Source organism: Collinsella sp. BM28, assembly GCF_054551995.1.
In genome coordinates, this window is the sequence record NZ_JBTOLJ010000001.1 from 745,381 (window position 1) to 802,807 (window position 57,427).

Below are 57,427 nucleotides of genomic sequence, written 5' to 3' on the forward strand. Positions count from 1 at the left end.
GGCCCACCAGGCCCACGCGCTGTCCCGCCGGGATATGCAGGTTGAGGTCGGTGAACACGCGGTCCCCCTCGGCGGCGTCCGTATAGGAGAAGCCGAGGTGCTCAAAGTCGATGGCACCCTCGCGCACCGCGAGGTCCGGGGCGCCCGGCGCGTCCTCCACCAGGCGCGGCTCGTCCAGGATGCGCGCCATCTCGCTCGCGTCGCCGATGGCGCGGTTCATGCGCTGCATCATCGAGTTGATGTAGTTGAAGCGCATGGACAGCTGGTAGGTGTAGGAGAACATCATGACGAGCATGCCGCCCGAGATGCCGAACCAGGCGTTGCCGCCCGCCACGAAGATGGACACGATGAGCATGATCACGGTGATGATGCCGCTTGTGGTGAACCCGCGCTGCATGGTGGCGCGCATGGAGCGGCTCTCGGCCTGCATGGCCGCGAGGTCCGCCTCGTCGAAAAGCTCCTTCTCGAAGTCCTCGCGGCCGCAGGTCTTGACGGCGAGGATGTTCGTGACCGCGTCTGAGAGCACGCCGGAGAGACGGTTCTGTGCCTTGGCGGTGGCGGCGGATAGCGGCAGGATCCGCTGGTACATGCGCGTGGCCACGATCACGTATATCACGAGCATCACGGCGAGCGCCGCGGCATAGGCGGGCACGGCGGGCGCGAGTGCGATGAAGGTGCAGGCGGTGCTCGCGATGGTGGGGATGAGCGAGTACACCACGACATCGACCATCTGCGTGTAGCCGCTCATGAACTTGCTCGTCTGGCTCACCAGCGCCCCGCCGAAGCGGCTCGTGTGGAAGGTCATGGATTGGTTCGAGAGCGTGTCGAAGCACAGGCGTGCGAGGTGGTAGTTGCCGTTGATCTGCATCTTGTAGACGGCGTAGTCCTGCAGCTTGGAGCAGACTTGCCCTACGAGGTTCACGAGCAGCAGAGCCAGGATGTAGGGGCCAAAGACCTCCCACACCTGGTCCGCCGCGACGGGGGAGGCCTGGACGCGGTCGACAATGAGGCCCATCACCCAGGTGTTCACGAAGATGAGCAGCGCCACGTAGGCGATGGAGGTGAATACGGCGAGGAACGCCGCGCCCGGCTTCATGCGGGTGACTTCCCAAAACCGGCGCAGCGTGCGCTGGACGGCGGGCTTCTCGAGCTTTTGAACGTTGCGTTGGGACATGCGCGGCTCCTTGCGTGTGCGGACTGCCATACGGCGCGCGGGGTCCCGCATGCGCGGTTCCCGGCGTGATGTGTCTGCAAAAGGTTATCCCTTGAAGTCGGGTTCAGGTCAAGTTCTCCGCCGCCGGCCCTTGCCTGATTGCTGTTCCGCCCGCGAGGGGGGGCATTTTTCATGGAAACATGGGTAGGTGGATGGAGCCCCGCCCCGGTTGGCGTGCCGCCCTTCGCGCAGCGGGCATCGCTCGCGGAGGCTTGGGTCGCGTTGGGGCCTCGGTGAACTGGGTATCATCCGTACCGTTGTCTGTATGCGGAAGGATTGATTTCCCGATGAACCACGATGAGATTCTGGACATGCTGAGGCGTGCCGGTGTGGAGGTGCCGAGCGGCGAGGACCCCATCGATGTTGAGGTCGAGGTGGAGGACGCCTCGCCCGACGGCGCGGACGCCTCGGGCAGGGGCGGGAAGAAGGGTGCCGGTCGTGGGCATGTCGAGCCCAAGTCCGCCCGCGAGCGCAAGAAGGCCGCCCGCAAGAAAAGGGCCAAGGGGTCGCACATCGATATCCCCGTGCCGCCGTTCATGGAACGCCTTGCCACGTGGAGTCGCACGGCGCTCATCGTCATGCTCGTCGTCCTTGGCATTGCGGCGCTGATCGCATATTGGTGGTTCCATCCCGCACTCAATATCCACAGTCCTCGTGTGTGGAACTGGATCATCCTCATTTCAATCGTCTGCTTCGTGGGGCTCAAAGTGTTCGGTTTGCGCTCTGAGCACCGCTCCTCGTTGTTCAACCGTCTCGCCCTGATTCCAGTTGCGGTGGTCGCGGCGTTCTTCATCGGCCTGATTATGGGCGAGCCGTTCATCCCGGGTAACGCCGAGCGCTTCGCCTCGGTCCTCAAGACCACCGAGGGTAATTTCGCCGAGGATATCGAGGAAGTCGACTATGCGGATGTTCCCGTTATCGACCGCGTGTCCGCTCAGCTGCTCGGCTCGCGCGCTATGGGATCGATCCCTGAGTTCGTGAGCCAGTTCGAGATCAGTCCCGCGTACAGCCAGATCAATTACCAGGGGCGTCCGGTACGCGTGAGTCCGCTCACCTATGCCGACCTCTTCAAGTGGTTGAGCCATCGTGGCGACGGCATCCCGGCGTATGTCTTGGTCGATATGGTCACGCAGGAAGCCGAGGTCGTTCGTCTGGAGGAACCCATTCGTTACTCCGAGAGCGAGCCGCTCGCGCGCAATATCGACCGCTACGTGCAACTCAAGTATCCAACGTACATGTTCGACCAGAAGTCCTTTGAGCTTGATGAGGATGGCACACCTTGGTGGGTGTTTCCCGTTCAGAGGCGTACCATCGGCCTGTTCGAAGGCACGACGATACAACGGGTGGTGCTGGTGAACGCCTGCACGGGCGAGACCGAGGACCATGCCATCGAGGATTGCCCCACGTGGGTGGACCGCGCTTACCCGAGCGATCTCATCATCGAGCAGTACAATTGGAGCGGTGCCTACAGAGGTGGATGGCTCAATTCCTGGCTCGGGCAGCAGGGCGTGGTGCGCACTACGCAGGGCAGCGATGGCGAGCTTGGGTACAACTACTTGGCGCAGGGTGATGACATCTACCTGTACACGGGTGTGAGCTCGGTGACCGCCGATAGCTCCAACGTGGGCTTCATCCTCGTCAATCAGCGCACGGGTGAGTCGCATTACTACCCCGTCGCCGGTGCCACCGAGGACTCCGCCCAGGCGAGCGCCGAGGGGCAGGTCCAGAACCTCAAATATGAGGCGACCTATCCGTTGCTGCTGAATGTGGCGGGGCAGCCCACGTACTTCATGGCGCTCAAGGACAATGCGGGCTTGGTGAAGATGTACGCCATGATCAACGTCGAGCATTACCAGAGCGTGGCGACGGGATCCACGGTTGCAACCACGCAGGAGAGCTACCTGCAGATGCTCGCCTCTTCCGGTGCGCTTTCCGAGGATGAGGCGGCGGCGTCTGGCGCGGAGGTCGAGGTCACTGGCAGAGTCGCGTCCATGGCCCAAGCAGTCATCGATGGTAATTCGCACTTCTATCTCACCCTTGAGGGCGATGATTCCATCTACGACGTCGCTCTTCCCGGCCTGGTCGATATCGTGCGCTACCACGTGGGAGATGAGGTCGCATTGAGCTACGTCAAGGACTCCGAGGGTGAGGGGGATGCCGGCTCGGTGCGTCGTGTGACGGCCCTGGGTGGAAAACGCGCCGAGGTCGAGGCGCTCGCAGACGACGATGCCGCCCCCGTGGAGGAACCGCCCGCCGAGTAGCCATTTGGTGCACTTGGGGTACGTCCCCAATTGCATCATGCATAAACTGAGCTTATTGTCTCATCTGATTACATAGAACGGTAACAATTGAGAAATATTCTGCATTTAATGGTTTCTCTCATACGGTAAAGCGTATACTCCTTCCCCAAGCATCTGCTTGTATGCACAAAAGAGGGAAAGGGATGCAATCATGTTGAAGAAGAAGCTTGGCGCGTTGACCGTCGCGATTGCGATGACTGGCGCCTTGGCGCTCACCGGTTGTGGCGGATCTGGCGCCCCGGCAGCGGGTTCCGCCGCCGCCGACGCCGCGACCGATGAGGGCTACACCCTTGTTTCCGACGGCAAGCTGACCATCGGCACGTCCGCCGAGTACGAGCCGTTCGAGTACATGGAAGACGGCGAGTATAAGGGCTTCGACCTCGAGCTCGCCCAGGCCATCGCCGACGACCTCGGCCTCGACCTCCAGATCGAGAACGTCGACTTCGACACCATCGTGCCCGGTGTCGCCTCCGGCGCGAAGTACGACATCGGCATTGCCGCCATCACCGCCACGCCCGAGCGTGAGGACGAGGTCGACTTCACCGATTCCTACTACATGGACGATCAAGCCATCGTGACCATGGCGGACAACGCCGACATCACTGGCGACAACTACGCTGAGGCGCTGGACGCCGAGGGTGTCAAGATCGCCGTCCAGTCTGGCTCCACCGCCGAGGCCTTTGCCAAGGAGAACTTCCCCAACGCGACCCTCGTCCCGTTCAAGAACGCCACCGACTGCTTCGCCGCCGTCCAGTCCGATCAGGCCGACGCGCTGGTGACCAACCGCTCCGTTGCCGCTCAGCTGGTCGCAACCTCCTTCAGCAACGAGCAGGTCATCAAGCAGGTCTCCACGGGCGAGGAGTATGCTATCGCCGTCAACAAGGACAACACCGCGCTCAAGGATGCCATCAACGAGTCCATTGCCAAGCTCACCGAGGATGGAACCGTCGACGCCCTCATGGAGAAGTACAACATCAAGTAGCGCACCCGCGCCGCATCAACGCGAGCCCTTCCCGTATGTGCGGGGAGGGCTTGTCTGGTATCTGGAGCGCCCTTAGATCGGAAGCGCCATGAGCGCACCGTGACGTGGGCGGAGGAAGGGGAGAACCATGGAGAACACCGGACGGCATTGCGCGTCGACGGGGAATGCGGGGCTGACCCGCGTCATTCGCTGGGCCACGCACGCGATGTTGCCGTGCTGCGCCGTGCTCGTCGCGTTGGCGGCTGTATGCGCCGTGCCGCGACTCGCTCATGCCTTGGAGGTCCAGAAGCTCACCTGCCGCCCCAACGGGGATTCCGGCAGTGACGTGCTCGGTGGTACGGAAACGCGTATCACCTGGGAGGTGCAGGCAGACACCGATGAGGCCGTTGCCGGTCTTTCGCTCACCGTGCCCGATGGCTCGACGTTCACCACCGATGACCTGCGCGTGACGATGCTCTCGGGCGAGGACCTCATGGATCGCGAGTTCATCGAGCCTGATATCGAGACGAATGGGGAGACGCTCGTCCTGACGTTTCCCGAGGCGGCACCCGCGGGTCGGTTCTTCCGTGTCGAGCTGTACGACGTGGTGTTCCCTGCCGCTGGCGGCGAGATGCTCTGCGAGGGCACGTACACGCTCGCCGACGGCACCGAGCATGATGTGGAGGGAATCCCCGCGGTCGAGGTCAAGGGCGTGACCCCGTTCGACCAGTTCAAGGCCTTTCTCGAGGACCAGGCATGGGTCGAGGCGTGGAATTCGAACACGTTTTTGCGCCTGTTCTTCAATCCGGTGCTCATTGTGAGCAGCCTGCCCATCATCTTCTCCGGCTTTCTGATGTCCGTCGCCATCGTGCTGGTGGCGTTCCCGCTCGCCATTCCCTTTGGCTTCATGTTCGCGCTCATGCGTATCTCCAAGTCGCGCATCCTGCGCGCCATCGCGGGCGTCTACGTGAACATCATCCGTGGCACGCCGGCGTTCCTGCAGATTTACATTGCGTTCTTCGGCTTGCCGCTTGCAGGTGTCAATATCGACAACTACACGCTCGGCGTCATCGTCATGGCCATGAATTCCGCCGCCTACCTGTGTGAGATCTTTCGCGCCGGTATCCAGTCCATCCCCAAGGGACAGTCCGAGGCGGCCCGTTCGCTGGGCATGAGTGCCACCCAGACCATGGTGTCGATCATCATCCCGCAGACGTTCCGGAACGTGATCCCCACACTCACCAGCGAATTCATTTTGCTGTACAAAGACACGTCGCTACTTGCGGCCGTGGGCGTCATGGAGATCGTGATGTACGCCAAGACGATCGTGGCCACAACGGGCTCCATCACGCCTTATGTGGTTGCCGCTCTGTTCTATTTGGTGGTTACGCTGCCGCTTGCTCGTCTCGTGAGCATGCTTGAGGCGCGCCTCACCGGAGCCACCGCCGGCACGAATGCCGGACCACAGGGCAAGAAGCCCGCCAAGAGCGCGGGAACGATGGTCCCCACGCCCGCCGATCACATCGCGAACCTGTAGGGAGTGCTTGAGATGAGTGACAACGCAAAGACCGTGGACGTATCCGGTGCGTCTAACGCCTCTGCGGAGGGGCCTGTGGTCCGGATCCGCGGCCTGCATAAGGCATATGGCGACAACGTCGTACTGCGTGGAATCGACCTGGACGTGCACCGCGGTGAGGTCGTGGTGGTGCTGGGGCCGTCGGGTTCCGGTAAGTCGACGATGCTGCGCTGTGTGAACCTGCTTGAGACGCCCACGCAGGGCTCCATCGTGGTCGAGGGCGTGGATATCACCAAAAAGGGCGTGGATATCAACAAGGTGCGGTCGACGCTCGGCATGGTATTCCAGCAGTTCAACCTGTTCCCGCATCTTTCCGCCAAGAAGAACGTCATGATAGCCCAGCAGAAGGTTCTCAAGCGCAGTAAGGAGGAAGCGGAGCGCATCGCAGTCGAGGAGCTGACCAAAGTCGGGCTCAGCGACCGCGTGGACTTCATGCCTGCCCAGCTTTCCGGTGGTCAGCAGCAGCGCGTTGCCATCGCTCGAGCACTGGCGATGAACCCGCACGTCATGCTATTCGATGAGGCCACGAGTGCTCTCGACCCCGAGCTCGTACGTGATGTCCTGGGTGTCATGCGCGATTTGGCGCGCGAAGGCATGACCATGATCGTGGTGACCCACGAGATGCAGTTCGCCCGTGACGTTGCCGATCGCGTCATCTTCATGGACGGCGGCGTCATCGTGGAGCAGGGCACGCCGGAGGAGGTTTTCGACCATCCCACATCAGAGCGGACCAAGGACTTCCTGGGCCACATCGCCTAGTCGCTGCGCAATTGGAGACGAGCGCCAATTGACCCAAATCGCTCACGGGTGCGGATTTTGGGTATGAGGACTTGGTATGTAGCCGCACTGTCTCCTTGGAAGGTCCCCCATGATCCAGGTCATCATCTCCCCCGCGAAACAGATGCGCGTCGACTCCGACGCATTCGCCCCGCGGGGGATTCCTCCGTTCCCGCAGAAGACCGCGCGAATCGTCCGTGCGTTGCGCACGATCGGGGATGAGCGGGGGAGTGCAGGCCTCAAGGAGCTCTGGCGGGTCAACGACAAACTGCTCGTCGAGAACATCGAGCGCCTCGAGGAGTTCAGATGCGTGATGGATGGAGGCGAGCTGCGGGATGCCGCCGTGGCACGTCTGGTTTGCCCTGCGATCACATCGTACGTGGGCATCCAGTATCGCAGCATGGCACCCGACGTACTCGATGCGAAAGCCCTCGAGTGGCTGCAGGCTCACCTGTGGGTGCTCTCCGCGCTCTACGGATGCGTGAGACCCTTCGACGCGGTCCAGCCGTATCGACTGGAGATGGCGGCGAAGCTGTCGATCGACGGAGCGAAGGACCTCTACGGTTATTGGGGCGCTGACATCGCCGCGAGTGTCTGCGGCGCGACCGCACCCGAGGGGACATGCGACCCCGACATGGCGGGCGCAGACGTCACGGTGGTGAATCTCGCGAGCGTGGAGTACGCGAAGGCGGTGCTGCCCCATCTTTCCGAGGGCGCGTCGCACGTCACGATTGTCTTTGGCGAGGACGTGCGTGCGGGCAAGCCGGTTCAGCGTGCGACGGCGAGCAAAATCGCCCGTGGCAGCATGGTCCGCTGGATGGCCGAGAACTCCGTGGAGGACGCGAGCGCCCTCCAACGGTTTGACGTGGGCTATACGTTTGCCCCGGAGCTCTCTCGTGAAGCGGAGCTCAGCCGCACGCTCGTGTTCATGAAACGATGATCCCCTGCCTCAATTGGAGATCACAAGGCGCTCTTGTAGATGGCGCGTGCATCGTCGAGGGTGAGCGACTGGAACGTTCCGAACCTCTCGCCGCGGTTGATGCGCAGTCCGCGGATCAGTCGATCGATGTCGGTCTCCTCGATGCCGAGTTCGCCCAAGGTGGATGGCATACCCATGGAGACGAAGAACTCTTGGAGCTCGTCGATGGTCGCCTCAACGGCGTCGTGTACGGCGCGTTCGGGCGTGATTTCCTCGTCGATGTCCGATAGGTCGTCGACCTCGGGATCGACGGGCTCGATGCCGAAGACTTCGGCGCCGAACGTGAGGAACCGCTCGGGGTGGTTCTGCCACACGTAGCGCATCCAGGCCGGGAAGACGACCGCGAGACCCGCTCCGTGTGTGATACCCGGATCGACGGCGGACAGCTCGTGCTCGAGTCCGTGACAGCTCCAGTCGCCGTCGCGCTTGCCGGGGATGCCAAGGCCGCAGCCGGCGAGGCCGTTGTGGGCGAGTGTGCCGATCCACATGAGCTCCGCGCGGGCATCGTAGTTCTCGGGATCTTCCATCACGATGCACGCGGCATCGATCGCGGCGCGGATGAGACCGCAGGCGATGTTGTCCGTCACGCCGACCGCGGGCTCGCCCGAGAAGAAGCGCTCCATGATATGGGCGATCATGTCGGTGACGCCCGCCGCCGTCTGGTATGGAGGCAAGGTGAAGGTGAGCTCCGGGTCGAGGAAGGCGATGGCGGGGCGGATGAGCTCACTGGTGCATCCGCTCTTGAGGCCCTCGGCATCATTGCTGATGACGCAGGAGTTGGACGCCTCGGAGCCGGAAGCGGGGATGGTTACCACCGCTGCGAGCGGCAGGCAGTGCTCGACCGTCGCCTTTTTGGCCCAGAAGTCCCACGGGTCGCCGTCGTAGCAGGCACCGACGGCGATGGCCTTGGCGCAGTCCATGGCCGATCCGCCGCCCACGGGCAGCACGATATCGACGTCCTCGTGCTTGGCCAATTCAGATCCCTTGCGCACAAGCCCAATCTCCGGATTGGGGCGCACCCCACCCAGCTCGACATGCGCGACACCCGCCGCGTCGAGTGATGCCCTTACGCGGTCGAGTGTTCCCGTGCGCACCACGGAGCCCTGTCCGTAGACGATGAGCGCGCGCCGGTGACCCGCCGCCGCGAGCTCGGTGCCCACGTGGTCGGTGACGCCACGGCCGAATACGAACTTGGTGGGAGAGCAGAAGGTGAAGTTGTTCATGGGGTCCTTTCGAGGTTGGTGCATTTCGCCAGGGACCGGGTGGGTCGCGTGGCGGGGCGGGATGCGCTAGTAGCCGAGGTCTTCTCCCACGAGGATGACGTGGATGCGGCCTTCGTGGCGCGAGTGGCGCGTGATGACCTCCTGGCAGCACATGCATCCTTCCGCATGGCAGTTGGCGCAGACGCCGGTGAGCTCACAGGGGGTATTTGTGTGCAGGCGTGCGGCGTTGAGGGGGCATGCGACGGTGTGGACGCGTTTGATGCCGCTCTCCACGTCGGCGACGACCTTGTTCATGCCCGCGATGACGCAGACATGCTTGGGGCCGTGCAGCAGCAGAGCGAGGCGGTTGGCGTTGCCATCGATGTTGACGAGCTCGCCATTGAGCGTGATGGCGTTCGTGCTCATGAAGAACCAGTCCGCGCTCACCTGCCGACGCCACATCTCATCCTGCTCCTCCGGCGTATGGGCCGCCATACGGTCGATCATGGGGTGGCCGTCGGCTGTGAGGGCGTCTTTCACACCGCTTTGGGAGAACGTGACGCTGCCTCCCCAGGTGACGCTCTCGCCGTTAGCGACGAGAGCGCGGACGAGCTCGACGGCGTCGGACGCGGTCTCGCAGTAGTGGCCGATCATGTTGCGCAGGGCGAGCTTCTTGATGATGCTTTCCGCCGTGGTGCGGTACGCTGCGCTTCTCACGTTGTCCATGGTTCCTCCTCTGTCGACGCGGGGTGGTTTCTCACAGGCGGTTCCCCTCCGCGGTTGCCTACACATGCACCCATTGTGGCACGCTCGATGCGGTTGATGCTCCCTCGCCGCCATGTGTTACCGCTTGATGGCGAGGATGTCGTCGAATCCTATGACGGTTTTCACGACCTGCAGCCTTCGATAGGCGAAATCGATATGGGCTACCACGCCCGAGACCGTGTGGTAGGCATCCCAGTCGTAATAGGTCACGCGTACTAGGTCGCCCTTCTTCACCTGCATGATGGTACGGGAGAGCTCCAGGGCCTCCTCGTCGGTGAGCTCATGTCGCGGCTCGGTGATGCGTTCCTGCTGCCGCGCGAGCTCATAGTATCCGGTGAGCGCCGCAAAGGGCATGAACTGCGAAGCGCGGCTGGCGCGCGGTCGGCCGTTCGCCGTCAAGCCTGCCGCGTCTGGGCGCATGTCGTCATGCATGATGTCCTCCAACTTGGTCGTTGCGCTCCCGCCCCGTAGCCTCCGGGCGCAAGCTCCTGCCCTTCACCAGGGCGTTCTTTCCATAGCGACCTTTGACGTCGATGATCGTCTTTTGCAGGTCGCGCTCGCGTGCCTCGGCCTCGACATCGGTGAATAGGTCGATGGTCGCGAGTTCCTCGGGCAGCAAGTCGCCAAAACCGATATTGACGCGTTTGATGGGCCGTCGAGGGTCGACGGATTCGGCGTAGAGGGATTCGAAATGGGCCATGAGCTTCTTGCGCGAGTTGGTGCGCTCACCGAGCTTTCGCTGCTTGCCTGCGTGCGCGTAGCCGCCCTTGCCACCCACGCGCCGCGTGCCATGTTCGCCGGTGATAAGGGTCCCGCGCGGCTCGTTCTCGGTTATGAGATCGCGAGTCCCCGCTGCCGCCATCCCCGTCGTTGCCGCGCTGTGCTGCGGCCGCGAGGTCCTTCGCGGGATGTCCTCGGCCGTGCTGCTGCGCCGGTTACCGCAGCCGTCGCGGTACGATGCGCTGCCGCTCGCGTCCAGTCGTCGGACTTCGCGCGCCTCGCTGCCGTAGCCCACGTACAGTGATATGGAGCTCGCCACGACGCCCCGGTCCACCAAATCGAGCACGGACGCGTCGACCATCTCGCGAAGGATGGTGAGCCCTTCGCTATAACTATAGTTTCGTGCCAGCACCTGGCCGTTCACCATCGAGGTCGCCTGCGGGCGGTACGCCTGTATCTCGGCGATAGTGCACGGCTCCACGCCGTGCGCATGGTCGATGAGATACTCTGCGTTCACGCCGAATTCGCGGTACAAGATCCGCTCGTCGAGCGCAGCGATGCCCATGAGGTCGTGCACGCGGTACTTGGAGAGGCGCTCCGCTATGCCCGGGCCTATGCCCCAAATGTCCGTGATGGGGCGGTGCCTCCAGACCTCCGCCCGGAATCGCTCCTCGTCGAGGATGCCGATGCCATCTGGGTCGTGCTTGGCGGTGATGTCGAGGGCGACCTTGGCGAGGAAGAGGTTGGGTCCGATGCCGGCGGTGGCGGTGATGCCCGTACGGGCAAGCACCGCGCTGCGCAGCTCATCGGCGAACTCGCGCGCGGTGAGCCCGTAGAGTGAAAGGTAGGGGGTGGCGTCGATGAAGCATTCGTCGATGGAATACACATGGATGTCGAGTGGGCTCACGTACTCGAGGTAGATGCCGTATATGCGTGCCGAGATCTCCATGTAGTGACGCATGCGGGGCTTGGCGGCCACGTAGTCAACGTGCTGAGGGATCTCGAAGAGTCGACAGCGATTGCGGATGCCGAGTTTCTTCATCGCGGGGCTGATGGCCAGGCAAATGGTCGAACGCCCTCGTGTGGTGTCGGCCACCACGAGATTCTGCGTGAACGGGTCGAGCCCGCGGGCGGCGCATTCGACGGAGGCGTAGAACGTCTTGAGGTCGATGCAGATATAGGTGCGCTCTCCCATGTGTCTCCCTTCGAACGTGTGTTCCAGAACCTTTGTTCGATAATAGAGATTCGTCCGGACATTCGTCAAATGCCCGTGGGAGCTGTGGGTTTGGCGAAAGGCCGCTGATTGTCGCCCTGCGCGGGTACAATGCCGCCATGGAAACGGCACAACATGTTCGGCGGGCGTGGCCCCCCTGGAGGCAGGATGGTTGAGGAAAAGCGGACGCGTCTCATCGACGAGCCCTCGCACGATGATGGCCCTTTGCACGAGGGGACCATGGGTGCCCGCCTGTGCTCGCTCGTGATGTCGAATCGTCGCACGGCGATCATGGTGCTCTGCCTGCTGGTGTTTCTCGTCTTGCTCAACCGCGTGTTGGCAGGGGAGATCATGGCCCTCGACCGAGCGGCTATCGCGCTCATGGTCGACCATGTGCGCGCCGCATGGTTGACGCCCATCATGGAGGTCGTTTCGTTCCTGGTCACCCCGGTCCCACTCATCGCCTGCATCTTCGTGATTTCCCTGGGCGCCCGGGCGCGCGGTCATAAGGGCGTGGGGGTGTTCTGCGCGGTCAATCTGGCGTGCTCGACCGTCCTGAACCAAGCGCTCAAGTTCGCCATACAGCGCCCGCGCCCCGACATCTCCCTCAGGCTGGTCGATATCGGTGGATTCAGCTTCCCCTCGGGGCATTCGATGGCGGCCATGGCGTTTTTCGGCCTCCTCATGTGGCTCACCTGGCGCTTTGTCGATGATCGTCGTCTGCGCGCCGCGCTGTGCGTCGTCCTTGCCCTCATGGTCGTTGCCGTGGGGTTTTCCCGCGTCTACCTGGGAGTGCACTACGCTTCGGACGTGATAGGCGGTTTTTGCGCTTCTATGGCCTGGCTGGTCGTGTACACCAGGGTCGCGGGCCCGCTATTTGCGCCGCGGCGCCCCAACCGCGTCTAGCGGCCGACGGCGCACGCCGGCGCGCGGGTTTGGCACGGGCGATCGGCGAGGACAGCGGGTACAATGAAACGCATATGAACCGAGGACAGTTCAGGAGGCTCGCATGGACGAGTTGAAGCTTGCAGGCGCCGAGATGGCCACCACGGACGCCGGCGACGGGTTCCTTCGCATCGCGGCGGCGACACCCGAGGTGCGCGTGGGCGACGTGAGGGCCAACGCCGAGGCGATCCTCTCGTGCGTGTGGCGCGCGGCCGATGAGGGCGTGCGCGTCCTCGTATTGCCCGAGCTGTGCCTCACGGGGTATACCTGCGCTGACCTCTTCCATGATCGCGCTTTACTGCGCGCATGCGAGAACGCCCTCGCTTGGCTGCTCGAGCGGACGTGCGAGCTGCCCGTGTTCTACACGGTGGGCATGCCGTATGCGAGTGGGGAGAGCATCTACAACTGCGCCGCCTGCTGCTGCGCGGGCCAGCTGCTCGGCATGACCGCCAAGACCCACCTGCCCAACTACCGAGAGTTCTACGAGGGTCGCTGGTTCACACCGGCACCTTCGGGACCGTATTTCATGATGCGTCCCATCGCCCATCGGATGGTTCCCCTCGGCGCGGGGCTCGTGTATCGCTGCGTGGACGAGGGGTGTTCGGACGTGGCGATCGGGGTCGAGATCTGCGAGGACCTCTGGGTTCCCAATCCGCCTTCCACGTCGATGGCGCTCGATGGCGGGGCGACCGTGATCTTGAACCTCAGTGCGAGTGACGAGGTGATCGGCAAATCCGCGTACCGTCACGACCTCGTGCGCGGCCAGTCCGCCCGTCTGTACAGCGCCTACGCCTACGCCAACGCGGGGGAGGGCGAGTCCACCACCGACCTCGTCTTCGCGGGTGAGAACCTCATCGCCGAGAACGGATCCCTGCTCGCCCGCACTGAGCTGTTCACGCGCGACATGGCCGTGGCCGATGTAGACCTCGACATGCTGGTCGCCGAGCGCCGCCGTTCGAACACGTGGGCGCGCCCGGCGGGTGAGGAAGCCCCTTGTCGCGAGGTGAGCTTCTCCTTTGGCGGCATGGGCGGCATGCTCGACCCGGCGACCAAGATGGGGCAGGCCGTCTTGTCCTGCACCTTCGCCGTCGGCGACGATGGAACCCGCCCGACCCCGGAGCAGGCCGCCGAGATGGACGGCTTGTCACCGGTGCGCGCCTACCCCATCACGCGTTCTGCGCTCGAGACCTCGCGCATCGCGCCGCGCACTCCGTTCGTGCCCGCGGGCGAGGCCGAGCGAGCCGAGCGCTGCGAGACGATCTTCAACCTGCAGGCGGCCGGCCTCAAGACGCGCCTGGCGCACACGTTCACCAAGCATGCGGTGATCGGCCTGTCCGGTGGTCTCGACTCGACGCTCGCCCTGCTGGTCACGGTGCGCGCCTTCGACGCGCTGGGGCTGCCGCGCTCCGGCGTCCACGCCGTGTCCATGCCGGGCTTTGGCACCACGAGCCGCACCAAGTCCAACGCCGAGTGCCTTGCCGAGCACCTCGGCGTCGACTTCCGCACCATTGCCATCGGCGAGGCGGTGAGCCGCCACTTCGCCGACATCGGCCACGACCCGAGCGTGACCGACGTCACCTACGAGAACGCCCAGGCGCGTGAGCGCACGCAAATCCTCATGGACCTCTCCAATGAGGTCGGCGGCTTCGTCATCGGCACGGGCGACCTCTCGGAGCTCGCGCTCGGATGGGCCACGTACAACGCTGACCACATGAGCATGTACGGCGTCAACGCGGGCGTGCCCAAGACGCTTGTGCGCCATCTCGTGGCATACGCGGCCGATGTCTTTGGCGGCGAGACCGCGGTGACCCTGCGCGACGTGCTCGACACGCCGGTGTCGCCGGAGCTTTTGCCGCCCACGGGCGACGGCGAGATCGCACAGCGCACCGAGGATCTGGTGGGTCCCTACGAGCTGCACGACTTCTTCCTCTACCACATGCTGCGCCATGGGTTCGCACCGGGCAAGATCTACCGCATGGCGTGCCGCACGTTCGCCACGCCCGCGGATGGCGGCCCGGTGGCGGGCGCCGCGCCCGCCTACGAGCCGGCGACGATCCTGTATTGGCTGCGGACGTTCTACCGCCGCTTCTTCGCCCAGCAGTTCAAGCGCAGCTGCCTGCCCGACGGCCCCAAGGTCGGCTCGGTGAGCGTGAGCCCGCGCGGCGACTGGCGCATGCCCAGCGACGCCTCCGCAGCCCTTTGGCTCGAGGAGATCGATAGTCTGACATAGGGACCGCGCTCGACTTACTCCATCTCCTTGTCGGGCTGGATAAGCTCCTCGTAGCCGCTGATGGCATCGCGCGCGCCGGGCAGCACCGAGAGCAGGAAGCTGTAGATGACCTCGATGATGAGGGTGGCGGAGATCTTGGAGAAGGTGAAGTCCACGGTGGTGAGGAGCGCCTCGTAGTTGACGGTGCGCAGCACGATGTCCGCGAGGCGCGCGAGCGGGGCGTGACTGTTGCCGCAGATGAGGATTACTGTGGCACCGCCATGAACCTCATGGTTCCTGTGCTCGCCGCCTACATCGCCGAGTCCATCGGCAAGCGCCCGGCGCTCGTCCCCGGCTTCGTGGCCGGCATGATCGCCATCCAGGGTCTTCCCGTGAACCCCGCGACCGGCCTCATCGACGCCGGCGGCTCCGGCGTGGGCTTCGGCTTCCTCGGCGGTATCGTGGGCGGCTTCCTCGCCGGCTATGTCATCCTGCTGCTCGAGAAGGTCTTCGCCAAGCTGCCCGCCAACCTCAACGGCTTGAAGGCGATTTTCCTGTACCCGTTGTTCTCGACGCTCATCGTCGGTCTCGTGATGCTCGGCATCTCCGGTCCGATGGTTACCATCAACAACGCCATGATGGACTTTCTGCGTAGTCTGCAGCACGCCGGCGCCATTCCGCTGGGTATCGCCATCGGCTGCATGTGCGCCGTCGACATGGGTGGCCCGGTCAACAAGGCGGCCTACGTGACCGGCACCATGCTGCTGGGCGCCGGCCTCGAGGCTGGCGTGGGCACCGCGGAGTACGCCGACGGCACCGCGTTCATGGCTGCCGTTTCCGCTGCCTGCATCGTTCCGCCGCTGGTCACGAGTTTCGCCGTCATTGCCGGCAAGAAGTACTTCTCCCAGGAGGACCACGATGCCGGCATCGTCAATATCATCTTGGGCTGCACGCACATCACTGAGGGCGCCATTCCGTTCATGACCAAGAACATCTGGCCGGTCATGCCCATCACGATGCTCTCCGCGGCGATTGCTTCCGTGCTTACCCTGCTCTTGGGCGTTCACGTGCCCGCTCCGCATGGCGGCTTCTTGGTCCTGCCCGTGGTCGATGGCGGCCTGCAGTGGGTCCTCGCCATCCTCGCCGGCACGGTCGTGGGCGGCATCCTGTTCACCGCGTTCAAGAAGGCCGAGTGGACGAAGGCCCAGCGTGAAGCCACGGCCGAGGTGGCGGTCAACGATGCCCCCGCTCCTGTCGACGCTACCGCTGAGGCGGCTGAAGCCCCTGCTGAGGTTCCCGTTGACGCCGACGACTCCGAGGGCTTTGTGAAGGACTCCGATGTCCTGTCCGCCACCGATCTTGACCGCGACGGTGCCCTTAAGGCGATCACCGCCCACGCTGTCGAGGCTGGTATCGCCAGCGACTCCGATGCCCTGCTCGCCGCGTTCCTCAAGCGCGAGTCCGAGGGAACCACGGGCATGGTCGATGGTTACGCCATCCCGCATGCCAAGACCGATGCGGTGGTGCGTCCCGCGGTGGTCGTGCTCAAGGCCGCAGATGGTGTCGCCGCGTGGGATACCATGGACGGCGCTCCTGTGACCTGCGCCATCGCCCTGCTCGTGCCGGAGTCCCAGGCGGGCACCGCTCACCTACAGATCCTTTCCAAGGTCGCCACGGCCCTGACCGACGATGTCTTCCGCGCCGCCTGCAAGGCCGAGGACGATCCCGCGAAGGTCGCCGGTCTTATCAACGAGCGACTGGCGTAGGACTTCCTCGCAACGCTTGCCTGTCGGTCGGCGGCGCACCTCACCGCGCCGCCGACCTTCTCATTCATTGCCCTCTGTGCCCGAGGTCGTAAGAAAGGGGCGGCACATGATCTACACTCTCACTCCCAATCCGGCCATCGACTACAACATCTGCTGCGATGGCCTGCAGCCAAATACGGTCACCCGCACGCGCGATGCCGTGTACACGCCCAACGGCAAGGGCCTCAACGTCTCATTCACCCTCGACCACTATGGCGTCGATACGGCGATTCTGGGTTTCTTCGCTGGATTCTCCGGCCGCTACATCGTCGAGGGCGCGCGTGAGCTCGGCGTCGGCGTCAAGCCTGTTTGGACCGAGGGCATCACGCGCGTGAACGTCTTTTTAAATGCCGGCCCCGATACCGAGTACAACATGGTGAACGCCGGTGCCGCGATCACCGCGGCGGACGAGCAGGCCATGTTCGACCTTATCAGCGGGCTTGAGGACCTCGACTGCCTGGTGATCTCGGGTTCGCTGCCGCCGAATGCTTCCGAGGGCTTCCTGCGCGGCGCCATCGAGCGCGTTCGCGCGAAGGGCGCCCAATTCGTACTCGACATCTCGAGCCCTCAGCTCGCTGAACTTCTCGAGCTCGAGCCGCTGCTCATCAAGCCGAACGATGACGAGCTTCGCGACATCTTCGGTATCGACGTCACCGCCGGTGATGATGCCTCCGTGGCGGACGCTATGGCGGAGCTGCATGCTCGTGGCGCGCAAAACGTTCTGCTCACGCTTGGTGGTGCCGGAGCGTATTTCTCAAATGGGGAGCACTTGTGGTTCTCCAACCGCACCTTCGATGTGGAAGTCCGCTCCACGGTGTGCGCCGGCGACTCCTCGCTCGCTGCCTTCCTTTCCATTTGGTTTGCCGAGCGCGACCGCGTGGAGGACGCGCTGCGCCGTTCGATGGCGACGGGCGCCAATGTGGTCGAGTGTGCCGGACTGGGCGACTTCGCCCATGTTGAGGAGTACGAGAAGAATATCGAGGTCCGTCAGGTCAAGTAGCGGGACGCTAGTTTCGACCCTTGGTGGCTATCGGGCCCGGCCATGCTCATTGTCCAGTGGAACCGCGTTTTGGCCTCGTCGAATCGTTCGGCGGGGCCTTATTTTCCCCGTTCGTTCCCCTCTGGGGGCAACAGGCGCATAATGGATGAAGCGCCCAACGTGGTGGGGTTGCCGATCCCGTCACGGGGCCTCGCGTCCGTGCGTCGGCCGTCGCCCTTGAGTAGGCGCGCGGCACCGCATGAGATCGAACGCCCCGAAGGCGCACGACATGCAACCGCTGCGCACGAGAAAGGACCAGTTCATGCAGTTCTCAAGCCGTCTCGACCGCTTTGGCGCCGAGGTGTTTTCCTCCCTCAACGCCCGCCGCGTCGCCCTCGAGGAACGGGGCCGTACGATCTACAACCTTTCTGTGGGTACGCCTGATTTCGCCCCGTACCCGCATGTCGTGGAGGCGTTGACCGAGGCCGCTCAAGATCCGCAGATGTGGAAGTACTCCCTGCGCGACGTGCCTGAGCTCAAGCAGGCGGTGTGCGACTACTATGCCCGTCGTTTTGGCGTCGAGGGCATCACGCCCGACATGGTAGCCTCGTGCAATGGCACGCAGGAGGGCGTGGGGCATTTGGGCCTCGCCTTGCTCGACCCGGGCGATACCATTCTCGTACCCGATCCGTGCTATCCCGTCTTCGAGGCGGGCGCTAAGATCGCCGACGCCGAGCTCGCCTATTACCCGCTCGATGCCGAGCATGATTTCCTGCCGTACGTGGCGGGCATCGACCCCGCGGTGGCGGACCGCGCCAAGTACATGATCGTCTCCCTTCCGGCAAACCCCGTGGGGTCTGTGGGCAACGATGCCCTCTACGACGAGATCATCGCGTTCGCGCGCGAGCACGACCTGCTCATCGTCCACGACAACGCCTACTCCGACATCGTCTTCGACGGCCCGCGCGGCGGCACGTTCCTCGCGCATCCCGGCGCGCTCGAGGTTGGCGTGGAGTTCTTCTCGCTTTCCAAATCGTTCAACGTCACGGGCGCGCGCATCGGCTTTTTGGTGGGTCGCCCCGATGTGGTCGCCGCCTTTGCCAAATTGCGTAGCCAGATCGACTTCGGCATGTTCCTGCCCATCCAGAAAGCCGCCATCGCCGCGCTCACCGGACCACTTGAGGAAGTTGAGGAACAGCGCCTCACGTATCAGGAACGTCGCGACGCCCTGTGCGATGGCCTCGAGCGCCTGGGTTGGGAGCGCCCCAACGCGCATGGCTCCATGTTCGTATGGGTCAAGTTGCCCGGTGGCCGTACCGATTCGATGGCATTTTGCGAGGAGCTCATGGAGAAGGCCGGGGTTATCGTGACGCCCGGTGCAAGCTTTGGGCCCCACGGCGAGGGGTATGTCCGTATGGCGCTCGTTCTGCCGCCTGAGGGCCTCGAGCGCGCCGTCTCCGCCATCGAGGAGGCGGGTATTTTAGGGTAGGTCCCAGCGGGGGCATGTCTTATAATCGGTTTTGCAAGTTTTCACAAGTGCAAATTCGGCGAACGTGTCGAGTGGTACCGTGAAGTGTCGCAAATAACGTAATTGGTAATTGCTCGCATGGGTCGAGCATTGGAAAGGAAGTATTCACATGGTTAACGATCGTAAAGTCGCCGTGATTGGCTGCGGGTTCGTCGGCTCGTCCTCGGCATTCGCCCTTATGCAAAGCGGCCTCTTCACCGAGATGGTCCTCATCGACGTCGACCGCAACCGCGCTGAGGGCGAGGCTCTCGACATCGCCCACGGCGTCTCCTTCGGCAGCCCCATGAAGATCTACGCCGGCGACTACTCCGACGTCTCAGACGCCGCCGTCATCGTCGTTACCGCCGGTGCCGCCCAGAAGCCCGGCGAGACCCGCCTCGACCTCGTTAACAAGAACGTCGCCATCTTCGGCAGCATCATCCCCCAGATCCGCGAGAGCGGCTTCAACGGCATCCTGCTGATCGTCTCCAACCCGGTCGACGTTCTCACGTACGCCGCCATCAAGATGAGCGGCCTGCCCGAGCGCCAGGTCATCGGCTCGGGCACCGTACTCGACACCGCCCGCCTCAAGTACATGTTGGGGGGGCACTTGAGCGTCGATCCGCGCGACGTTCATGCCTACATCGTGGGTGAGCACGGCGATTCCGAGGTCGCCGCTTGGTCCAGCGCCACGGTCGCCGGCGTGCCGCTGAATGATTACTGTGAGCTGCACGGTCATTTTGACCATAAGGCCGCGGAGGCTCGTATCGCCGATGATGTGAAGAACAGCGCCTACGAGATCATCGAGAAGAAGCGCGCCACCTATTACGGCATCGCCATGAGCGTGCGTCGCATTTGCACCGCCATCATGCGCGATGAGGACACGGTCCTGCCGGTATCCAGCCTCATGGTGGGAGAGTACGGACTCAACGACCTGTGCATCTCCGTGCCGACCGTCATCGGCCGCAACGGCGTGGTGACGCGCGTTCCCGTCGCCCTGTCCGATGATGAGAACGCCGAGTTCCAGAAGTCCGCCGCCGCCCTCAAGGCCATCATCGACGACGCCGGTCTCAACGACTAACGTACTTGTGGGGACGGGTGCATAGTGTGTGCGTCCCTCGTCGAGAGCATGTCCAGGCCCCCGGTTCCCTAGCGGGAGCCGGGGGTTTCTTTCGCCCGCGCCTCGTCGCCGTGGGCTTTTGGGTGCACGCACGGGCTAGAATGGTCCAAACGGATGGTCGATGGGAGGCGGACGCTCCATGGAAGAAAAGGGAAAGCTGTCGCTCAAGGCAAAACCCGCCGGGAATTTCCTGGATTACGTGCGTACGGCCATGGATACGTTCGAAGAGCGTCCCCTGTGTACGGTCGACAGCCTGGTGTTCTCCTGGCTCTCCTACACGCACGTGGGGCCTGAGCTCACGCGCGCGTGCACGGTGCGCGGGGTCGCCCTGCATGAGCTCCTCCGAGCTGAGGATTTCGACGATATGTTCGGAACGAGCTGGGATGTACAGGGCAGCCGGGACCTCCTATTCGCCGTATGCGCGAGCCCGCGGTTTCGGTCGTGCCGCCTGTCCATCTTGCGGTTCAGGACGGACAACGTGAGCGAGGAGCAATTCGCCGCCATGACGTTTCGGCTTCCCGACGGTTCGTCCTATATCGCGTTTCGCGGGACTGATTCCACCGTTGTGGGCTGGAAGGAAGACTTCAACATGACCTTCCTGAGTCCCGTTCCCGCCCAGGAGGAGGCTGCCGCATATGTAGACGATGTTGCCGAGCTGACGTCCGGCACGTTGTACGTGGGTGGTCATTCCAAAGGCGGAAACCTCGCGGTGTACGCCGCCGCCATGTGCGTGCCCGTGCACCGGGAGCGCATCCGGCGCGTATTCTCTCACGATGGTCCGGGATTCCATCGCGAGTTCTGCGCCGCGGAGCCCTATCGTCGCATTATGCCCATCATGGAGAAGACGGTGCCCAAGTCGACCATGATTGGCGCCGTGCTTTCCGAGGCGCCGGATTTCACACCGACTATCGTCGAGAGTGACGGCATGTCGATGCTCCAGCACAATCCCTTCCTCTGGGCCGTGGACGTCGATGCCGCCGAATTCGTGCGGGCAGATGGCTATACCGCATCATCACGGCTCTTCGATGCAACCCTCGACGCATGGATGGACAAGTACACGCTCGCCGAGCGCGGTAGGTTCGTCGATGCGCTCTTCGACGTCATCGGCGTGACGGGTGCCACGCATTTTTCGGATATCATGGCGGATCGCAAGACGAATGTGCCGCTCATGCTCAATGCCGTCGAAACGCTCGATGAGGACCTGCAGCAGTTCGTTAAAGACGTGGTCATATCGTTCGTGAAAACGGCGACGGTCGAGCGTGCCGCGGGGGCGGCGAGCGGCATCATCGACTCCCTCAAGAGCGCGCATCCAGCCTTTGGGGCAATCGCGCAGCGTGTTGGCGATGGGGAGATGAACGTCCGGTCGTGACGGGGCGATCGCTCCTTCGGCAACGCCTCCGATGATAATGACTTTCATGCTCGGTTCCTTTCGTTGGGGCCCCGGTGGTTGTCGGACAATCTGGTGTGTACAGGTGGACCGGATGTAGGCATCGCGGGTTGCGGGAGACGTGGGGCTTTTGGACGATGCGACACCTCTGGCGGTAAGAATGTCGAAAATCCTCCGGTTTTCAGACTCTGTTATCAACATTCTTACCCTCGATTGGCAAGTAAGCATGCCGACGGTGCCTCGTGGTTGCGCTAGCCTTTCGCTTGCATCGGGGTGTGCGCCCCGGGTGTCCTATCGGTATCTACCATACGCAAACGCCGTCTCCTTGTCTGTGACTTCGTCACCAAGGCGCTGCAAACAGCCGCGGGTATAATGGCGAAGTTCGGATGATACAGAAGGGACCGCTTCGTGAAGATCAACCACGCCATCCTGCATATCCTCGACTTCGACTCCGCCGTCAATGTGCTGAGCGAGCGTGAGCTCGATTTCGATACCCGTGCCGTGCGCTCATTCGTGAGCTCCCATTTGCGTCGAGCCCGCACGAGCGTCGACAACCGCCGCGCCGCCTTCGCGCAGGACAGCGCGTTTGCCGGCGAACTCAAGGGGTATTTCTTCGGCGATCGTGAGTTCGTCGATCTCTCGCAGCAGATCGCGGAGTTCTTCGCCTCCGAGCTCTCGAAGGCTGACAAGCTCGAGTCCACCGACGTGCTCGTGGCCGATTTCGAGGACGACGACGATGTGCGCTGGTTCGCGGTTCTACTCATGGCGAGCCGCACCGCGTTCATGCACGAGGTGGCGCGTGAGGGAGGCGAGGTTCGCAACGACATCGCCAAGCGCTATGCCATCCTGCCCGGGCCCTCGCAGAAGGTATCCTCTTACGCGCTCGTCCGTGCGAGCTCCATGGAGGCGTTCTACGTGGATAAAAAGCGCAAGATCATGGGCGAGGACACGTTCGTGATTCCCGATGGCCTGCTCCAATGCGAGGGTGGCGTCTCGGGCAAGGAGGTCATCGAGGCGGTGACCCGCATCGTCGAGGAGGTCGCCGAGGAGCATGGGGCGAACACCGCGGTGGCACTCGCGAAGGCGAAGGCCGCCGTCGCCGAGAAGGTCGAGGTGGATGAGGAGATCGCCCCCTGGGATATCGCCGAGGACATTTTCGAGGACGAGCCCGTACTCAAGGAGCGTGTGGAGGAGCGCGTGCGTGAGGAACGCCTACCCGAGCGCGTTGCCGTCGAGCGCGCCGTGGTGGAGCGCGCACCGGTGCGTAATCATAAGATCCGCACCGATACGGGTATCGAGATCAGCTTCCCTGCGGAGATGCTCAAGGACACCGAGTACGTTCAGTTCGTGAACGAGCCCAACGGCCTCATCTCCATCGAGCTGAAGAACATCGGCAGCATCGAGAACAAGAGCTGATCGTCTAAGGCGAAAGGTTGCCAAACGGCCCGGAAGGCGTAACGAACGTACTGCCTTCCGGGCCGTATGCGTGCCCGGTTCTTGCTGAAACGGGACGTTAGATGCGGAGCGGATTACTTTACGAGCATGAGTGCATCACCGACCTTGACGAGCGGGCGTCCGCCAAGCAGTGTGTTGGAGGAGCCCACGAGGTCGATGGACTCGAGCTCATCGGGGTTGCTCACCACGCAGGTGACCACGTCATCGCAGCCCGCGGCCTTGATTGCCTCTTGATCGAAGGACAAGATCGGCTGCCCGGCAACGACGATATCGCCCGCCTCGACATAGCGGATGAAGCCCTTGCCGTCCATGTTGACGGTGTCCAGTCCAATGTGGACGAGGATCTTGGCACCTCCCTCGGTGAGCATGCCGATGGCGTGGTTGGTGACGGTGACCGCGTCAATGCGGCCGTTTGCAGGTGCGTACACGACGTTGCCAACGGGCAGGATGCCGTAGCCCTTACCGAGTAGCCCCTGGGCGATGGCTTCGTCGTCGATCTCCTTTTGGCTCACGAGCATACCCGAGATGGGCGCATACACGGTGTCGCCGCGCGTGGCGAACATCGCCGGCACCGGCGTTTGGGCATCGTCGGTGCTGTGGAACACGCTGGTGATTTTGGAGATAAAGCTCATTGATTGCCTCCTGTGGCGAGCGATGCGCGCCGAGTCCTTCGGCGCTTAAGACGTGTTAATCCTAGCCGATTTCGGGCTCTCGAGCGGGGACGCGGCAAGCGGAGCGGCCAACGGTCGCGTCATCGCCATATCATGGCGCAGGCCGGCGATTATGAAGCGGCGAGATCGCGGTGGGCCGGCAGGCCATGCAGCCCCGTAGCCTCGGTACATCCGGCGACGATAGCCGCCTCGAGCGTCCTGGTCGCCATGAGTCCGAGAAGGTCGATGGGGATTGCGGCGCTCGTCTCCTCATCGAGCTCGCCGCTCGCGAGGATGTAGATCGTGTCGCCGTCATTGCTGGTGTGGGTGGGGCGGATGGTATGCGCATAGGCGTCCGCCGCCATTTGGGCAACCTTGGTGGCATGTGCCTTGGTGAGGTGTGCGTTCGTCACGATGCAGGAGATGGTGGTGTTCGTGCGGTCGAGCGGCATGGTCAGCTGCTCCGCCATGTCGAGCATCGCTTCCTCCATGTCGACGATCTCGGCTCCGTCGGTGCTGGTGCGCATACCCGCGATGGGGGAGAGCGTCGCGGGATCAATCACGTTGCCCACGGCGTTTACCGCAGAGATGGCTCCCATCTGAAGAGCGCCCAGCTGGAAGGCGCGTGCGCCAAGACCCGATTTCATGCAGCGGTCGGGTCCGCCGAGTTTGCCTACGGTGGCTCCGGTGCCCGCTCCGACGCATCCTTCGGCAAGGGGGAGCGATGAGGGTGTGACGAGCGCCTCGCGCACCGCCATGGCGCCGTCGAAGCTCGTGGGGCGCGCATGAGGGTTGGCGAAGGCGAGGTCGAACAGGCAGCTGGAGCACACGATGGGAACACGGCCTACGCCCACATCGAGCCCGATCCCGTGCTTCTCGAGCTCGGTGGCGGCTCCGGAAGCGGCCTCGAGTCCAAATGCCGATCCGCCGCTCAGTATAACGGCGTGCACCTTGTCGACGGTGTTTTCCGGCCTAAGTAGGTCTGTTTCGCGTGACGACGGTGCCGCGCCGCGCACGTCCACACCACCCGTCGCCCCTTCGGGCGCGATGATCGCGGTGCACCCGGTGCCTCCAGCTCGGTCCGTGTAATGCCCGAACTTGAACCCCGGGATGGACGTGATGGGAATGGGGGTGAGGCTCATATCAAATCCGTTCTTCTGGAAATATGATGTAAGCGAGGCGGGGGTGGGGGCGGCGGAGGGGCATATAAGGCCCGAGACGAGTTCCGCATGAGCCGAAGAGCCCAGTGGGCTCTTCGCGCGAGCCAGAACTGTCCGAGTATCGGGCCTTATATGCCCATCCGCCGCCCGCAATTATCCTCGCAGCCTACGAATGACCTTCGCGATGGGGAGACCGACCACGTTGTAGAAGTCACCGTCGATCTTCTCGACGAGCATGCGGCCATGTTGGCCTTGGATGCCATAGGCGCCCGCCTTGTCCATCGGCTCACCGGTTTCGACGTAAGCGTCGATTTCGGCGTCGGTCAGCTCGTAGAAAGTGACGTCCGTGATGTCGACGAAGGAATTGACGGAATCTCCCCGCGCGATGCAGACGCCCGTGGCGACCTGGTGGGTCTTGCCTGACAGGCTATGCAGCATACGGCGCGCATCGGCCTTGCCAGCGGGCTTTCCAAGGAGCTCGCCGTCCAAAGCGACGATGGTGTCGGCGGCGATCACAGGCTCGTCGAGTTCGGCGTGCTGCCGCGCAACGGCCTGCGCTTTGGCGCGAGCAAGGCGCTCAACGAGCTCAAACGGCCCCTCACCGGGGAGGACGGACTCGTCGATGTCGGCGGGGATCACGCGGATCTCGAAGCCCGCCTCGCCCATGAGCTCGATGCGTCGAGGAGATTGGGATGCGAGGATCACAGCTGGATGCCGTCCTTAACCTTGTCGACGGCGACCTTGCCGGCGATGTCGTTCAAAATGGCGAGTGCGAAGGGAAGCGCCTGCCCCATGCCGGAGGCGGTGATGATGTTGCCATCGACGATCACGGTACGCTCTCCAGCATGGCAGCCCTCGGGGAAGTTGCTGTCAAAACCTGGGAAGCACGTGGCGCGATGCCCCTCCAAAACGCCCAGTTCGGCCAAGATGAATGGGGCGGCGCAAATGGCGGCGACGTGTTTGGTGGCGGCGAACTCGCGCACGAGCTCGCAGACGCGCTCATTGGCGCGCAGGTTCGTGGCTCCGGGGAGTCCTCCGGGGAGCACGATGTAGTCGTAGTCCGAGAAGTCGATCTCGTCGAGCATGGCGTCGCAGGTCACGGGAATCTGCTGGGAGGTGACCACATCGCGCGAGTCCATGATTGAGACGAGCGCGGTGCGAACGCCACCCCTTCTCAACACGTCGACGACGGTTAGGCATTCGATGGTCTCGAAACCATCTGCGGCGAGTACGGCAACTCCGGCCATGGCAGGTCCTCTCGATTGGGTGCAGCGATGCCGGACTTATACCCGATTCGCCCGCGCCCATATCAATGACGCACATGGTGCAATTGGGGACGTGTCTATGCGCGGGTGAGCCTTACGACGGTCTCGCAATGGAAGGTCTGCGGGAACAGGTCGACAGGTGTTGCCCAGACCGGGCGGAAGGTGCCCTCCTCGACAAAGCGGCGCAAGTCCCTGGCGAGGGTGGCGGGGTCGCATGACACGTAAGCGACGTCGCGGGCGCTCGTGGATGCGATGAGGTCGATCGCCTCGGGCGCAAGGCCGGCTCGCGGCGGGTCGACAACGAGTACGTCGGCGTCCTCGTCGGGGAACTCGCGCACGGCGTCGCCGCCGATCACATCGACGTTGGTGAGGTTGGCGATGTCGAGGTTGCGGCGCAGGTCGCGCACGGCGGGTCCATAAGACTCGACGGCGCTCACGAAATCGCAGCGGCGGGCGAGCGGCAGGGTGAAGGTGCCGGCGCCGCAGTACAGGTCGATACCGAGCTCGTTGGGCTGTGGGTCCAGCGCCTCCATGACCAGGTCGATGAGGATCTCGGCCGCCTTGGTGTTTACCTGGAAGAACGAGGGCGCGGACAGGCGCATGTTCTCCTCGCCGATCTTCTCGGTCCAGGAACCTTCGCCGGCGAGAGCCTCGACGCCGGCCACGCGGCGGGCGCGCTTTTCTCCCTTGGACATGACGCGTACCACACTTGTGGCGCGCACGGCATCACCCAACACGCGTGAGACCTGGGCGCGCGGGAACGCTCCGGTGGGGGTCCACAGGGCGACTTCTAGCGCGCCGGTGCGACGGCTTGAGCGGATGCCGACGCGTTCAAGTTCGAGGTCACGAGAATTGCCGAGGAAGCCGAGGGCTCCCGTGACGGCTTTGATCGCCTTGGCGTGTTTCTTGCTGAAGAGGGGGCAGGTGTCAACTTTGATGATCTGGTTCGGATCACGTCCATGAAGGCCAAGGCGGAACTTACCGTTTTCGCGGATGGGGGCGAGCTCGATCTTATTGCGGTATCCCCAGGGCTCTTTGGCATGGCGAATGGGGCGCATGAGAGCGGAGACCTCATCTGCAGAGAATTTACCGATGCGCATGAGGGCACTGCGGAGGTTTTCCTCCTTGGCTTCGAGTTGTGCGTCATATGCCAGGCCGCCCCACGGGCACCCCCCGCAGATGCCGGCAAAGGGACAGGGAGAGTGCTCGCGCATAGGGGAGGGCTCGATGACTTCTTCGACGGTGGCGCGGGAGAACGAAGGACCGTTCTCCGTGATGCGGGCTTCAACCGTATCCCCGATGAGGCCACCAGACACGAAGACCGCCTTCCCCTCATCCGTGTGGGCGAGTCCGTTCGGTCCGTAGGTCATGGTTTCGATGCTGAGCCTCATAGCGCCTCCTGTGGAGCGTTTTCGAATGAGCCAAGTATTGCAGTTCGGGGGGCATATCCGCGCCATGGCGCACAAAATTGGCCGCATATACGCGGCCTGTACACAATCCTCCACCAACAACTTTTCTAAGTCAAGACTGGTATCGCAATCGACATGCCGTATGATGAAGGTGTTCCGCCCCCCGCGGAGCAACTGGGTGAACCGTCGCGTTTATTTAGGGAGCCCACACAGTCGGCATAGTACAGGTATCCTTCGTTGTTAAGGAAGCTGGAACCGCACGATGAGGGCACCCACCTTGCAGAGGTGGGTTCATTTTCGTGAAGTGGGGGGCGGTCTTTTTGTGTCGCTACGTGAGAGAGCCTATGTGAGGGAACGTGGGTTTGAAACAACAGAGGTTCTTTCAAACCCACGTTCCCTCACATTTTTAGGCCTGGTAATGTGATTTATCATGGGTTTGAAACGATCACCCTGATTTCAAATCGACGTCTCCTCACAATATCCCGGCCATCTTATCGACCTCTTCGGCCACCGCGCTTGCGGCACCACGTTCGGGTTGCCGATGCTGTAGAAAATAAACTCAGTTTTTGCGTTGACATCGCGCGTGCGGTTGCTAGAATGTTCACTTGTCCTGGGGACGTAGCTCAGCTGGGAGAGCGCCTCGGTCGCATCGAGGAGGTCGAGGGTTCGATCCCCTTCGTCTCCACCACAGGATTTGATTAGGCTCCGGCAACGGAGCCTTTTTCATATGTAGAGGACCTGCTTGCGGCGGGTGTTCGGGGCGCCCGATCCGCTTTGGGTGCCCAGGTTCGCCCGTTCCGCCTCAAGCGCTCGCTGGCGCCTGTGTCTGCGGTCCGCATTTTCGGCGTCGATGCCCGACTTCCGCGGCGCGAGCCGCTTGTCTTGAAGGACGTACGCTATGATCGCCTTGCTCGATCCGTCATCTCTTATCCATTGCGAGCTGTGCCCCCGCCGGTGCCGCGCCAACCGTGCCGCGGGTGAGCGCGGCGTGTGTGGGGCCGGAGGTGCGCTCAAGATTGCCCGTGCTGCCCTGCATTTTTGGGAGGAGCCTCCCATTTCGGGAGAGGCGGGGTCCGGTACGATCTTCTTCTCCGCATGCCCACTCAAGTGCGTCTATTGCCAGAACCACGAGATCTCGACGGGGGGATTCGGCATCGAAGTCGAACCGGAGCGTCTTGTCGAGATCATGCTCGAGCTCCAGGCCCAGGGTGCGCATAACATCAACCTGGTGACGGCGACCCATTTCGCGCATCTGCTGCCCGATGCAATCGCCGAGGCCCGCTCCCAAGGCCTCTCCATTCCCATCGTGTACAACACAAGTGGATATGAGCGCGAGGAAGCGGTTGCGGAGTTGGGCGATCTCGTTGACATCTGGCTCGTTGACTACAAGTATGCTGATGCCTCTTTAGGGCGTGCGCTCTCGCATGTGCCCGATTACCCAGAGGTCGCATCGAGAGCCCTCAAGCGCATGTGCGCCGAGGTCGCACGGCGCGGGGGAAAGCTCATTCGTGAGGATGGCATCATGGAGCGCGGCGTCATCGTCCGCCATCTCGTGCTTCCCGGCAGCGCGGCCGACTCGTGCGCGGTCCTCGATCGGGTCTGGGAAATCGCCGGGGATGTACCCATCTCGGTGATGAACCAGTACACCCCGAATGAGCGGATGCGCGCCTCCGAGGGGGATCTGGCTCGCGCGGTGAGCGCGTCGGAGTACGAGCTCGTGCTCGATCACGCCGACGAACTTGGCTTCACCACCATGTTCTGGCAAGAGGGCGGTGCCGTGGACGAGAGTTTTACCCCGGCGTTCGATACCACCGGCGTGTTGCGCGCCGCCGACGCCGTCGATGCCGCCGATTCAGCTTGCCGCGGATAACGCGGCGCTGGGGTTTCGCGCTCGTTTCGCGGGTATCGCCACGCCCGCTCCTCGAAATAATCTCCCATGCTGAACGGGTATACTGCTTGCCATCTGCTTGCATGTGCGTTTTGGAAGGGGCCCTTATATGGCCGATTCACATATGACGACGCTAACCGATGATGAGCGCGAGGAGCTTGAGGCCCTGCGTGCCGAGAAGGCCCGTCGCGAGGAGGAAGAGCGCGCCCGAGCCGAGCGCGAGGAGCTCGAGGCTCTGCGTGCCGAGCAGGCGAAGGTGGACGCCCAAATCCTTGCCGAGTGCGCCGCCACGCGGGAACACCGCTCCGCGCAGGATCCTCTCGAATCCGCGTCTTCGCGCCGCGCCACTGCAGGCGTATCTCCCGCCCCCGCGGACCACAACCCCCCGCAGGACAAGACGTTCGGTCAGCGCATGGTCACCTCGAGCGACGTCGACGGCGACGGTATCCCCACCATGCCCGTTGCGCAAAAGATCATCATCGCCGCCGCCCTTATCGCGCTCGTGGCGTTCATCATCTACACGGTTACGCGTTAGACCGCCCGCGCTGCCCTTCTCTCGCGTTCACGTTCGTCGATGGCGCTTCAAATCGACGAGGCCCTCAATCGCAGACACGTTAGGAGCCGTCTCATGGCTTTGACTGATATCACCCGTTCCACCGATGTGTCAATGAACACCGATTTATACGAGCTCACCATGGCCCAGGGGCTTTGGGAGAACGGCAAGCTTGGTGAGCAGGGTTGCTTTACCGCGTTCTTTCGCGAGGCGCCGTTTGGGAGCGTGTACGCCGTCATGTGCGGCACCGCTGAGTTGGGGGAGTTCGTCGAGAACTTCCGGTTCACGGATGAGGACATCGCGTATCTGGCCGAGCTTGAGGCTCCGGGTGGCGGTGCCCTGTTCAAACCCGGCTTTCTCGAGTTCCTGCGCGGCTTTTGTCCGCAGGTGGATATCGACGCCATCCCCGAGGGCGAGCTTGTGTTCGCGCGCGAGCCCATGGTGCGCGTGAGCGGCCCCATGCTCGATTGCCAGCTGCTTGAGACCGCCCTGCTTAACATCATCGGGTTTCAGACCCTCGTGGCGACCAAAACCGCCCGTGTGGTCCAGGCGGCTCAGGGCAGGCCCGTCGCGGAGTTCGGCCTGCGCCGCGCCCAAGGCCCGGACGGCGGAGTGGCGGTCGCACGTGCGAGTTATGTGGCGGGGTGCGCTTCGACTTCCAACGTGCTCGCGGGTCGTCGCTATGGTATTCCCGTCTCCGGTACGCACGCTCATAGCTGGGTCCTGAGTTTCCCAACCGAGTTGGAGGCGTTCCGCGCGTTCGCCAAGAGCTCGCCCAAGAACTGCACTCTGCTCGTGGACACCTACGACGTGCGCGAGGGCGTGGAAAACGCCATCACCGTCGCCCGCGAGATGGAGGCGGAAGGTGAGCGCTTGTCCGGCATCCGCATCGATTCGGGCGATCTCGCCAAGCTTTCCGCCTACGCGCGGCGCCGCTTTGACGAGGAGGGGCTTTCCTACGTGAAGATCGTCGTGTCGAACGACCTCGACGAGCACACCATCACCTCGCTGTTCAATCAGCGCGCGCCCGTCGATGCTTTTGGCGTGGGCACCAAGCTCGCGACATGCTACGACCAGCCCGCTTTGGGCTGCGTGTACAAGCTCTCCGCCCGTCGCGGCGGCGCCAACGAGCCCTGGACGCCTGTCATGAAGTTTTCCGAGCAGCCGTTCAAACGCACGATTCCTGGCATGCAACAGGTTCGCCGTTATATGGATACCGCGGGTGCGCCGGTGTGCGATATGATCTACGACCCCGATCATCTCATGGGGGAGGGCGAGCGCCGCGGCCACACGTTGGTGGCGGTGAATGACGCGGCCTTGGTGACGGACGTTTCCGAGTTCTCCTATCGCGAGCTCCTCGTACCGCAGGTCCGCAATGGCGCGGCGGCGTCGCCGCGCGAGGACATCGAGGTTGCGCGGGCTCGTTGCGCGAGCGCCTTGGAGTCACTTGACGATGTCTACAAGCGTTTCCTGTATCCACAGTCGTACGTGGTGGGCATGGAGGCGGGCCTCGCCGCCGTGCGCGACGAGCTCGTTCGCGAGCGCATGGCTGCCACGTCCTCCGTTCTTCCCTGGAAGGCAAAGTGATGACTGCACGTAAGACCATGGTCGTGAAGATCGGATCCTCGACACTGGTCGAGGACGGTGAGCTGCGGCGCGATTTCATCTCTGCCCTCGCCTCCCAAGCGCGCGACCTGCGCGAGGCCGGGTGGAATCTCGTCGTAGTGAGCTCCGGCGCCATCGCGTGCGGCGCGCCTTTGCTCGGATTTGAGCGCAGGCCCGTGGACATGCCGAGCCTGCAGGCGTGCGCCTCGGTGGGGCAGTGCGTACTCTCAGCCGCCTACGATGAGGAGTTTCGGGCGGTGGGTCTTCTCACCTCACTCGTCTTGCTCACGCGTGGTGACACGGCACGCCGTACCTCGTATCTGCATGCTCGCGATGCTCTCACGCGCCTCGTCGATTTGGGCGTGGTGCCCATCGTGAACGAGAACGACACCACCGCCGTCGACGAGATCAAGTTCGGTGACAACGACACCCTCGCGGCACTTGTGAGCTGCTTGGTCTCTGCCGACCTGTGCGTGACCCTCTCCGATATCGACGGCCTCTACACCGCCAACCCCTCTCTCGACCCCACTGCGAAGTTTATCCCCCGGGTGGATAAGATTGACGCCGCGATCATCGGCTCTGCGGGAGATTCGACCACCACGGTGGGCACGGGCGGCATGATCACCAAGATCCGCAGCTGCCGTATCCTCATGACGGCGGGCATCGAGAGCGTCATCTGCTCAGGCGCCGAGGAGCGGCCGCTCGTGCGGCTCGCGGCGGGGGAGCAGGTGGGCACGAGGTTCGTTCCGCCCGCCGCCCGCCTCGAGATCGCGCCGCGCAAGCTGTGGATCGCGCTCGGCGACAGCGCCCACGGCTTCGTGACCGTGGATGCGGGCGCCGCGGGCGCGCTGGTCGAGCGCGGCAGCTCGCTGTTGCCGGTGGGCATTACGGGCGTCGAGGGGGATTTCGCCGCAGGCGATGTACTCGACGTACGAGATGCAGATGGGCTCGTTATCGCTCGCGGCATCGCCGAGGCGGGTCACGATGAGCTGGAACTTGCCGCCGGCCGCCACCAGGAGGACATCGCGGGCAACCATCTGCTCGCGGCGCTCGCCAACAAGCCCGCTATCCACCGCGACAACCTCATCGTGTTCGCCTAGCGCGCGATGTGCAACAGGGGCACGGGCACTTTTTACACGTGGAAGCGTACGTACATATGTGAGGAGATTGCCATGAACGACATTGCCGGATATGTCGAGGATCTCGCCCGCAGGGCAAAGCAGGCCTCGCGCTCCCTTGGGTTCGCCTCCGATGAGGCCCGTTGCGCCACCGTGCGCGCTATGGCCGTAGCGCTGCGTGATCGCGCGGACGAGGTTCTGACCGCTAATGCTGCCGACATGGACGCTGCCCGCGCCGCCGGTACGTCCGAGGGTCTGCTCGATCGCCTGTTGCTCACCCCCGTGCGCATCGAGGGGATGGCCGCAGGGTTGGAAAAGCTTGCCGATCTGCCCGATCCGGTGGCGCGCGTGCTCGATGAGCGTGATATCGACCAGGGCGTCCACCTGCGCCGTGTAAGCGTGCCGCTGGGACTGGTCGCCATGGTGTACGAGGCGCGTCCCAACGTCACAGCCGATGCCGCGGGCATTTGCGTCCGCACGGGCAACGCCTGCATCTTGCGTGGTGGCTCCATCGCCCAGAACAGCTGCGTGGCGATCGCTCATATCTTGGCGGATGCCGTTGAGGCGTACGGATTCGACCGCGCCTGCGTATCCATTATCGAGACCACCGACCGTGCAGCCACCGCTGCGCTCATGAGCCTGCGGGGCGTTGTTGATGTGCTCATTCCGCGCGGAGGCGCAGGCCTTATCCAGCGCTGCGTGCGCGAGAGCCTGGTGCCGGTCATCGAGACGGGCACGGGGAATTGCCATACGTACGTGCACGCGAGTGCCGACTTCGCCAAGGCGCGAGCCATTGTGATGAATGCCAAGACGCAGCGCGTGGGCGTGTGCAACGCCTGCGAGTCCCTGCTCGTGGACGAGGCTGTGGCGGACGCGTTCCTGCCCGGCATGCTCGCCGAGCTCGCCGCCGCGGGCGTCACTATTCACGGAGACTCCGTTGCCCGAGAGGCTGCGCGCGACGCCGACATCCTCGGCTCCTTCGTCGATGCAACGGACGAGGATTGGGGACGCGAGTACCTCTCGCTCGATATCAGCGTGCACACGGTGAATGGTTTGGACGATGCCATTGCGCACGTGAATCGCTATGGAACCGGTCACTCTGAGTGTATCGTCGCCGAGGACGCGGACGCATGCGACCGCTTCCTGCGCGAGGTCGATGCGGCGGCGGTCTACGCCAACGCGAGCACGCGCTTCACCGATGGCGGGGAGTTCGGCCTGGGAGCCGAGATCGGCATCTCCACCCAAAAGCTCCACGCCCGCGGCCCGTTTGCCGCCGAGGCCCTCACTACCTACAAGTACGAGCTTCGCGGCACCGGCCAGGTGCGCCCGTAGCGCATGATGGCACCTGCTTAGCAAGAGACCCCGCAGCTCGTCGATCAAGCTGTGGGGCCTATCCTGTTTCTTACGCGGTGCGGTGCACCCGCCTGCGGGGACGGTTACTCGGCGACGAAGCTGTCGCGGTCGGGCGCGAAGGACTGCATGGCCTCGATGGTGCGGGCGAACAGCTCGTCGAGCTCCCATCCGAGCATCTCGGCTCCGGAGCGGATCACGTCGCGGCTCACGCCGGCGGCGAAGCGCTTGTCCTTGAACTTCTTCTTGAGCGATTTAACGTTGAAGTCCATCACGCTCTTGGAGGGGCGCATGACCACGGCGGCGCCGATGAGGCCGGTGAGCTCCTCGGTGGCGAACAAGATCTTCTCCATCATGAGCTCGGGGCGGGGAAGGCTTGTGTTGAAGTCGCTCGTGTGCGTTTGGATGGCGCGGATGAGCTCCGGGCTGCCGCCTGCCGCTTCGATGTCCTTGGCGGCGTAGATGGTGTGGTTCATCGGGTCATCGTCGTGCTCTTCCCAGTCGAGGTCGTGCAGCAGACCCACGATGCCCCAGAACTCCTCGTTCTCGGGGTCGTACTCGCGCGCGAAGTAACGCATGGTCTGCTCGACCGTCTCGGCGTGCTCGATGTGGAACGGATCCTTGTTGTGCTCGCTGAGCAGATTGAACGCTGCCTCGTGGGTTATACCGGCGTTGAGCTGCGCCATGCTTCCTCCAAATGACGGTGCCTGTAGACAAAAGGTGCCCGAGACCCTGCCTTATAGCGCGTGAACGCCGTACCTATGGTCGGGGATCGGACACCTTGATTCCCCCATCCGGTGAAGGGGGGGGGTTTGCTGCATCACACTATAGCACGCGCTCGTTCGATGTGGCCCGTGCCCCTCGCGCGGCAACGTCAATTGAGATTAGTTGACCGCAGGAATCTCGCCGGCCTTCGTGGCCGCATCGATAAAGAGCTGTTCGACAGTCGACTCTTCGGCGTCCAGCGCGAACGCGAACTCTTCGACCGAGCGACGATGCGCTTCCTTGAGCACGCGTGCATAATAGCTGCTGGGCTTTTTGCCCCGCGCCTCCGCCTCGTTGATACGATGGTGCATGGTTTTCGCCACGCGCACCGTCTCGGGTGCGCCCAGTTTGAGCTGCTGCTTGAAGTGCGTTTCCTCGAGGGCGCTGTTGCGTTCCGTAAAGGTGTCGACCGGCAAATCGGCATAATTCCCCAAAAGGCTCTCGGCATCCTCGCGTGAAATAATAGCATGCAGGCGGTCCTGTTGGGCAAGGGGGTACATGAGGTGGGTTTCCGCATGTCCGGACTTTGCGCAGAGTAGAATCATGGGATGGGCTTTGTCCTCGGTGAATCCGGTGACGGTGCAAACACCTTGCCCGGGGTGAATAACGTGCTGTCCGATTTGAAACATGCTTCCTCCAACTGAATACTCTACGCGCTCGATAGGTTTTATATTACCACGAATACGTGCGGAAATTAGGTAAATGGCACCAAAACCTGATAATTCAAATGAATAAGGAAATGCAAAATCCAGTGAAGATACATCGATTAACTGATAATCCGACCGAGGATTATTCGTCTTGATGTGAAAAAGGCAAAGAAAACGCGTCTGGAGTATGCAAATACCTCCATTTCAGGATGTCTCGAGGATTCGCTGTGCTACAGTACAGTGCATCTGTACATGAGCCCTGCGAGAAGGACATCTCAGGGCCATACGATGAGGAGGACCTCTATGCCGGAGAAGATTGAAGAGCTGGTACGCGCTGCGCTGGCCGCTGCTCAGGAGGCTGGCGACCTGCCCGCATTCGAGCTTGAGGATTGTGGCATGGAGCGACCGGCCGACACTTCTCATGGCGAGTGGACCTCCACTTGCGCGATGAAGTCCGCCAAGCTGGCCCACTGCGCACCCAAGAAGATCGCCGACGCCATCGTGGCCCACATGCCCGAGAGCGCCGAGATCGCCAAGGTCGAGGTCGCCGGCCCCGGCTTCATCAACTTCTACCTGAACGCCGCCGCCAACAACGCCATTCTGGACGTCGCTCGCAAGGAGGGCATGGACTTTGCCAAGTCCAACGTCGGCCAGGGCCTGAAGACCCAGGTCGAGTTCGTTTCCGCCAACCCCGTCGGTCCGATGCACGTCGGCCACGGCCGTTGGGCCGCTCTCGGCGACTCCCTCTGCCGCGTCATGAGCCACGCCGGCTATGACATCCAGCGCGAGTTCTACATCAACGACCACGGTTCTCAGATGGACGTGTTCGGTAACTCCATCTCTTACCGCTACATGCAGCTCATCGAGATCATGGAGAAGGAGGGCCTCGATATCGACGGCGCTCGCGACTTCCTGGCTCAGGACCGTGACAACTTCGTCCAGGACGAGGCCGACGAGCACCTCGATTCCCATCCCTACATGGACGCCTTCACCGAGGGCCTGGGCGGCAACGCCTACGGCGGCACCTACATCATCGACGAGGCCGCTGCGTTCTACAAGAAGGACGGCGACAAGTGGGCCCATGTCACGGATGAGGAGCGCATGCTCTACTTCCGCGAGGAGGGCTACGCCAAGATGGTCGAGAACATGCGCCAGCTGTGCCACGACGTCCGTTGCGATTTCGACAAGTGGTTCTCCGAGCGCACCGTCTACATCAAGGATACCGAGGGCCCGAACGCCGGCACCTCCGCCGTCGACCGCGCCTTTGCCAAGCTCGACGAGATGGGCTATCTCTACAACAAGGACGGCGCCCTGTGGTTCCGTTCCACCGATCTGGGCGACGACAAGGATCGCGTCCTGGTGAAGGCCAATGGTGAGTACACCTACTTCGCCTCCGACGTCGCCTATCACTGGGATAAGTTCCAGCGCGTCGACCACGTCATCGACATCTGGGGCTGCGACCACCACGGTTACATCAACCGCGTGCGCTGCGTCTGCGACGCGCTCGGCTACCCTGGTCAGTTCGAGGTCCTGCTCGGCCAGTTCGTGAACCTGCTCCGCAACGGCAAGCCGATCCGCATGTCCAAGCGCAAGGGCACCATGGTCACCTTCCAGGAGCTCGTTGACGAGGTCGGTGCCGACGCCACCCGTTACACCCTGATCTCCCGCTCTTCCAACCAGGCCATCGATTTCGATATCGAGGCCGTCAAGGAGAAGAGCCAGAACAACCCCGTGTACTACGTCCAGTACGCGCACGCCCGCATCTGCTCCATCCTGCGCAAGGCCGCCGGCGTCACTCCTGAGCAGGCCGCTGAGATGGGCATGGACGCCGTGGCCGCCAAGGCCATCGGCGAGAACGTCGATTACGCGCTGCTCACCGACCCCACCGAGCTCGCGCTCTCCCGTAAGATCTCCGAGCTTGAGGACCTCATCGCCAGCTGCGCCCGCGACCGTGCGCCTTTCCGCCTGACCCACTTCGCCGAGGAGCTCGCCGCCGGCTTCCACAGCTTCTACCAGGCCTGTCAGGTCCTGCCGAGCGAGGGTCGTCCGGTCGAGCCCGAGGTCACGCGCGCGCGCCTCGCCGCCTGCGACGCCGTGCGCTCCGTCCTCGACCTGGTTCTGAGCCTTATCGGCGTCTCCGCCCCCACCAAGATGTAGCTCGCTTCCTCAGGCACCGCATCTCGGGGCTCAATCGTCGGGCGCCGCACGCCAGGCGTGCGCCCTCCTCTTTCGCCGCGATCTGCGGCACCTGAGAAACCGAGCGGCGTTTCCAAACGCGCCTCCCTTACGCGCGCCCAGAGGCTTATGTACGTCAGTACACTGCGCTTCTGGGCGCGTGGCAATCTTGGGTGCCGTGGCACGCCCGGGGCTTCCTCAGGCACCGCATCTCGGGGCTCAATCGTCGGGCGCCGCACGCCAGGCGTGCGCCCTCCTCTTTCGCCGCGATCTGCGGCACCTGAGAAACCGAGCGGCGTTTCCAAACGCGCCGTTTTGCCCGGATGTCTTGTCGACATCCGGGCATTTTTGGTCGAATACAGGTACGATGTGGGCAGATTCGCAGCTCATTGTTGCCGTCTGGTTGGAATATGGTATATTTTGCCGTAACGCGAACTGCGCTTTGCATCCCTTTTACAACGAATTCCACTACGAGCTCGTTCTTGGACAGATCAGAGCGCTCGCATTACCAACGCGAGAAGAAAGTAGAGCCGCGTGTCTGAAGAAGTGAATATCGAGAACGCGCCCGTTTCGGCCCCCGCTTCCGAGGGTGCCGCTGGCCCCGCCGCTTCCACTGCCGCTCAGGCGACAGATGTCGAGGCGATTCGTCCAACGGAGGGGGAGGGCGCGGCTGCCGCAGAAAAGGCTCCCGCCAAAAAGCGCTCCACCGCCAGGAAGAGCACCACGGCAAAGAGGGCATCTGCCAAAAAGCCCGCAAAAAAAGCTTCTGCCGATGAGGAGGCCCCTGCGCAGTCCGGCGGTGATGTCGAGTCGGAGCCGGCAGTGAAGCCGAAGCGCCGCGCGCGCAAGGCAAAGACCGCGGACGAGGCGGGCGTGCCGGCATCTCCCGAGATCATCCAGGCTCGAGCGCTCGCTCAGGTGAGCCAGGCATCAGTGGTCCGTCGTCAGCGCCGCGCGGCGGAACGTGCAGCGGAGATGGTTGCCGGAGAGGCCCCGGTCGCGGAAGTTCCGTCTTTGTTGGAGAATCCCACCGTGCCGCTCATCGACCCCGCACTACGTCCGCATCGTCGCGGCAGGAAGCCCAAGGCGTATATTGAGGCGGAGAAAGCCGCTGCTGCGGCGCTGGCTGCCCAGCAGGCGGCGTTGATGGCCGCCCGGGACGAACAGGCTGCAGCGAGCAATGAGGCGCAGCCTAAGGTTCCCGCGTCCGGTGTTCAAGACGCAGAGTCCGAGGACGTGCCGACTCCGAAGGACGCCGCGCCCAAGAAGGACGCTCGCCCTGGTCGCAGTGTTCGGGCGAAGAAGGCCCAGACGTCCGTTGCGCCCGCTCCCTCCGACACGGCGGCCGCCCAGCCCTCGGTTCCCCAACAAGGAGAGACGGACGAGTCCAAGGGCAAAGACGACGCCCGTACCGATGGTAAGCAAACCCGCCGCACCCATCAGAATCGCCGTGACGCCGAACATGGCGAGCGTGATGACAAGGGCCCCAAGACTCCCTCCAAGAACGCGGAGCGCCGCGAGCGTCGCGAACGCCAGCAGAACAACCGCAAGCAGCGCAATAACCGTTTTGCTCCCGTCGAGCCCTCGCTTAAGCGCGAGGAGCTGGCCGCCATGAAGGTGGCCGAGCTGCGCGAGAAGGCCCGCGAGCTCGAACTTGATCCGACCGGCATCAAAAAGCCCGAGCTCATTGAGGCCGTGTATGCCGCCGCCGCCCGTGCCGAGGGTTTCCGTGACATCTCGGGCATCCTCGATATCGACAATCAGGGATTCGGGTACGTCCGTGCGCACGGTTACATGCCCAGCCGTGACGACGCCTTTGTGCCTGCGCAGATGGTTCGAGCCGCTGGCCTGCGTCCCGGCGACCTAGTTGAGGGCACGCTGCGCCCCATGCGCGCAAACGACAAACTTCCCGGCCTCGCCAAGCTTCGCTCAGTGAACGGTATGGACCCCGAGGAGGTCAAGCGTCGCCCCAAGTTCTCCGACCTCACGCCGATCTATCCCAACGAGCCGCTCAAGATGGAGCATGGTCGCGATTCCATCACGGGCCGAGCCATCGACATCGTGAGCCCCATCGGCAAGGGTCAGCGCGGTCTGATCGTCTCGCCGCCCAAGGCCGGCAAGACCACCATCCTCAAGAAGATCTGCCAGTCCATCGCCATCAACAACCCCGAGGTCCATCTCATCTGCCTGCTGGTGGATGAGCGCCCCGAGGAAGTCACGGACATGCAGCGCTCCATCAAGGGCGACGTCGTGGCGTCGACCTTCGATATGCCCGCCGAAAACCACACGCGTGTGTCCGAGCTCGTGATTGAGCGCGCCAAACGCATCGTGGAGCTCGGGGGCGACGTCGTGGTGGTGCTCGACTCCATCACTCGTCTCGCCCGCGCGTATAACCTCGCGGCACCGGCGTCCGGACGCATCCTGTCCGGCGGAGTGGATTCCGCAGCGCTGTACCCGCCCAAACGCTTCCTGGGTGCGGCTCGCAATATCGAGAACGGCGGATCCCTCACGATCCTCGCCTCTGCGCTCATCGATACCGGCTCCAAGATGGACGAGGTGATTTTTGAGGAGTTCAAGGGCACGGGCAATATGGAGCTCAAGCTCGATCGCGATCTGGCCGACCGTCGCATTTTCCCGGCCATCGACCCAGTGGCATCGGGCACGCGCAACGAGGACCTGCTCGTTGACGAGCAGATGCGCCCGTTCATGTGGGGCATTCGCCGGATTCTGGCGGGAATGAACAACACCGAGCGTGCCGCCGCGTCCTTCATCAAGGGCCTCAAAGGCACGAACTCCAACCAGGATTTCCTTATCCGCACCGCCAAGAAAGCGGCCGACCACCCCGACGCGCTGTAGGGGCTCTTGGATCACGTGACTGTAGAATCTGCCTAAACGACAATCCCCTCGCAGCTCTTTTGCGTTGCGAGGGGATTATCTTGGCTACACGATGCCCAGCAGGCGTTCCGCTGCCAGGGCGGCTTTGTAGGGGAGCACGCGCGAGACGGCATAGTAGGCCCGCATGTCCAGGGACGGGATGCAGAGGTCTTTGCCCGCGCACGAGGCACGTAGGGCTGCCTTCGCCACGTTCTCGGCGCTCTCGAATCCAATTGCGGTCATGGCGCGTGCGGCGACATCGTCGCCCGGTTTGTCAAGGAATTCGGTCTTCATGAATTTGGGGCACACGGCGGTCACGTGGATGTCTGCGCTGCCGAGTTCTGCGTCGAGCGAGCGCGAGAGGTCCAGGACGAACCGCTTTGCCGCCGAGTACACAGCGAGCTTCGGTTGGGGAATGAACGCAGCCACGCTCGAGATGTTGATGATGCGGGAACCGGCGCGTAGATAAGGGAGGGTACGGTAGATGAGCTCGACCGGTGCCTGCATGAGCAGACGTGCCATTGCGCCGCCGTCTTTCGTGCGCTGGGAGGCGACCGAGCCAAAGATGCCGAACCCCGCATTGTTTACCAGGAGCGCGACTTCCGCGCCGGGCGTCTCGGCAAGAGCTCCCTCGATGACTTCGAACGAAGACGGATCGGTGAGGTCGAGGCAAAAGGGGCGAACGGGCGTCGAGCTCGTGCGGCGAAGCGCCTCAAGACGCTCGAGCCTCCGAGCAATGGCCCAGATCTCATCGATGTGCCCTGCCTCGCCGGCGTCTATGCGCCTGACGAGCTCTCGGCCCAATCCGGAGCTTGCTCCCGTGACAATGGCGACTCGCAGCATATGAACTCCCTACGTATCGATATCGCTTGTGCGATTTCGCATCGGCAAGGTTTTTGTTCCCGATTTCCACTTGCCAAATTCACTTGAAAATACCTGCGAATTCTTACATAATCAACGAAGATCGCGACGGAATAATGCAGATGAAACGAACCACCATCCGTTGCTTGGGGCGCACTGCGCCATCGAGCCATACCATTCATCTTTTCCATCCGACCTCAAGCCGTCGCCCGACGTAGTCTGGCGCGGTCATCTGTCATGAAACGTATGGTACCGAGGGAGTGCGCCATGGCTGAGGCAAGAATTGGATATCGTGGCAACGCGGTCGGCATCTCCGCGGGATTGGGCATTGCACTTCCGCTTGCCGCGTATGCTGTGAGCTTGCCGTTCGATGGTGTAAGCGAGGTCGTCCGCGCCGACGCCATGCCGTTCGCCGCCGGTATCGTCGCCGGTGTCGGCATGCTGGCGCTCACGGGTCATCTTCTCGACGTCCATGCCGATCGTGTCGCCGCCGAAGAGGCCGAGGCCGCGCGATTCTCGTCCATGTACGAGACGGGCGTCATCAATAGGGGTGCTTCCAATTCGCACTCCCAGACATCCTCGGCACCACGGGGCAAGCGCTTTGCCCGTAAGGGCACCCCGGCCGGCGTCCCTGTGATCTCGCGCGCGGTCGATGCACTCGACGAGATGGAGGCATGGGCCGAAATCGACGCGATGTTCAAGGACGGCTCGCCTATCAGCTGTGACCCCACGCGTTCGAAGGATATGTACCAGATCGCGCTCGAGGAGTTGCGTCGTTCCGAGCGCGCTGCAGCGGCCGCCACCTCCGTCACCACGGCCACGGCTACCGCTGCCACCGCTGCCGTTCGAGCCACGACCCCCGTCCCTCAAGCTGCCAATGCGGGTGGGTCGTTCGTCGATGATTTCGATTTGGACGAAGCCGATGCTCGCGACGAGGCCATGGCCTCCCTGTACGGTCCCTCGGTCGTCTCTCGCTCCCATGCGCCCGTGCTTCCCACCATGTCCGCGCCCGTCGTCCAATCGGCGGTCCCCGTGCGAACGGCCCAGGCTTCTAGCCCCGCTCAACAAGTACGGTCGCAGGAGGCTCCGAGCGTCCCGGTTGCCGACTACTCCGGCCATGAGGGTATGTGGGCGGCGGCGCTTGCCATCCTCGCTGACGAGAGCGTATCTGCTCTGACATCCGTCTCTTCCACACCCGCTGTTGCCGAGCCTGCCGCGACCTCAGTCATGGATGCCAGGCGCATGGCGGCCATTGCCGAAGGCAGTCATGCCACGCGCCTGCATAGCCATGTCAACTCGATCATCGAGGAGGAGTTCGACAAGGTCCCGTCCAAAAGCGTCCACAGGACCGCTCATGAGTACCTTAAGGTCATCGAGGGCGGGACGGCGGGGATGCCGGCGCTTCAGTCTGCGGAGGGGTAATTCGGCTTGTCGAACTTGTCGAGTCAGTTTCGTTCCAAGGTGAGCATTCCCTGGCTGCTGCTCACCTTGGTGTTCGTCACCTTCATATGGGGCAACTCCCTCGTTCCCGGTCAGGGGAGCGGTTCTTTAAGCTTGAGTGTCATGGAATGTGCCCATGAGGTGCTGCGCTCACTGGGGCTTCCCTATGCGTGGCTGACGAACTTCATCATTCGCAAGACCGCGCATTTTACCGAGTATCTCGTGCTCGGTCTGTTCGCATCGCAGGCGTTCGACAGGGCCGGTGCCGTGTCGCGCGCTTCCCTTGTCGCCACCGCCGTGTTTTGCGCATTCATTCCATCTATTGATGAGACGATTCAACTCTTCGTCGCCGATCGTTCCGGGCAAGTGGTCGATGTGCTCCTCGACTGCTGTGGGGCGGCAACGGGCATCGTGTTCCGGACAGCATGGATTAAGATGCGAAGAGGTCGCAACAACCCGTGTTGAGTGCGTACGAAGCGCGGGTAACCGCATTGCGCGGGATTGGGCGAAGCCGGCGGTGGGGCATGGGACGGCCATGGGGCCAATGGATTTTCACCCTCAGGCCAAGGCTCTCAAACTTTTCTTGAATTACCCCTTGCATTGAACGCCATGAGCGTGCATAATACTCTTCGCTGTGTGACAGACATGGTGGGTGTAGCTCAGTTGGCTAGAGCGACGGGTTGTGGTCCCGTAGGTCGAGGGTTCGAGTCCCTTTACCCACCCCATTCCCTTTCACATGGCAGATGCAAAGGGCGATTAGCTCAGCTGGCTAGAGCAGGGGACTCTTAATCCCAAGGTCCAGGGTTCGAATCCCTGATCGCCCACCACATTGCATCCTTTGGACATACGGGCGATTAGCTCAGCTGGCTAGAGCAGGGGACTCTTAATCCCAAGGTCCAGGGTTCGAATCCCTGATCGCCCACCATTGAATGTATGCTCCCGCAAGGGAGTTTTTCTTTATGTGCGTGTTCTAGCTCCTCAAATCGATTGCGTTCGGCTACATCCCATTGAATCCGGGGGATGCAGCAACGTTGATCAGGCACGCGGATGATGCATGTGCGGTGGATAATCGGGTCGATAGTGGGACCCAAGGCTCTCACGTCGTTCGCGCATGGCACTTAGCATGGCGTGAGCGAGCTTGAGCTGCGAGGAAATGCGAATTCCCCGTGCGAGTGAGGCGTCACGGGGGATGACGCAGTCGCGGCATGCTCCGTGGAAACGTGCCTCATGCTGTAACTGCTCGATATCCTGTAGCGCATCTGCGAGACCTGCCTCGGTGCGCTGGATCATGGCGTGCGCGCTCATCGTGCGCTTCATGTCCCCCGCAATGCGGGAAGCATCCATGTCGTCGAGGGGCACTTCCGTCATGCGGATGTCTTGAAGCGCCAGCTCGAGGGCGCGTGTCGCGACATGACGTATCGCGGCACCGGATTTCACGCGCTGAGCTGCCTTCGCTGCCTGTGTGCCGGCAATCCTTCCAAACACGAGTCCATTGGCGCTCGAGAGCCCTCCAATGCGATCGGCCCCGTGCATGCCTCCCGTCACCTCACCGCAGGCATAGAGACCGGGCACGCCGGTCTGAGCACATTCATCGATCTGTATCCCACCGTTTGCCGCGTGTGCGTACATGGCGACGTGCAGGTTATCCGCGGGAGTGATGCCCAGCTCGTCTTGCATCCATTGGGCGAATGTCCTCACAAATTCGGGGGCTCCCTCATGCGGGAATCGATAGCGAACAGAAAGCCCCTCGTCGCCAGCAGCGTCAATCGCCATGTCCACGAGTGCGTCGTCAAGACGGCAGGTGAAGGGTCCGTGCCCGGAGCGCATCTCAAGGAGCGCGCCGAGGTCCTCTGGCTCCCTGGGCAGCAGTTTGTTCTCGTCCTCGAACATGGCGTAGCGAAACGTCTTCTCATTGAAGACGATGCCGCGGGCGGGGTAGACCAAGCCGGGCATCATCTGCATGAATTCAATGTTGACGAGGGAGCAGCCGGCATCCATGGCGATGCCCTGGGCGGAGCTTAGGACGTCTTGGGAGGTGAGGCTTCGCTCGAATAGGCCTCCGGTTCCACCTGTCGAGAGGACGACGGCGTTGGCGATGCATCCGAAGAGTTCCTGGGCCCTTCGGTCGTAGAGGATGGCACCAACAATCGCCCTCGTTCCGTCTTCGCCGCGGGTGAGGCGCATCAGCTCGCATCGTTCGAGGACATCTATGCCGAGCTCCTCGAACGCGCGCTTTGCGGCAGCCTCGAACTCCTTTCGTGTGATGCCACGCCACAAACGGTGTTTATGGTCGAAGCAGGGTATAAAGGTTGATTCAAGGGCGCTTTCGGTGCTCTCTGGACGTTTGAGCCTCACGCCCAGCTCATCTTCGAGCCAGACGATCGACGGGCGAATACCTCGTACGAACGTCTCCACGAGCTTCTCATCGGCGACACCGCAGCCAACGCGCAAGATGGATGCGATCAGATCCGCCTCGTCGGTATCGGATTCGGGTCCGATGAGGCCGAGCCCCCATGTGCCCGGGTAGAAGCTCGATCCTCCGAATAGCGGTCCGGCGCAGGCGAGTGCCACCGATGCGCCATGGGATGCGGCTTCGATTGCGGCGGTGATGCCTGCAATGCCGCCTCCGATGACGAGGACATCGCATTTGAGTTCCATGGGGTTCTCCTATCTGCGGATTGGCCGATGATGCGCCGTTCACTAGGGTACGTGGTCGCGGTATCGTTCGGACGCGCGGGTCGGTACGCGGCAGATGCTATTGCGCGGACGGTTTGTCATACGAGTCATCTAGTCGGATATTGCATGAGATCGTCTGAATTTTAGATATATGCGTACGCGCCTCTCGTGCGCCTGAGGGCTGTCGCGCCCGTACATCGGCGGGTGCGCCCGTTGCCGTGTCCGCCTGTCCGCCCTCCATCCTCCACCTGGAATCTTCTCCAAGAAAAAGGGCCGCCACCCGAAGGTGACGGCCCGTATTGCCGAGTCGTTGGCGTGCGTCTCGCGCGGCGCGAATGCTACTCGTTGATAGCGGCGTTCACGGCGACGGCGCAGGCGACGGTGGCACCGACCATGGGGTTGTTGCCCATGCCGATGAGGCCCATCATGTCGACGTGCGCGGGCACGGAGGAGGAGCCGGCGAACTGGGCGTCGGAGTGCATACGGCCCATGGTGTCGGTCATGCCGTAGGAGGCAGGGCCGGCGCCCATGTTGTCCGGGTGCAGGGTGCGGCCGGTACCGCCACCGGAGGCCACGGAGAAGTACTTCTTGCCGGCCTCGAGGCGCTCCTTCTTGTAGGTGCCCGCGGTGGGGTGCTGGAAGCGCGTGGGGTTGGTGGAGTTACCGGTGATGGAGATGTCCACGTTCTCGTGCCACATGATGGCAACGCCCTCGCGGACGTCGTCGGCGCCGTAGCAGTTGACGGCGGCACGGGGACCATCGGAGTAGGGGATGGTCTCGACGACCTTGAGCTCACCCGTGAAGTAATCGAACTGGGTCTTCACATAGGTGAAGCCGTTGATGCGGGCGATGATCTGGGCGGCGTCCTTGCCCAGGCCATTCAGGATGACGCGAAGCGGCGTCTTGCGGGCCTTGTTGGCGTTGAGGGCCAGCTTGATGGCGCCCTCAGCGGCTGCGAAGGACTCGTGACCGGCGAGGAATGCGAAGCACTCGGTGTCGTCGGACAGGAGCATGGCGCCCAGGTTACCGTGGCCCAGACCGACCTTACGGTCCTCGGCGACGGAGCCCGGAACGGTGAAGGCCTGGATGCCCTCACCGATGATGGCGGCAGCCTCAGAAGCGCTCTTGGCGCCCTTCTTGATGGCCAGCGCGCAGCCCAGGGTGTAGGCCCACTCGGCGTTCTGGAATGCGATGGACTGGGTGTCGTGCACGATCTCGCGGGCGTTCACGCCCTTGTCGAGGCAGATCTGCTCGGCTTCCTCGAGGGAGGCGATGCCGTTCTCGGCGAGGCAGGCGTTGATCTTCTCAACGCGGCGCTCGTAACCTTCGAAAGTAACAGCCATTTTCTATCCCTCCCTTTCTACTCGTGAACCGGGAAGACGTTGGCGACCGTGTGGGTCTCCTCGTCGGTGCGCGGGTCGATGTACTTGGCGGCGTTCTCCCACTGGCCGTAGTGGCCCATGGCGCCGGCGATGGCCTCCTCGGGGGTCTTGCCGGCCTTGAGGGCGTCGGTGAACTTGCCGAGGTTCATGAACTCGAACGCGATGATCTCGTTGTTGGCGTTGAGGGCCATGCGGGTCACGTAGCCCTGGGCGAGCTCGAGGTAGCGAGCGCCCTTGGCCTTGGTGCCGAACATGGTGCCGACCTGGGAGCGCAGGCCCTTGCCGAGGTCGTCGAGGGAGGCGCCCACGGGCAGGCCGCCCTCGGAGAACGCGGTCTGGCTGCGGCCGTAGACGATCTGCAGGAAGATCTCGCGCATGGCCACGTTGATGGCATCGCAGACGAGGTCGGTGTTGAGGGCCTCGAGGATGGTCTTGCCGGGGAGGATCTCGGAAGCCATGGCGGCGGAGTGGGTCATGCCCGAGCAGCCGATGGTCTCGACGAGGGCCTCCTCGATGATGCCCTCCTTGACGTTAAGCGTGAGCTTGCACGCACCCTGCTGCGGGGCGCACCAGCCAACACCGTGCGTGAGGCCGGAGATGTCCTTGATCTCCTTGGCCTGGACCCACTGGCCCTCCTCCGGGATGGGCGCGGGGCCGTGGTATGCGCCCTTGGCGACGGGGCACATGTTCTCCACTTCCTGTGAGTACTGCATGCCTCTCCTCTCTTTCGTAGTCGCTGCCGGACGCACGGTTTTGATTCCGATGGACCGGGCAAACCTGACATGCAGCTTTATTTTAACCCGAGTTGGGTCGCCTGCGAGGGAGAAGGTAAGTTGAAACGCTTTAATATGGGCGAAGCGTGGCAGGAGTGATCATGTCCGAGGGGCCGCGCCAACGGGGGACGCTATGCGTTGCGATCTTTGCAGGTGCCCGATGTGGAACCGTCTTCGTGCGCGCGCGCCTCCTTGTTCGTGCGTTTTGCAGGAACCTTGAAGGTGACACCGTCGGACTTGCGCGCGGCGTTGACTCGCGTCGGCGTGCTTGTTCGCTTGTCCGTCGGCCTGAACTTGACGCCCGCCGGCCGTCTGACTCCGCCCCAGTCACCATGTGCTACATGATGGGCGTTATGCGCGCGGCGGCTCCAGCGGTTGTAGATGCTCTCTCCTGTAGTGGAACGCATGCCCATGCAGGGGGCGGCGATGACGACGGGCAGCAGATACTCGATGGAGCGCCATATGACGAGACCTGCAGACAGATGCCATCCGAACATATTGCCAAACAGGTAGGTAAAGCCGACTTCGGCGCCGCCTGCTCCACCTGGCAGCGGAATAGCGTTAACGAGCAGCTCGACCATGGAGCCGGAGGCGAGGCAGACCAGCAGGTCGGCCTCGAGGCCAAACGAGCGCAGAACGAAATAGGGCAGCGCATACATGCAGCCGAGTTGGATCAGGGTAAGGAGCTCTACGATGGGGAGCACATGCCAGTTGGATGCTGCAGAGCGGAAAGCCTGTGAAAACGTGGTGACCTGCGTGGTGAGGAAGTCGAGGTAGCGCTCATAGCGCTCCTGGTTGAGGATGTGCAGCGTGCGCCCGATCTTGAGACCGAGCGAGCCAAGTTTTTGGATCGGTCCGGGTAACAGGCAGAGCAACAGCACACCGCCGACCTGGATGAACTTGTATCCGAACATGAAAATGCCGATCCAGATAACATCGAGCCCGATGATCTTGACGTCGGCGAAGGTCTCTAAAAAGTAGTTGCCGCAAAAGAGCAACATGATGGCGGCGAAGATGCCCTCACCCGCCTCATAGAGGGTGAAGCGTACGAATTGCAGGGCGGAAGCATCGGCCAGGGAGAGTCCCGCGCGCGTGAGGCGGTAGATTTGCGACGGGATGACGCCCGCGCCTCCCGGGGTAAGACGCATGAAAAAGACGCCGGATGCCTCCACGCTCATGAGGTCGCGGAACCCGACGGGGGAGTCGTGGTCGATGACGACGATGGCGGCGTACGCCAGGATGCCGAAAACGTAATAGCACAGAAAGCACGCGACGCCCGCGATGATCCATTTGGGATTGACGCCGATGAGTGCGCGGATAAAGTCATCGAGTTGTCCGCTCATGACGAGGTAGGCGGCGTAGGCGACACCAATGAACGCAAGGAAGATGAAGGTGGTGCGCACCTGCTTCATGGAGGTGCTGTCGGCCTTGCGGTCCTGGACGGCGGAGACGTCTCCAACTGCGATTTTGGGGGCGCGGCGTTCACGCTGCTGCTCGGTTGCCCCGGGCGTTACGGACGCCGTTGAGCGCTCCTGTTCGCGATCGGTCTGTGACGTCATCCATGCCTCCGTGGGTACATCGTGGCCGCGCCGTCGCGACCGTGTACACAGTGTACCCGTCTGTCACGGCGCCGCGCCGGGCATGAGCTGATACACAAGAAGGTTACGCGCTGAGTATACCGTCGAGCGTGCGCCAGGCGAGCTCGGCACACTTGACGCGCGCGGGCATGTGCGAGATGTCCTTGAGTTGGGCCGCCTCGTCGAGGTCGTCAAAGTCGTCCTCGGTGAGCTCCTCGCCGCGGATCATCGCCAAGAAAAGCCCGGAGAGGCGCTTGGCCTCCTCAACCGTCTCGCCCGTGATGAGGTCTGCCATGATATCCGCTGACGCCTGCGAGATCGCGCAGCCGTGCCCGGTGAAGGCGGCCTCTTCAATGACACCGTTCTCCACGCGTAGGGAAAGCGTGAGCTCATCGCCGCAGCTGGGGTTGATGCCGTCATGCGTGTGCGTGGGGGCGTCCATCTCGTACTTGTAATCGGGGTGCGAGCTGTGTTCCATGAAGGATGCGGAACGGTAGATGTTACCCATTGAAGACACTCCAGACGTGGTTGAGGGAGTCGATGAAGCGGTCGATGTCGTACTTGTCGTTGTAGAAGGCAAGGCTGGCGCGGCAGCAGGCGAGGTTCTCCACTCCGAGCCACGTGAGGAGCGGCTGGGCGCAGTGGTGTCCCGCGCGGATGCACACGCCGTCCATATCCATGATGCTCGCTACATCGTGTGGATGGATGCCGCGGATGTTGAAGCTGATGGCTCCATGGTGCTGGTCCCAGTAGATGGACCCGATGATGTCGACGAAGGGAAGCTCGACCATGCGACTCATGGCGTAATGGACGAGCGCGCGCTCACGCTCGGCAATGACGTCATAGCCGACCTTGTTCACGAGGTAGTCCAGCGCCACTCCGGTGGCGTAAATGCCAGCGGCGTCCTGTGTGCCGGCCTCGAACTTCTCGGGCACGGGGGCCCAGACGGCGCCCTGCTCGGTGACGGAGTCGATCATCTCGCCGCCGGTGAAGACGGGGTCGGTTTGGTCGAGCAGCTCCGCACGTCCCCACAGCACGCCCACGCCCATGGGACCGAGGGCCTTGTGTGCGGAGAAGGCGAGGAAGTCGGCGCCGAGCTGGTTCACGTCGACGCGCATGTGCGGGATGGATTGCGCGGCGTCGACCACCATGTAGGCTCCGTTTGCATGCGCGGCCGCGGAGAGTTTGGCGATGGGGTTCTCCACGCCCAGGACGTTGGAGACGTGCGCGGCGGCGACGATCTTGGTCGCAGGTCCGATCTTGGCGGCGATCTCCTCGTCGGTGATCCGACCGGTTTTGGTGGGGTAGAGGTAGACGAGCTTCGCACCTGCGGCGCGGCACGCCTGCTGCCACGGAATCAGGTTGGAGTGGTGCTCCATGATGGTGATGGCGACCTCGTCACCGGGCTTGAGCACGTGGGGCGCGAAGCCCTTGGCAACAATGTTCAGCGCCTCGCTCGTGTTGCGGCAGAACACCACCTCGTTGGCGCGGGCGCGACCTCGCTCGTCTACCGCGCCCAAGAGCTCGGCGATCTGGGCGCGTACGCGTGCGATGGCCTCGGTCGCCTCAACGGAGAGCGAGTACAGACCGCGCAGGGGATTGGCGTTCATCGTTTCATAGAAGCTCCTTTGAGCTTCGAGAACGCATGCAGGGCGTTGCGCGGTGGCGCCGCTGTCCAAAAAGGCGATGTCCTCTCGCTGGGCGAGGAGCGGGAAGGAGCTTTTATACGGATTGAGCCCGATGTCGACGCGGGGCCATCCGCGACTTACCTCATCAGAGGCATCGAATACGAAACTGGAAGGTGCGGTGCAGGTGTCGCAGGTCACGTTGTCGGTGTCGATCACGCGATCTCCTCCTCAAAATCCGGGACGATCTGGTTGCCCAGGAGGACGACATGGGCGCGAATCGCGTCATTGGGCGCGCGTAGAGCGGCGTCCTCAAGTTTGGCGGAGAGGAACAGGGCCTCCGTCTGCTCTTGGGAAAGGCCGCGACATGCGGCGTAGAAAAGCTGCTCGGGACGCACATGGCCGATGGTGGCACCGTGGTTGCCCGCGACGTCGTCCTCATCGCATAAGATGGTGGGAATGGTCTTGTTGTCCACGCCATGGTTTGCCAACAGGACCGTCTCGCGCTCGGCGCCCTCGGCTCCCTTTGCCCCGTGGATGAGGTCGATGGTGCCACGTAGGCATTTCTTGGACGAGCCGGTGAGCACGCCGTTTGCGTCCATGTTGGAGAGCGTCTTGCGACCGCGATGGCGGATTACGTAGTTGAAGTCGCGCTGTTCGGTACCAGCGGCGAGATAGCTCGTCTCGACGTCGATGCGGGAGCGGTCGCCCCGGAGGTCGGCTGCGAGGCCTGTGGCGGTGAAGCCGCCTGCGAGGACCACATGACGGACGGTCACGCGCGCGTCCTCGTCGAGCACGAAGCCGGAATCCTCCATGAGCGTGACGGCATCGCTGGCGGTGACATAGACCGTGAGGTCGACGCGGGCGCCGCGTCCGGCGAACACACGCAGAGTGGAGCCCATGAAGGTTGGCTGCTCGGCGGTGGAATCGAGGGAGATGGTCACGGCGAAGGTGGCACCGTCCTCGGCGATGATGTCAACGCTGGCACCCGATGCAGTGCCATTCTCAGCAGTAACACGGATGTTCGCCTGCTCGGTCTCACCAGCCTCGGCTGCGAGGACCGCGGTTCCGCCGGCGAGGAAGTTCAGATAGGCGCGGGCGTTGATGCCGATGCCAGTCTCAAAGTCGGCGGCGACATCACCGGCCATCTCGGAGAGGGCGGCGCGCTTCTCGTAGGAGGAAAGGGCGGGGACATCGAGGTCCTCGGCGCCCTTATCCTTGCGCGTGGCGGCAACGCAGATGGCGCGGGAATCTGCACGGGCGTCGCTGCGTTCGGCGTCGAGGCGCTCCTGCAGGCGAGCGATGGCGCTTTCAAAACTCGTGGTGTTGTCCAGGGTGTCGCCTGCCTCGATTTCGACCTGGCATGTGCGTTCCAGGCCATCGGGGATCTTCACGGTGACGTCGTTCATCTTGAGCCAGCTCCAAGTTGGAGCAGGCATCGCACTTGCATGGCGAATGGTCATACCGTCCATCTTCATTATCCGATAGCCCCTTCCATCTCGAGCTTGATCAGGTTGTTCATCTCGACTGCGTACTCGAGCGGGAGCTCCTTGGAAACGGGATTGGCGAAGCCGTTCACGATCATGGTGCGCGCCTCTTCCTCGGACATGCCGCGGCTCATGAGGTAGAACACCTTATCGTCGCCGATGCGACCAATCGTCGCCTCATGGCCGATGTCCACGTTCTTGGCGCGGATGTCCATCGCGGGGATGGTGTCGGAGCGCGAGATGTCGTCGAGCATGAGCGACTGGCACGACACACTCGCCGCAGAGCCCTCGGCGGCCGGGGTGGCGACGATGGAGCTGCGGAACGTGGAGATGCCTCCGCCCTTGGAGATGGACTTGGTCTCGACCGTGGCGGTGGTGTCGGGCGCGCCGAGCACGACCTTGCAGCCGGTGTCGAGGTTCTGGCCGGCGCCCGCGAAGGTGATGCCGGTGAAGCTCGAGCGGCTCTTGCGGCCCGCGAGCACGCTCATGGGGTAGAGGTAGCCCACGTGGCTGCCAAAGGAGCCCGAGATCCACTCGATCTCGCCCTCCTCCTCGCAGCGGGCGCGCTTGGTGTTCAAGTTGTACATGTTCTTCGACCAGTTCTCGATGGTCGAATAGCGCAGGTGCGCGCGCTTGCCCACAAAGAGCTCTACGGCGCCCGCGTGGAGGTTCGCCACGTTGTACTTGGGTGCCGAGCAACCCTCGATGAAGTGCAGGTCGGCGTCGTCCTCGACGATGATGAGCGTGTGCTCGAACTGACCCGCGCCCGCGGCGTTCAGACGGAAGTAGCTCTGCAGCGGGAAGTCGAGCTTGACGCCCTTCGGTACGTAGACGAACGAGCCGCCGGACCACACGGCGCCGTGCAGCGCCGCGAACTTGTGGTCGGTGGGCGGGATGAGCGTCATGAACTTCTCGCGGATGATCGCCTCCCACTTGGGCTCGTGGAGTGCCTCCTCGATACCCGAGTAGACGATGCCCATCTTGGAGGCGGTGTCCTGCATGTTGTGGTAGACGAGCTCGGAGTCGTACTGGGCGCCCACGCCGGCGAGATAGCTGCGCTCGGCCTCGGGGATGCCCAGGCGCTCGAAGGTATTTTTGATGTCGTCGGGTACGGAGTCCCAGTCGGCCTTTTGGTCGGTGTTGGGCTTCACGTACGTGACGATATGGTCCATGTCGAGGCCGTCGATGCCCGGTCCCCAGGTGGGGTTGGGCGTGTTGTGGTAGATCTCGAGGGATTTGAGGCGGCGCTCGAGCATCCAGGCGGGCTCGTCCTTGCGCTCGGAGATCTCGCGGACGATGTCGGGCGTGAGGCCCGCGTCGAGGCGCTCGAAGCCCTCCTCACCGTATGAGAAGTCATAGAGGCTGCGGTCGATGTCCGCGACCTCGGTGCGGTTCTTAACCATGTTCCGGGCCTCCTATTGAGCGCCGTTGAGCTGCGCGGCGGCCTCGCGCTCGAAGGAGTCGAAGCCGTTCGCGTCGATCCACGGGATGAGGGAGGCGTCGTCCTCGCGCACGATGCGGCCGTTCACCATGACGTGGACGCGGTCGACCTCGAGGTGCTCGAGGATGCGCGTGTTGTGGGTGATGATGACGAGCGAGCCGTCGGTGGAGCGGCGGTAGGCGTCCATGCCGCGGGAGACCACGCCGAGCGCGTCGACGTCGAGGCCGGAGTCGGTCTCGTCGAGGATGGCGAGTTTGGGCTGGAGCAGCAGGAGCTGCAGCATCTCGACCTTCTTCTTCTCGCCGCCGGAGAAGCCCACGCCCAGCTCGCGGTTGAGGTAGGCGGTGTCCATGTCGAGCTCCGCGGCGAGCTCCTTCACGCGACGGCGGAACTCCTTGCCCTTCATCTCGAGGCCGGGGCGGCCGGCGACGCTCGCGCGCAGAAAGCTGGAGAGCGGAACGCCCGGAATTTCGACCGGGGCCTGGAAGGAAAGGAACAGACCCGCGCGGGAGCGCTTGTCGGGGGAGAGGTCGGTGATGTCCTGGCCGTCGAAGGTGATGGTGCCCTCGTTCACGGTGTAGACCGGGTCGCCCATGATCATGTGGCCCATGGTGGACTTGCCCGCGCCGTTGGGGCCCATGAGGACGTGGGTCTCGCCGGCGGCGACATCGAGGTCGATGCCGTGGAGAATGGTCTTCTCGTCCACCGAGGCGGTGAGGCCGGTGATGCTGAGCAGGGGTGTTGCGCTCATAAGAAATCCTTTCGAGGTGCGCGGGCGATGTGCGATCCGCGCTAAACTCTAGAAGTTCACTCGGATTAACGATACGATGATAGCCGATTTCTGCGAGAATATGCAGACGTTTCGAGACCAGGCTCGCTGTTTCACATGGTTTACCGCAAGGGGGTTCGCCCATGCTCATTTCCTCAAAGGGCCGCTACGCGCTCAAGCTGATGATATACATTGCCGCGATCGGCGGGGATCCCGTTGCGGGAAGTGCCGTTGGTGATGACGCCCCTGCACCAGGGAATGGGTCGCGCTCAGGGTCGTTGGCCCTTGATGCCCCCGCACGACCCCTCGCGAGCGCCTCGCGTCCCCAGACTAAGGTGTCGCTGCGCGAGGTCGCCGAGCGGGAGGTCATCTCGCTCAAGTACTTGGAGCAGCTAGTGCGCCCGCTCATGAAGGCGGGCTTGCTCAAGAGCGTACGTGGCAAGGGCGGCGGGTACGTTCTGGCCAAGCCGGCTGCGCAGATTCGCGCCGGGGATATCCTGCGCGCGGCGGAAGGGGAGCGGTCCACCGTCGCTTGCGAGGGGCTTGAGGGCGCCTGCGGGCGCAGCGACCTGTGCTCGACCGTGAAGTTCTGGACCGGGCTCGAGGAGACCATCGACGCCTACGTGGACGGCGTGACCCTCGTCGAGCTCGCCGCTGTGCCGGAGATTAAGGTGGAGATTGAACTGTAGGTGCTAGTGGCGGCATCGGCGCGAATCGATGCCGCTATCGCGCGCACCGATGGTGCCGGGCATTGTTGTGGCTACGCGCTCCCGTGTTAGGATGATGTTTACCGTCTCCTTACCTTGTCTTGAACGGATCGTTACATGCCCGAGTTTGCTCCTGCGGCGTATTCCATACCGCTTTTCGTTTCTGCGCTTGCTCTGACCGCATTGGCAGTTTTCCATGCCGTGAGCATGTGGAGGCAATGCCGCCGCTTGCCTCTTGGAGACATCATGTGGTCGGTGTTCTATGTGGCACTCTTGCTCGTTGTTGGCATTTTTTGCTTGCTCGGTGGCATAGACGCCGAGGCTGGAATCCTCGACCTTGGCGCTTATGCTGTGGCGTTGTTTTTGTGCGGCACCATCACGCTCATGCGAAATCGCATTTCGGACGGCATGGCGGAACTTCCCATCAAACTGCGGGCTGCCCTGCGTGCCGTCGCCATCGTCTGTGTTATCGCATTTGTGTCCATCGTTTCCGCATGGATGATCGATTACGTCTGGCTGGATACGAGCGGGTCGATTCAGCTGCAGTATTTCGCTGTAACCGTCTTGCTTTTTGCGTTGGCGTCTGTTGCCCTGTATTTTCTGGGGCAGCGAGGGGGAGCTCTTATGGCGTTTGTCCCCCTGTGCGCTTTGGGATTTGGCATCGCCCAGCATTTCGTGGTGATGTTCAAGGGTACTCCCATCATGCCCACGGATCTGCTCTCGCTTAAGACGGCTGGTGCGGTTGCCTCCGGTTATAACTACGTGCTTACTCCCAAGATGGTTGTGGCCCTGTGTGCGACCGCCGTATGCGCTTGCAGCCTGTCCCTTCTTAAACCGGACTATAGGAGCTTTTCTCGCAGAGCGCGCGCAATCACTGCGGGCGCGAGCACGCTGGTGGGCGTGGTTCTGTTTGCCATCCTGGGCGGGTTGTTCAACAGGGTGAAACTTGAGGAGATAATTGTTTTTGGGTACGACCGATTTATGCCCATTAATACGTATCAAACGCTCGGATTCGTCCCCGCGTTCATTGAGGTCGCCCAGGATCTGAAGATTCCCGAACCGGAAGGATATGACGGGCAACAGGCGACGGACTTGCTTTATCAGCTCGAAGACGAATTCAATGCCACCATGGGTTCCACGCCCGAGCGCCTTGCGGCGGAGGCTCAGTTCAACGAGATCAAGCCTACCGTCATCGCTGTCATGAACGAGACGTTCTCCGACCTGTCGATATACGATGCAGTGCGTGATGCGGGCTATGGAGGACCTCAATTCTACAATTCGCTCGAGGGGACGCTCCAGCGCGGCACACTCATGGTGTCGGTTATGGGCGGTGGTACGGCAAATTCGGAGTTCGAATTTCTTACGGGGAATTCGATGGCGTTTATTGGGACGGGGAAATACCCGTATCAGCTCTATGATTTGAGCGAGTCCGATAGCCTAGTCAAGCAGTTTAAGCAGCTGGGATACGGCACGGTCGCCATGCATCCGCAGAGCGCAGTTAACTGGAAACGTTCTTCCGTGTATGAGCAGCTTGGTTTTGACCGGTTCCTCTCTATTGAGGATTTTGAGTCCGCGCCCGTGTACCATTCCGGCGCGACGGACGCGTCTACGTACGACAAGATTCTCGAGCTGCTCGAGCAGGATGCCGCGCCGCAGTTCATATTCGATGTCACTATGCAGAACCACAGTGGTTACGGCGAGGGGAGCGTGCCTGCCGAGGATGTGGTTAACCTGGATGTTACGGGTGTTAACGACTCGGCGGTCTTGTCTGAGCTCGGTGTGTATTTGGCCTGCATCAATAGGTCAGATCAGGATCTGGCGCAGTTCATCGAGAGATTGAAAGGCATCGATCACCCTGTTGCGCTGGTGTTTTTTGGCGACCACCAACCGGGGCTCGCTGGTACCTTGGCTGATTCCTTGTATGCCGACGAGAATCAGCTTGACCGAGAGTTCAAGAAGCATGAATCGACGTATATGGTTTGGACGAATTACGAGGTTGCCGGCACGGGGTTCGGTCAAGTTCGGACGACGAGCTCATCGCAACTTGCCGCGCAGGTTCTGTATGCGCTTGGTGCGCCTCTGACTGATCGTCAGAAGGCAGATCTTGTCTTGGGGCA

The 57,427-nt window shown here is 62.8% G+C and carries 47 protein-coding genes and 4 tRNA genes (2 of these 51 running past the window's edge); 28 read left to right on the top strand and 23 right to left on the bottom strand.

The genetic code is table 11. The features are described from left to right. Positions 1-1,174, bottom strand: the 5' portion of a protein-coding gene (locus tag ACX9NZ_RS03170; RefSeq protein ID WP_407495933.1) for an ABC transporter ATP-binding protein. It extends 632 nt beyond the left edge of the window; 1,174 of the gene's 1,806 nt are visible here — the first part of the coding sequence; its start codon is at positions 1,172-1,174; the stop codon falls past the left edge of the window. A 326-nt stretch (positions 1,175-1,500) separates the two neighbouring features. On the opposite strand from ACX9NZ_RS03170, the gene ACX9NZ_RS03175 reads away from it, so the two are divergent. The 5 genes from ACX9NZ_RS03175 to ACX9NZ_RS03195 all read left to right on the top strand — a co-directional run bounded on the left by ACX9NZ_RS03175 (position 1,501) and on the right by ACX9NZ_RS03195 (position 7,767). Beyond that, positions 1,501-3,474: a voltage-gated chloride channel family protein gene (locus ACX9NZ_RS03175; protein ID WP_407495936.1), complete on the top strand. Its 1,974-nt coding sequence runs from the start codon at positions 1,501-1,503 to the stop codon at positions 3,472-3,474. 190 nt (positions 3,475-3,664) lie between these two features. Continuing rightward, on the top strand, positions 3,665-4,495 hold the full coding sequence (locus ACX9NZ_RS03180) for an ABC transporter substrate-binding protein (RefSeq protein WP_118653255.1): 831 nt from the start codon (positions 3,665-3,667) through the stop codon (positions 4,493-4,495). Positions 4,496-4,622: 127 nt separating this feature from the next. Continuing rightward, positions 4,623-6,011, top strand: a complete 1,389-nt coding sequence (locus ACX9NZ_RS03185; protein ID WP_407495938.1) for an amino acid ABC transporter permease — start codon at positions 4,623-4,625, stop codon at positions 6,009-6,011. 12 nt (positions 6,012-6,023) lie between these two features. Further along, the gene (locus ACX9NZ_RS03190; RefSeq protein WP_294123287.1) at positions 6,024-6,809 is read left to right on the top strand and encodes an amino acid ABC transporter ATP-binding protein; all 786 of its coding nucleotides are present in this window, start codon (positions 6,024-6,026) and stop codon (positions 6,807-6,809) included. A 109-nt stretch (positions 6,810-6,918) separates the two neighbouring features. Beyond that, positions 6,919-7,767, top strand: a complete 849-nt coding sequence (locus tag ACX9NZ_RS03195) for a YaaA family protein (protein WP_294123289.1) — start codon at positions 6,919-6,921, stop codon at positions 7,765-7,767. A 20-nt stretch (positions 7,768-7,787) separates the two neighbouring features. Here the strand turns inward: ACX9NZ_RS03195 and ACX9NZ_RS03200 are convergent, their stop codons facing one another. From ACX9NZ_RS03200 to ACX9NZ_RS03215, 4 genes are all read right to left on the bottom strand, one after another. Further along, positions 7,788-9,029 carry an iron-containing alcohol dehydrogenase gene (locus ACX9NZ_RS03200; RefSeq protein ID WP_118653261.1) on the bottom strand — a complete coding sequence of 414 codons (1,242 nt, stop codon included), beginning with the start codon at positions 9,027-9,029 and terminating at the stop codon, positions 7,788-7,790. A 66-nt stretch (positions 9,030-9,095) separates the two neighbouring features. Beyond that, a complete protein-coding gene (locus ACX9NZ_RS03205; RefSeq protein WP_118653263.1) occupies positions 9,096-9,734 on the bottom strand; it encodes a lactate utilization protein in 639 nt (212 codons plus the stop codon). 117 nt (positions 9,735-9,851) lie between these two features. Beyond that, positions 9,852-10,205 carry a YolD-like family protein gene (locus ACX9NZ_RS03210; RefSeq protein ID WP_118653265.1) on the bottom strand — a complete coding sequence of 118 codons (354 nt, stop codon included), beginning with the start codon at positions 10,203-10,205 and terminating at the stop codon, positions 9,852-9,854. After that, complete coding sequence (locus ACX9NZ_RS03215; protein WP_302741917.1) at positions 10,198-11,688, bottom strand: Y-family DNA polymerase; 1,491 nt, start codon at positions 11,686-11,688, stop codon at positions 10,198-10,200. The genes ACX9NZ_RS03210 and ACX9NZ_RS03215 overlap by 8 nt, the downstream gene beginning before the upstream one ends. A gap of 186 nt (positions 11,689-11,874) precedes the next feature. Here ACX9NZ_RS03215 and ACX9NZ_RS03220 point away from each other — a divergent pair, with 186 nt between their 5' ends. Beyond that, positions 11,875-12,612 carry a phosphatase PAP2 family protein gene (locus ACX9NZ_RS03220; protein ID WP_118653269.1) on the top strand — a complete coding sequence of 246 codons (738 nt, stop codon included), beginning with the start codon at positions 11,875-11,877 and terminating at the stop codon, positions 12,610-12,612. Between the two features lie 103 nt (positions 12,613-12,715). Then, entirely contained in the window at positions 12,716-14,881 is a 2,166-nt protein-coding gene (locus ACX9NZ_RS03225) for an NAD(+) synthase (RefSeq protein ID WP_302741919.1), read from the top strand. Positions 14,882-14,895: 14 nt separating this feature from the next. On the opposite strand, the gene ACX9NZ_RS03230 is transcribed toward ACX9NZ_RS03225, so the two are convergent. Next, positions 14,896-15,075 (bottom strand): hypothetical protein, encoded by a 180-nt coding sequence (locus ACX9NZ_RS03230; protein ID WP_304292522.1) that lies wholly within the window; start codon positions 15,073-15,075, stop codon positions 14,896-14,898. A gap of 27 nt (positions 15,076-15,102) precedes the next feature. Between ACX9NZ_RS03230 and ACX9NZ_RS03235 the strand changes: the two genes are divergently transcribed. From ACX9NZ_RS03235 to ACX9NZ_RS03260, 6 genes are all read left to right on the top strand, one after another. Continuing rightward, on the top strand, positions 15,103-16,626 hold the full coding sequence (locus tag ACX9NZ_RS03235; RefSeq protein ID WP_304292523.1) for a fructose-specific PTS transporter subunit EIIC: 1,524 nt from the start codon (positions 15,103-15,105) through the stop codon (positions 16,624-16,626). A 106-nt stretch (positions 16,627-16,732) separates the two neighbouring features. Next, positions 16,733-17,665 (top strand): 1-phosphofructokinase family hexose kinase, encoded by a 933-nt coding sequence (locus ACX9NZ_RS03240; RefSeq protein WP_118653277.1) that lies wholly within the window; start codon positions 16,733-16,735, stop codon positions 17,663-17,665. Between the two features lie 301 nt (positions 17,666-17,966). Continuing rightward, complete coding sequence (locus tag ACX9NZ_RS03245; protein WP_118653375.1) at positions 17,967-19,133, top strand: pyridoxal phosphate-dependent aminotransferase; 1,167 nt, start codon at positions 17,967-17,969, stop codon at positions 19,131-19,133. A gap of 148 nt (positions 19,134-19,281) precedes the next feature. Next, complete coding sequence (locus ACX9NZ_RS03250; protein WP_407495944.1) at positions 19,282-20,232, top strand: L-lactate dehydrogenase; 951 nt, start codon at positions 19,282-19,284, stop codon at positions 20,230-20,232. Positions 20,233-20,410: 178 nt separating this feature from the next. Then, positions 20,411-21,640 (top strand): DUF2974 domain-containing protein, encoded by a 1,230-nt coding sequence (locus ACX9NZ_RS03255; RefSeq protein WP_294123295.1) that lies wholly within the window; start codon positions 20,411-20,413, stop codon positions 21,638-21,640. Positions 21,641-22,066: 426 nt separating this feature from the next. Then, entirely contained in the window at positions 22,067-23,074 is a 1,008-nt protein-coding gene (locus tag ACX9NZ_RS03260) for a nucleoid-associated protein (RefSeq protein WP_294123297.1), read from the top strand. A gap of 113 nt (positions 23,075-23,187) precedes the next feature. Here the strand turns inward: ACX9NZ_RS03260 and ACX9NZ_RS03265 are convergent, their stop codons facing one another. The 5 genes from ACX9NZ_RS03265 to rlmD all read right to left on the bottom strand — a co-directional run bounded on the left by ACX9NZ_RS03265 (position 23,188) and on the right by rlmD (position 27,579). Beyond that, positions 23,188-23,745, bottom strand: a complete 558-nt coding sequence (locus ACX9NZ_RS03265) for a PTS sugar transporter subunit IIA (protein ID WP_118653283.1) — start codon at positions 23,743-23,745, stop codon at positions 23,188-23,190. A 149-nt stretch (positions 23,746-23,894) separates the two neighbouring features. Further along, positions 23,895-24,905, bottom strand: a complete 1,011-nt coding sequence (locus ACX9NZ_RS03270) for a P1 family peptidase (RefSeq protein WP_407495948.1) — start codon at positions 24,903-24,905, stop codon at positions 23,895-23,897. Positions 24,906-25,076: 171 nt separating this feature from the next. Beyond that, entirely contained in the window at positions 25,077-25,628 is a 552-nt protein-coding gene (locus ACX9NZ_RS03275; RefSeq protein ID WP_294123304.1) for a Maf family protein, read from the bottom strand. After that, positions 25,625-26,170, bottom strand: a complete 546-nt coding sequence (locus tag ACX9NZ_RS03280; RefSeq protein WP_118653289.1) for a DJ-1 family glyoxalase III — start codon at positions 26,168-26,170, stop codon at positions 25,625-25,627. Before ACX9NZ_RS03280 ends, ACX9NZ_RS03275 begins: the two co-directional genes overlap by 4 nt. Positions 26,171-26,265: 95 nt before the next feature. Beyond that, positions 26,266-27,579, bottom strand: a complete 1,314-nt coding sequence (gene rlmD, locus ACX9NZ_RS03285) for a 23S rRNA (uracil(1939)-C(5))-methyltransferase RlmD (protein WP_302743042.1) — start codon at positions 27,577-27,579, stop codon at positions 26,266-26,268. A gap of 630 nt (positions 27,580-28,209) precedes the next feature. Between rlmD and ACX9NZ_RS03290 the strand changes: the two genes are divergently transcribed. The 6 genes from ACX9NZ_RS03290 to ACX9NZ_RS03315 all read left to right on the top strand — a co-directional run bounded on the left by ACX9NZ_RS03290 (position 28,210) and on the right by ACX9NZ_RS03315 (position 34,093). Then, positions 28,210-28,285 (top strand) — tRNA-Ala (locus ACX9NZ_RS03290). Between the two features lie 210 nt (positions 28,286-28,495). Further along, positions 28,496-29,467 carry a radical SAM protein gene (locus ACX9NZ_RS03295; protein WP_317440224.1) on the top strand — a complete coding sequence of 324 codons (972 nt, stop codon included), beginning with the start codon at positions 28,496-28,498 and terminating at the stop codon, positions 29,465-29,467. A gap of 127 nt (positions 29,468-29,594) precedes the next feature. Continuing rightward, on the top strand, positions 29,595-30,020 hold the full coding sequence (locus tag ACX9NZ_RS03300; RefSeq protein WP_317440225.1) for a hypothetical protein: 426 nt from the start codon (positions 29,595-29,597) through the stop codon (positions 30,018-30,020). A gap of 93 nt (positions 30,021-30,113) precedes the next feature. Beyond that, on the top strand, positions 30,114-31,625 hold the full coding sequence (locus ACX9NZ_RS03305; protein ID WP_407495951.1) for a nicotinate phosphoribosyltransferase: 1,512 nt from the start codon (positions 30,114-30,116) through the stop codon (positions 31,623-31,625). Continuing rightward, on the top strand, positions 31,625-32,743 hold the full coding sequence (gene proB, locus ACX9NZ_RS03310; RefSeq protein ID WP_118653299.1) for a glutamate 5-kinase: 1,119 nt from the start codon (positions 31,625-31,627) through the stop codon (positions 32,741-32,743). Before ACX9NZ_RS03305 ends, proB begins: the two co-directional genes overlap by 1 nt. Before the next feature lie 72 nt (positions 32,744-32,815). Beyond that, complete coding sequence (locus ACX9NZ_RS03315; protein WP_118653301.1) at positions 32,816-34,093, top strand: glutamate-5-semialdehyde dehydrogenase; 1,278 nt, start codon at positions 32,816-32,818, stop codon at positions 34,091-34,093. 104 nt (positions 34,094-34,197) lie between these two features. Here ACX9NZ_RS03315 and ACX9NZ_RS03320 read toward each other — a convergent pair whose 3' ends face one another. Both ACX9NZ_RS03320 and ACX9NZ_RS03325 read right to left on the bottom strand, forming a co-directional pair. Then, a complete protein-coding gene (locus ACX9NZ_RS03320) occupies positions 34,198-34,797 on the bottom strand; it encodes an HD domain-containing protein (protein ID WP_118653303.1) in 600 nt (199 codons plus the stop codon). 198 nt (positions 34,798-34,995) lie between these two features. Beyond that, complete coding sequence (locus ACX9NZ_RS03325) at positions 34,996-35,505, bottom strand: CarD family transcriptional regulator (RefSeq protein WP_118653305.1); 510 nt, start codon at positions 35,503-35,505, stop codon at positions 34,996-34,998. A gap of 321 nt (positions 35,506-35,826) precedes the next feature. Between ACX9NZ_RS03325 and argS the strand changes: the two genes are divergently transcribed. Further along, on the top strand, positions 35,827-37,680 hold the full coding sequence (gene argS / locus ACX9NZ_RS03330) for an arginine--tRNA ligase (protein ID WP_302742749.1): 1,854 nt from the start codon (positions 35,827-35,829) through the stop codon (positions 37,678-37,680). Between the two features lie 552 nt (positions 37,681-38,232). Beyond that, positions 38,233-40,554, top strand: coding sequence for a transcription termination factor Rho (gene rho / locus ACX9NZ_RS03335; protein ID WP_330005641.1), 2,322 nt, complete (start codon positions 38,233-38,235; stop codon positions 40,552-40,554). Between the two features lie 84 nt (positions 40,555-40,638). Here rho and ACX9NZ_RS03340 read toward each other — a convergent pair whose 3' ends face one another. Further along, the gene (locus tag ACX9NZ_RS03340; RefSeq protein ID WP_407495955.1) at positions 40,639-41,415 is read right to left on the bottom strand and encodes an SDR family NAD(P)-dependent oxidoreductase; all 777 of its coding nucleotides are present in this window, start codon (positions 41,413-41,415) and stop codon (positions 40,639-40,641) included. Positions 41,416-41,700: 285 nt separating this feature from the next. Between ACX9NZ_RS03340 and ACX9NZ_RS03345 the strand changes: the two genes are divergently transcribed. From ACX9NZ_RS03345 to ACX9NZ_RS03365, 5 genes are all read left to right on the top strand, one after another. Beyond that, the gene (locus tag ACX9NZ_RS03345) at positions 41,701-42,855 is read left to right on the top strand and encodes a hypothetical protein (protein ID WP_294123928.1); all 1,155 of its coding nucleotides are present in this window, start codon (positions 41,701-41,703) and stop codon (positions 42,853-42,855) included. Between the two features lie 6 nt (positions 42,856-42,861). Beyond that, complete coding sequence (locus tag ACX9NZ_RS03350; RefSeq protein WP_304292024.1) at positions 42,862-43,338, top strand: VanZ family protein; 477 nt, start codon at positions 42,862-42,864, stop codon at positions 43,336-43,338. A gap of 183 nt (positions 43,339-43,521) precedes the next feature. Next, a tRNA-His gene (locus ACX9NZ_RS03355) sits at positions 43,522-43,598 on the top strand. A 25-nt stretch (positions 43,599-43,623) separates the two neighbouring features. After that, positions 43,624-43,700, top strand: a tRNA-Lys gene (locus ACX9NZ_RS03360). A 21-nt stretch (positions 43,701-43,721) separates the two neighbouring features. Then, positions 43,722-43,798, top strand: a tRNA-Lys gene (locus ACX9NZ_RS03365). A gap of 110 nt (positions 43,799-43,908) precedes the next feature. Here ACX9NZ_RS03365 and ACX9NZ_RS03370 read toward each other — a convergent pair. The 9 genes from ACX9NZ_RS03370 to sufC form a co-directional block, all read right to left on the bottom strand. After that, positions 43,909-45,531 (bottom strand): FAD-dependent oxidoreductase, encoded by a 1,623-nt coding sequence (locus tag ACX9NZ_RS03370; RefSeq protein WP_407495958.1) that lies wholly within the window; start codon positions 45,529-45,531, stop codon positions 43,909-43,911. 356 nt (positions 45,532-45,887) lie between these two features. After that, entirely contained in the window at positions 45,888-46,892 is a 1,005-nt protein-coding gene (locus ACX9NZ_RS03375; RefSeq protein WP_118653319.1) for a GGGtGRT protein, read from the bottom strand. Positions 46,893-46,909: 17 nt separating this feature from the next. Beyond that, entirely contained in the window at positions 46,910-47,644 is a 735-nt protein-coding gene (locus ACX9NZ_RS03380; protein ID WP_118653321.1) for an iron-sulfur cluster assembly scaffold protein, read from the bottom strand. Between the two features lie 191 nt (positions 47,645-47,835). Next, positions 47,836-49,263, bottom strand: a complete 1,428-nt coding sequence (locus ACX9NZ_RS03385; RefSeq protein ID WP_304292030.1) for a lysylphosphatidylglycerol synthase transmembrane domain-containing protein — start codon at positions 49,261-49,263, stop codon at positions 47,836-47,838. 103 nt (positions 49,264-49,366) lie between these two features. Then, a complete protein-coding gene (gene sufU, locus ACX9NZ_RS03390) occupies positions 49,367-49,789 on the bottom strand; it encodes a Fe-S cluster assembly sulfur transfer protein SufU (RefSeq protein ID WP_118653325.1) in 423 nt (140 codons plus the stop codon). Continuing rightward, positions 49,782-51,125, bottom strand: a complete 1,344-nt coding sequence (locus ACX9NZ_RS03395; RefSeq protein WP_407495961.1) for an aminotransferase class V-fold PLP-dependent enzyme — start codon at positions 51,123-51,125, stop codon at positions 49,782-49,784. The genes sufU and ACX9NZ_RS03395 overlap by 8 nt, the downstream gene beginning before the upstream one ends. Then, the gene (locus ACX9NZ_RS03400; protein WP_407495963.1) at positions 51,122-52,384 is read right to left on the bottom strand and encodes a SufB/SufD family protein; all 1,263 of its coding nucleotides are present in this window, start codon (positions 52,382-52,384) and stop codon (positions 51,122-51,124) included. Before ACX9NZ_RS03400 ends, ACX9NZ_RS03395 begins: the two co-directional genes overlap by 4 nt. Then, positions 52,384-53,796: a Fe-S cluster assembly protein SufB gene (gene sufB / locus ACX9NZ_RS03405; protein ID WP_407495965.1), complete on the bottom strand. Its 1,413-nt coding sequence runs from the start codon at positions 53,794-53,796 to the stop codon at positions 52,384-52,386. Before sufB ends, ACX9NZ_RS03400 begins: the two co-directional genes overlap by 1 nt. 12 nt (positions 53,797-53,808) lie before the next feature. After that, entirely contained in the window at positions 53,809-54,585 is a 777-nt protein-coding gene (sufC, locus tag ACX9NZ_RS03410; RefSeq protein WP_407495967.1) for a Fe-S cluster assembly ATPase SufC, read from the bottom strand. A gap of 161 nt (positions 54,586-54,746) precedes the next feature. On the opposite strand from sufC, the gene ACX9NZ_RS03415 reads away from it, so the two are divergent. Further along, complete coding sequence (locus ACX9NZ_RS03415) at positions 54,747-55,292, top strand: RrF2 family transcriptional regulator (protein WP_118653335.1); 546 nt, start codon at positions 54,747-54,749, stop codon at positions 55,290-55,292. 135 nt (positions 55,293-55,427) lie between these two features. Then, on the top strand, positions 55,428-57,427 hold the 5' portion of the coding sequence (locus tag ACX9NZ_RS03420) for an LTA synthase family protein (protein ID WP_317440586.1). Its footprint extends 145 nt past the window's final position; only the first 2,000 of its 2,145 coding nucleotides appear in the window; the start codon lies at positions 55,428-55,430; its stop codon lies off the right edge, out of view.

What these genes read in the sequence shown, in the direction of transcription:
- ACX9NZ_RS03175 (WP_407495936.1), top strand. Translation starts at nt 1,501, where the DNA reads ATGAACCACGATGAGATTCTGGACATGCTGAGGCGTGCCGGTGTGGAG.
- ACX9NZ_RS03180 (WP_118653255.1), top strand. Translation starts at nt 3,665, where the DNA reads ATGTTGAAGAAGAAGCTTGGCGCGTTGACCGTCGCGATTGCGATGACT.
- ACX9NZ_RS03185 (WP_407495938.1), top strand. Translation starts at nt 4,623, where the DNA reads ATGGAGAACACCGGACGGCATTGCGCGTCGACGGGGAATGCGGGGCTG.
- ACX9NZ_RS03190 (WP_294123287.1), top strand. Translation starts at nt 6,024, where the DNA reads ATGAGTGACAACGCAAAGACCGTGGACGTATCCGGTGCGTCTAACGCC.
- ACX9NZ_RS03195 (WP_294123289.1), top strand. Translation starts at nt 6,919, where the DNA reads ATGATCCAGGTCATCATCTCCCCCGCGAAACAGATGCGCGTCGACTCC.
- ACX9NZ_RS03200 (WP_118653261.1), bottom strand. Translation starts at nt 9,029, where the DNA reads ATGAACAACTTCACCTTCTGCTCTCCCACCAAGTTCGTATTCGGCCGT.
- ACX9NZ_RS03205 (WP_118653263.1), bottom strand. Translation starts at nt 9,734, where the DNA reads ATGGACAACGTGAGAAGCGCAGCGTACCGCACCACGGCGGAAAGCATC.
- ACX9NZ_RS03210 (WP_118653265.1), bottom strand. Translation starts at nt 10,205, where the DNA reads ATGCATGACGACATGCGCCCAGACGCGGCAGGCTTGACGGCGAACGGC.
- ACX9NZ_RS03215 (WP_302741917.1), bottom strand. Translation starts at nt 11,688, where the DNA reads ATGGGAGAGCGCACCTATATCTGCATCGACCTCAAGACGTTCTACGCC.
- ACX9NZ_RS03220 (WP_118653269.1), top strand. Translation starts at nt 11,875, where the DNA reads ATGGTTGAGGAAAAGCGGACGCGTCTCATCGACGAGCCCTCGCACGAT.
- ACX9NZ_RS03225 (WP_302741919.1), top strand. Translation starts at nt 12,716, where the DNA reads ATGGACGAGTTGAAGCTTGCAGGCGCCGAGATGGCCACCACGGACGCC.
- ACX9NZ_RS03240 (WP_118653277.1), top strand. Translation starts at nt 16,733, where the DNA reads ATGATCTACACTCTCACTCCCAATCCGGCCATCGACTACAACATCTGC.
- ACX9NZ_RS03245 (WP_118653375.1), top strand. Translation starts at nt 17,967, where the DNA reads ATGCAGTTCTCAAGCCGTCTCGACCGCTTTGGCGCCGAGGTGTTTTCC.
- ACX9NZ_RS03250 (WP_407495944.1), top strand. Translation starts at nt 19,282, where the DNA reads ATGGTTAACGATCGTAAAGTCGCCGTGATTGGCTGCGGGTTCGTCGGC.
- ACX9NZ_RS03255 (WP_294123295.1), top strand. Translation starts at nt 20,411, where the DNA reads ATGGAAGAAAAGGGAAAGCTGTCGCTCAAGGCAAAACCCGCCGGGAAT.
- ACX9NZ_RS03265 (WP_118653283.1), bottom strand. Translation starts at nt 23,745, where the DNA reads ATGAGCTTTATCTCCAAAATCACCAGCGTGTTCCACAGCACCGACGAT.
- ACX9NZ_RS03270 (WP_407495948.1), bottom strand. Translation starts at nt 24,905, where the DNA reads ATGAGCCTCACCCCCATTCCCATCACGTCCATCCCGGGGTTCAAGTTC.
- ACX9NZ_RS03280 (WP_118653289.1), bottom strand. Translation starts at nt 26,170, where the DNA reads ATGGCCGGAGTTGCCGTACTCGCCGCAGATGGTTTCGAGACCATCGAA.
- rlmD (WP_302743042.1), bottom strand. Translation starts at nt 27,579, where the DNA reads ATGAGGCTCAGCATCGAAACCATGACCTACGGACCGAACGGACTCGCC.
- ACX9NZ_RS03295 (WP_317440224.1), top strand. Translation starts at nt 28,496, where the DNA reads ATGATCGCCTTGCTCGATCCGTCATCTCTTATCCATTGCGAGCTGTGC.
- ACX9NZ_RS03300 (WP_317440225.1), top strand. Translation starts at nt 29,595, where the DNA reads ATGGCCGATTCACATATGACGACGCTAACCGATGATGAGCGCGAGGAG.
- ACX9NZ_RS03305 (WP_407495951.1), top strand. Translation starts at nt 30,114, where the DNA reads ATGGCTTTGACTGATATCACCCGTTCCACCGATGTGTCAATGAACACC.
- proB (WP_118653299.1), top strand. Translation starts at nt 31,625, where the DNA reads ATGACTGCACGTAAGACCATGGTCGTGAAGATCGGATCCTCGACACTG.
- ACX9NZ_RS03315 (WP_118653301.1), top strand. Translation starts at nt 32,816, where the DNA reads ATGAACGACATTGCCGGATATGTCGAGGATCTCGCCCGCAGGGCAAAG.
- ACX9NZ_RS03320 (WP_118653303.1), bottom strand. Translation starts at nt 34,797, where the DNA reads ATGGCGCAGCTCAACGCCGGTATAACCCACGAGGCAGCGTTCAATCTG.
- ACX9NZ_RS03325 (WP_118653305.1), bottom strand. Translation starts at nt 35,505, where the DNA reads ATGTTTCAAATCGGACAGCACGTTATTCACCCCGGGCAAGGTGTTTGC.
- argS (WP_302742749.1), top strand. Translation starts at nt 35,827, where the DNA reads ATGCCGGAGAAGATTGAAGAGCTGGTACGCGCTGCGCTGGCCGCTGCT.
- ACX9NZ_RS03340 (WP_407495955.1), bottom strand. Translation starts at nt 41,415, where the DNA reads ATGCTGCGAGTCGCCATTGTCACGGGAGCAAGCTCCGGATTGGGCCGA.
- ACX9NZ_RS03345 (WP_294123928.1), top strand. Translation starts at nt 41,701, where the DNA reads ATGGCTGAGGCAAGAATTGGATATCGTGGCAACGCGGTCGGCATCTCC.
- ACX9NZ_RS03370 (WP_407495958.1), bottom strand. Translation starts at nt 45,531, where the DNA reads ATGGAACTCAAATGCGATGTCCTCGTCATCGGAGGCGGCATTGCAGGC.
- ACX9NZ_RS03375 (WP_118653319.1), bottom strand. Translation starts at nt 46,892, where the DNA reads ATGGCTGTTACTTTCGAAGGTTACGAGCGCCGCGTTGAGAAGATCAAC.
- ACX9NZ_RS03380 (WP_118653321.1), bottom strand. Translation starts at nt 47,644, where the DNA reads ATGCAGTACTCACAGGAAGTGGAGAACATGTGCCCCGTCGCCAAGGGC.
- ACX9NZ_RS03385 (WP_304292030.1), bottom strand. Translation starts at nt 49,263, where the DNA reads ATGACGTCACAGACCGATCGCGAACAGGAGCGCTCAACGGCGTCCGTA.
- sufU (WP_118653325.1), bottom strand. Translation starts at nt 49,789, where the DNA reads ATGGGTAACATCTACCGTTCCGCATCCTTCATGGAACACAGCTCGCAC.
- ACX9NZ_RS03400 (WP_407495963.1), bottom strand. Translation starts at nt 52,384, where the DNA reads ATGAAGATGGACGGTATGACCATTCGCCATGCAAGTGCGATGCCTGCT.
- sufB (WP_407495965.1), bottom strand. Translation starts at nt 53,796, where the DNA reads ATGGTTAAGAACCGCACCGAGGTCGCGGACATCGACCGCAGCCTCTAT.
- sufC (WP_407495967.1), bottom strand. Translation starts at nt 54,585, where the DNA reads ATGAGCGCAACACCCCTGCTCAGCATCACCGGCCTCACCGCCTCGGTG.
- ACX9NZ_RS03415 (WP_118653335.1), top strand. Translation starts at nt 54,747, where the DNA reads ATGCTCATTTCCTCAAAGGGCCGCTACGCGCTCAAGCTGATGATATAC.